The organism is Paenibacillus sp. FSL E2-8871, from assembly GCF_038000345.1.
Classification (GTDB): domain Bacteria; phylum Bacillota; class Bacilli; order Paenibacillales; family Paenibacillaceae; genus Paenibacillus_AQ.
This window is the reverse complement of the sequence record NZ_JBBOBV010000001.1, coordinates 3,632,880-3,690,550: the sequence shown is the minus strand read 5'-3', so window position 1 is coordinate 3,690,550 and position 57,671 is coordinate 3,632,880. Positions and strand designations below refer to the sequence as shown.

The window sequence follows — 57,671 nt, the reverse complement described above, 5'->3', positions numbered from 1 at the left end:
GGCTTCGCCTAATATATTAGATTATATCGAGCTGTCGCCTGATTATAGTATTTTGGACATGAAGGTATCCGGATCGATGCTCGGTAAAAATCTACAAGAGCTCGATATCCGTGCAAAATATGGCTGTAACGTAATGGCTATTCGCCAAGGTGAAGAGATGAACATCTCCCCTCGCGCAGAGGATCGCTTGATCGATGGGGATATCCTTGTAATCGTTGGGCATAAAGATAACCTGACGAAGCTGGAGATCGCGTATCAGTAGGTGGTAACGTAATCATCAGATTTATAGGGGAGTAGAAGAGCAAAAAGCAAAGATATAAGAGCAAGAATAACTGGCAAGGCATAAGAAAGGAAGACTTTATGGAAATCATGTCTCCGCAAAATACGCGGGTTAAAGAGTGGGCCGGGCTGCAGGAGAAAAAGCACCGTGACAAGGCTCGTAAATATATCGTAGAAGGCGTTCATCTGGTACAGGAAGCGCTGCTGGCTGAAGCAGATGTGGAATGCCTTGCTTATGACCTGGACAAGGGAATGCCCGCTGAACTCAAGGGGCTTCTTCAGTCCGTTCAGGGCATGGATGTGATCGGCGTAACAGCGGCGATCATCTCGAAATGCAGCAGCACTAATACACCGCAGCCGGTGTTCGCCATCGTGCGGAAGGAACAGCAGGCGGTAGAGGCTATCCTAGCGAAGAAGGATAGTCTGGTGGTTGTCCTGGACGGTGTCCAGGACCCCGGTAATGTCGGCACCATCATCCGCAGCGCGGATGCAGCGGGAGCAGACGGAGTGATCCTCGGCCAAGGCTGTGCCGACCTCTACAATCCGAAGACTATTCGTTCCACGATGGGCTCGATGTTTCATCTCCCGGTGGTGGAGGGAGATTTAAGTGAGATTTTGCCACAGGCCCGGGAACGCGGGGCATTGCTGGTAAGTACTTCGCTGCAGGGAGAAGAATCGTGCTATCAGCATGATTTTCACGGTAGCCAGTGGCTGTTGATTGGCAGTGAGGGCAAAGGCATTTCGCCAGAAACTGCGCGACTCGTGGACAAGAGTATCATCATCCCGATGGCAGGCCGCGCTGAATCACTAAATGCGGCGATGGCAGCGACGATTTTGCTGTTTGAGGGAATGAGACAGCGAGAGGCTTAAGCTGCTTCTAAAAAAGGAACGGACGATAAAAAAACTGCAAGCTCATGATTGAGTTGCAGTTTTTTTGTCGTTTTTAAGAAGCCTGCTCAAACTGGCTATTGTAGAGCTCTGCATAGAATCCGTTCTGAGCCAGTAATTCTGCGTGGCTGCCGCTTTCCAGGATATCGCCGTCCTTCAGGACCAGAATCACATCGGCATTCTTGATCGTTGAGAGTCGGTGTGCGATAACGAAAGAGGTTCTGCCTTCCATAAGCTTATCCATCGCCTGTTGAATCAGCAGCTCTGTACGGGTATCCACCGAGCTTGTAGCTTCATCAAGAATGAGCATCGGCGCATCTTTCAGCATCGCGCGAGCGATGGTGAGCTGCTGCTTTTGTCCGGCGGACAGATTAACTTTATCGTTCAGTACGGTGTTGTATCCGTCACTTAAGGATTTAATGAAGCGGTGCAGGCCAACGGACTTGCAAGCCTCTATAAGCTTCTCGTCTGTAATGTTCTGCTGATTGTAAATCAGGTTCTCTTTGATGGTACCCTCAAACAGCCAGGTATCCTGCAGGACCATACAGAACAGATCATGAATGTTCTCTCTCGTAAGGCTGCTGATCGGCGTATCATCGATGTAGATTTCTCCACCCGTTAATTCGTTGAATCGGATGAGCAGATTGACCAGCGTAGTTTTGCCTGCGCCGGTAGGACCAACGATCGCCACTTTTTGCCCAGGTTTTACATCTGTCGAGAAGTTATTGATAATCAGTTTTTCTGAAGTCTCATATGCAAATTGTACTTGGTCAAATTTTACTTTACCTTTAGCAGTTGGCAGTGTGTTCTCTTTGTGGCTCTCGTCTTCCATTTCCTCAGCCTCCAGAAATTCGAACACGCGTCCGCCGGCTGCAGATGCAGCTTGCAGGCTCTGCGCGGCCTGGGCAATCTGGGACAACGGCTGGGTAAAGTAACGTACATACATAATGAAGGCGACGATAACCCCAAATGAAATCGTACCGTTCATGGCGAGTACACCTCCAACGATACAAACGGCAACGAATCCTAGATTACCAATAAAGCCCATCAGGGGTGGCATCAGCCCAGAGAGGAATTGCGCTTTGAAGGCGCTGTTCTTCAGTCCCTGATTTAATTCGTGGAAGGTAGTGCGCATCTGCGCTTCGCCATTATACGCTTTAACTACATTATGTCCTGTGTACACTTCTTCGACATGACCGTTGATTTTACCTAAATACTCCTGCTGGCTAGCAAAATATTTCTGTGATTTCTTCATAATGACCACCATAAGGCCAAAGCCGATGATCGTTGCCACGATAGCGGTAAGGGTCATAATTACATTGGTCTTCAGCATCATGACGATCGAACCGACGAACATAGCTAAGGCGGTTACGACATTACCAATACTCTGATTCATCGATTGCCCGATGGTATCTACATCATTCGTTACCCGAGATAAAATATCACCTGTGGCCGATTTATTATAGTAGGAGATTGGAAGTTTGTTCATTTTATGAGCCAGATCAGTTCTTAATTTCTTCGAGACCTTCTGGGTAATAATCGACATGATCAAGCCTTGCGAGAGTGACAACAACGCACCGACGCCGTAAATTACGACGAGGGTAATGCCAATGGTAGTAATGCCGTCCATATCGATGCTGCCGGCAAGACCAGCTGTAATTTTGTCGGTGATCTCGGAGAGTTTGTCCGGACCGAATAACGTGAGCACCGTTCCAGCTGCCGCGCAGATTAGCGCAATCACAATAACCGGAACATATTTACGGCAGTAGCGGAGCAGCTTGCTCCATGTATTCTGGCCTTTATTTTTGGTTTTCATTATGCAAGCTCCTCCTTTGTAAGCTGAGAATAAGCAATTTCCTGATAGACGTCGCAGGACTGCATTAGTTCGTCATGCGTTCCCATGCCTGCGATTCGTCCGGCTTCCAGCACAATGATCTTGTCGGCATCTTTAATCGTACCAATGCGCTGTGCAACGATCAGCATCGTTGAATCATGCGCGTCTTTCTTAAGCTCACTGCGCAGTTTGCGGTCAGTCTTATAGTCAAGCGCGGAGAAAGAATCGTCAAAGATTAATATTTCTGGACGCCGGGCAATCGCTCTGGCAATCGACAGCCGCTGTTTTTGCCCGCCAGACAGATTCGTTCCGCCTTGGGCGATATGGGCATCATAGTTCCCCTCTAGCTTTTCTACAAATTCAGAGGATTGGGAAGTGTACACCGCATCTACAATATCTGAACTGAGGACCTGACCGGATCCGTTCTCACCAAATGCAATATTGGAGGACACTGTTCCACCAAATAGAACAGCCTTCTGAGAGACATAGCCCATTTTATTCCGCAGCGCTTGCTGGTCGTATTCTCTGACATTGATACCATTTACCAGCACTTCGCCTTCTGTAGCATCATAGAAACGGGGAATGAGGTTAACAAGTGTACTTTTCCCGCAGCCTGTAGATCCGATAAAAGCAACCGTCTCCCCCTGCTTCGCCGTGAAGCTGATGTTCTCCAACACATATTCCTCTGCATCTGGATATTTGAAGCTAACCCCCCTGAATTCAATTTCATCTTCTCGCTTCACAGGGAATTGAGTTACTGATCCATTCTTCAAGCTAGGTACTGTTTCTAGCACTTCATTGATACGCTTAGCCGATACTTGAGCACGGGGCAGTAGAATAAAGATCATAATCAGCATCATAAAGGCCATAACCACTTGCATGGCATAAGATGAGAATACGATCATATCTGAGAACAAGCCCATCTTGGCAGTACCCTCGGCTGCTTGAATGAGCACTGCACCCACCCAATAGATGGAGAGACTGAGTCCACTCATAATCAAAGTAATACTCGGCATCAATAGGGTCATTACATTGTTAGCAAATAGGTTGGTACTGGTAAGCTCGTTGTTAGCTACAGCGAACTTCTGTTCTTGATATTCCTCGGCATTATACGCCCGGATGACACGAAGACCGTTAAGATTCTCTCTGGATACACGATTCAGATTATCTGTAAGCAGCTGCAGCTTTTTAAATTTAGGCAGGACGAGCACGATACAGACTGCGACAATAACTACTAGCAATGCGACCGCGGCACCTGTCGTAAGAGTCCACTCCCAGCTTTTGCCTGAAATCTTGAGTATCGCCCACACAGCGAGGATGGGTGCTTTCACAAGTAGCTGTAAGCCGATCACAATCAGCATTTGTACTTGCGTGATGTCATTCGTGGAACGGGTAATTAGACTGGCCGTTGAGAAGTTGCTGATCTCCTCCATGGAGAAGGACTGCACCTTATCGAACAATTTGGAACGCAGTCTTGCAGACAAATCGGCCGCTACTCTTGCAGCAATGCCCGCTACAACAACCGAGGTCGCCAGACTGCCAAGAGCACAGAGCAGCATCCAACCGCCTGCGACAAGGATTTCATTCATTTCGCTTCCTGGTGTCTGGATCAGCCGGGTAATATCACTCATGTAGTCAGGCAGTTCTAAATCCAGCCAGACTTGAGCGATAATGAACATGAGACTGATACCGAATAAGAACCATTCTTTGGGTTCCAGATTCTTGAGTAATTTCAACATAAGAATGACTCCTTTGCATTATCGTTGCTATGATCTTAACGGAGAATGATAAACTGAAAGTTAACTTTTGCTATGAAAAGAAAGAAGAGACCGTCCCTTAAGCCATAGAATGACTGCTTGGGGTGGTCTCTTCTGTTTGAGCAGATATACGTGAACACATTAGCATTTTTTTATAAAAAATACACATAATCTATGAATTCTTCAATAAAGTCTGCGCCAGTTTCACTTTTCCTTTTTTGATACATTGTGAATCCAACACTTTCGTACATCCGTTGAGCAGGGTTTAAATCGTCATTCGTGGTTACAATAATTTTTGTTACATCATTCTGGGTGATTCTATTAACCGCCTCTTGAAGCTGGATTTTACCATAGCCATTGCCTTTATGTTTTGAAGCAATGCAATTATGCCCAATTTCTGCATACTCAGGCATGTTTCTCGGGTCCCACACCACAAATCCGATGGGTTCATCATTTACAGTTGTGATAAAAGCATATCTATCTGCAATTTGTAAATGGTCAAAGAAAAAGTTGTCAAAATCCTGCCAATCAGAAATAGAGCTTTGTTCATATCTGCGATCAAATGAATACGCATCTGTCAATAATTCAAGGAGAATTCCCCGGTTAAAGCCGCTCAGTTTTTTGAATTGTACACTCATTTACTGGTAACCCCCAATTCTTTAGTTACCTTTTTAAAATCGGGGAGCAGCACGGTGAAAGTGGTTCCTTGTATTGGAACACTGTCGCAGGTGACGGTTCCGCCGTGCAGCTCAATGATTTTTCGGACAATCGTAAGCCCCAGGCCATTACCGGCAGTAGAGTGAGAGGTATCTTGCTGATAGAACTTGTCGAAGACCTTGAGAAGTGCACTTGGACTGATGCCTACTCCATTATCACGGAACGTAATTTCAACCTGATCTTTCATCTGCCTCATAGTAACTTCGATTTCGCCGTGCTCGGGAGTGAATTTAATCGCATTGTCCAATAAATTCAGCCAGACCTGGTTCAGCATCTCTTTATTCCCAGGCACCATATAGTCCTGTACGTTGGCTTTGAAGGAAATATGCTTTTTCGTAAGTTTAGTATGCAGTAGTAGGACACATTGGCGAATTTGTTCTCCGACATTGAAGGGCTGTCGATCAGTTAATATTGCCTGTGCTTCCACTTTGGAGAGGTTCAATACATTGGAGGCCAGTGTAGCCAGACGGGTAGATTCCTCGATAACAATATCCAGATATTCATTCCGTTCATCCTTACTCAGCTCGTCATCCTTCAGGATTTCAGCGAACCCTTTAATCGACACAATCGGAGTACGGAATTCATGGGAGAAATTGTTTACAAAGTCTGTTCGCAGAATTTCAATGCCACCCAGTTCCTCGGCCATCCGGTTAATATTCTCGGAAAGAATCTTGAATTCCGGAGGGTGCTTGAGCTGCAGCCGCATGGAGAAATCGCCTCCGGCCAGTTGGTCAATAGCATCAATAAATGTGCGGATTGATTTCAGCATTCTGCGACTGGTAATTACTGATGTGACGGTGCCGATAATAATGCAGGAAATCAATATAATCAAGGTGAGAATTTTTTTGTCCTGAAGAATCCGCTCATCAAGTAGGCCGAAGGCCAAGGACAAGTAGGTCAGAATGCCGGTGATTAACACTGTAATGAGGAAAATAATGAATACAGCAAGCGAGAAGTAGATTGGCAGACTGATTTTGCTGCTTAGCTTTTTGATCATTTTCTCACCGCCTTGTATCCCAGACCGCGGACGGACACAAGTTCGAATTCCGGATAGTTTTCAAACCGTTTCCGCAAGCGGTTGATATGTACATTAACCGTAGTGTCCGTAGTCTCGCTGTCCATCCCCCAGATTTCGTCCATCAGCTGGATTCGAGTGAAAATGCGCTCCGGATAGGATAAAAGCTTATAAAGGAGAAGGAATTCCTTTTGGGGAAGCATCTGTTTTTCATTGTCTCGAATTACTGTTAACGCATCGAAATCAAGAATGACTTTACCAACAACAAGCTTACGGGCGCTTACAATTTGCGAGCGGCGCAGAAGGGCTTGTATTCTCAACAGCATTTCTTCTGTATCTACAGGTTTGGTCATATAATCGTCGGTTCCGAGGCGGAAGCCTTTTTTCTTATCTTCTGGAAGCTGTTTGGCCGTAGCCATGAGGATAGGGATCATGTTGTTCGCATTCCGTAGCTCCTCGGCAAATTCATAACCATCCATCCCCGGCATCATGATATCGAGAATAATTAGATCAATATGCTGGACTTCAAGAACATCCAGTGCCTGGATTCCATTCTCAGCGGTTAACACTTCATAACCTTCACGTTTCAGGACCGCGTTCATCAGCTTTCTGACATGCTTATCGTCTTCCACAACGAGGATCTTAATCATGGTTTCACTCCAATAGGTTCTGGTTTTGACCGCTTGTTCCCATAATTCTAATTGATAAAAGTGCTAAAGACAAAGTCTTTAGCGGTTGGGCAAACTAAGTAGTCTCCCGTTCCACCAATGTAAACGAAAGTGGCTGCAACTCCATATCCCGCTCAAGCAGCACTGGAGCTAGAAGAAGAAAAGCGTTCTCCGCTTGTCCCGCAATCGGATTCAGAATGGTCGTGATTCCAAGAGTTCGCGACAGCTCTGAATTATCAAAACCAACGATGGCGAGATCCCCGGGCACGTCCAATTTCTGCCTGCGTGCTTCGTTGAGAATACCCGCTGCCACCAAATCATTGGAGCATAGAATCGCATCTGGCTGGTCTTTTTCATCCATAAGGGAGCGCAGCAACTGCTCTCCGTCGCGGATACTGTAAATCGTAGAGTAATACCATTTCTCCATAACGGGAAGATTATATTTGGTCATGATTTGCTCATAGGCCAGGCATCTACTGTGGGTATTAATGCTGCTGGGACGGCCAAAAGCATTAGCGATGCGCTTATACCCCCGCTCTATCAAATGCTTCAAAGCGAGTGTGTATCCATCATATTGGTTCATGGCCACGGACGGTATTTCAGGATGGTCCATACGCTGCCAGGATACGATGGGTCCGTATTTGCAGTAGGAAGAGATAACATTCTGTTCGTTTACGGAGGTCAGGATGAGCAGGGCGTCGACCCGTTTCATTTTGAGATCTTCAAAAGCCTGAAGCTCCTTCTGCTTATCCCCGCCGGTAGTATAAATAATCGTCTGGTATCCGTAACGACCTGAAATTTCGACGAAGCTGTTCATAAAACTCAGAATAAGCTCGTTTAGGTCCATGGTGATCATGCCGATTTGTTGTGTTTGACCTTTGGATAAAGAAATGGCATTTCGGTTAGGAACATAGTCCGTTTCTTTCATGATGGCGAGAATTTTCTCACGAGTCTCCTTGCTAACATGAGGCGATTGGTTCAGGACGCGGGACACCGTGGCTTTGGAAAAGCCCGATAGCTTAGCAATTTCGTCAAGAGTGGACATCGGTTTGTTCTCCTTCGCATGAATAATACTTGACATGTAACGCGTTCCAAGGTTTAGGATTCGAATTAGAGCAGTAATCCTATACTATCACAATAGCAAAGGCGGGAAAAAATATGGAATTGCAATTTCCAAAAGGATTCTTATGGGGCGGTGCTGTAGCAGCCAATCAGCTTGAAGGGGCGTATCAGGAGGATGGTAAAGGATGGTCCACCCAAGATGTTATGCCGAAGGGGATTAAGTCTGCGCCTACAGAGGCTCCTACCGACGATAATATGAAGCTGGTGGGAATCGATTTCTATCACCGATATAAAGAAGATATTAAGCTGTTCGCGGAAATGGGCTTTAAAGTATTCCGGACGTCCATTGCCTGGTCCCGAATTTTTCCAAAAGGGGACGAGCTGGAGCCTAATGAAAAAGGTCTGCAGTTTTACGACGACCTATTCGATGAGTGTCATAAATACGGCATCGAGCCACTGGTGACTATCTCCCATTATGAAACTCCGCTACATCTGGCAAGAGAATATGATGGATGGGTTAACCGTAAGATGGTGGATTTTTACGAGCGCTATGTGAGAACGATATATAATCGTTACAAGAACAAGGTTAAATATTGGCTGACCTTTAACGAGATTAACTCCATTCTTGAGTTCCCATTTATGAGTGGCGGGATCAATACGCCGTTAGAGAAATTGAGTAAGCAGGATCTGTATCAAGCTATTCATCATGAGTTCGTAGCAAGTGCTCTGGCTGTGAAGATCGGACATGAGATTAATCCAGACTTCCAAATCGGGTGTATGGTGCTTAGCATGCCGATTTATCCGCTCACTCCGCATCCGGACGATTTGATCAAGGCAATGCAAAGTGATCACAAAAATATGTTCTTTGCGGATGTTCATGCTAGAGGGTATTACCCTGGCTATATGAAGCGGTTCTTCAAGGAAAATGGGATTCACATTCATTTTGAACCAGGGGACGAAGAGATTCTGAAGCACACTGTGGATTTCATATCGTTCAGTTACTATATGAGCACTTGTGAAACGGCTGATCCAGAGAAACAGATCAGAGGAGAAGGGAATCTGCTGGGTGGGGTGCCTAATCCGTATCTGGAAGCGAGCGAATGGGGCTGGCAGATCGATCCGCAGGGCTTGCGTTATGTTATGAATATGTTCTACGACCGATATCAGAAACCGCTGTTTATCGTGGAAAATGGTCTTGGCGCTGTCGATCAGCTGGTATTAGATGGGAACGGCGAAAAGGTAATAAACGACGACTATCGGATCAATTATTTACGAGATCATCTGGTTCAGGTCGCGGAGGCTATTGCCGACGGAGTGGAAGTCATGGGCTATACAAGCTGGGGCTGCATCGATTTGGTTAGCGCAACGAGCGCCGAACTAAAGAAACGTTATGGCTTCATTTATGTGGACCGTCATGATGATGGTTCAGGTACTCTTGAACGATACCGGAAGAAGTCCTTCCACTGGTACAAAGAAGTGATTGAATCAAATGGACAGAACCTGTTCTAGGATGTCGGTTGACATCATGAATTGAACATGTTAATTTGTAAATAACAATTAATCGGATATCAGGATTGCTACTGCATAGCAGGCAAAACCTAAGTTTCATTTATGTTTACGGGAGATTTCTCTCTCGTGCATGAATGTGATTTAGGTTTTTTTGCGTTCATTCCTTCTCGATTGATTAATATATCGGTTACCAAAGGGGTGTAGGATAATGAGTTATGAACAGCTAGGTAAAGACATCATTCAATCTGTCGGTGGAGAGAAAAATATTAACAACGTAATTCACTGTGCTACTCGACTAAGATTCACGCTTAATGATGAACAGAAAGTTGATAAAGAAAAGCTGGATAAAATGGAAGGGATTATTGGTGCGGTTAGCAAAGGGGGACAATTCCAAGTTATTGTGGGTACCCATGTTGCTGATGTCTATAAAGAGATAAGCAAATCCATATCCCCTAGTAATAATTCTGGCGATAATACGGTTAAGAAACCTATAGGAACCCTGATTTTTGATGTGATTTCTAGAAGCTTCTCGCCTTTAATTGGTGCCTTAGCGGGTGCGGGTATGTTGAAAGCGCTATTAACTGTACTGACTTCGTTACATGTTTTAGCGGCGGATGGAGAGACTTACAAAGTACTAGCCGGCGCTAGTAATGCTGTGTTTTACTTTCTGCCAATTTTCCTAGGGATTACGTTATCGATTAGACTTGGTGTAAATGCTTATGTAGGGGGCGCTATCGGTGCGGCCTTACTCGAACCTAATATTACGGGATTAGCCAGTGTTGAATCTCCACATTTTCTAGGTATTCCTTTAGTAATGTCGGATTATTCATCGAGCGTTTTTCCGATTTTCATCGCCATCTGTATATATGCTTTACTAGATAAGCAACTAAGAAAATTTATACACAAGGATTTACAATTGTTCTTGGTACCTATGTTATGTTTGATGTTAATTGTTCCTTTAACCATTTTGATTTTCGGACCGTTTGGAGTGAATGTAGGGAACTTAATCGGAGACGCTATTGTGTTCCTCAGCAGTAAGAGTGGTATTATTACGGGTGCAATTGTGGGGATTTCCTGGACGTACCTGACCGTGCTCGGTTTGCACTGGGGACTCGTTCCGATTATTCTTGAAAACATTGCTAAGGGTGGAGATCCGATCTATGCAATGGCAGGTATGGCTATTTTCGCCCAACTTGGTGTAGCCTTAGGGATTTTCTTGAAAACAAAAGACAAAAAGTTGAAAACATTGGCCGGAAGTACCTTTTTACCTGGCGCGCTCTCAGGCGTAACTGAACCTATTATTTACGGATTGCTGACACGTTACAAACGGACTTTTATTTATGTATCTATTGCCGGTGGTCTAGGTGGAGCGATGTCGGGTCTTGCTGGTGTAAAAATGGAAGTATTCGCATTTGTTAGCGTATTAAGTCTTCCTGCATTCTCACCTTTGGCTATTCAAGCGATCATAGCTCTTGGGACGATTATATTGGCTACGGTGATTACGATGTTCTTTGGTTTTGAAGACAAAAAGAAAGCGAATGCTGTAGAAGAAACATCAAATGGTGTAGAAGAAAAGACGAATACTGAAGAGAGCGAAGTTATTCTCCCACACGCTGTGAAAAGTACGACTGTTGTAAGCCCTCTAGCTGGTAAAGTAATCCCTTTATCCTCAGTAGATGATGCTGCATTTGCTTCTGAAGCAATGGGCAAGGGGATGGCAATCGAACCTTCAGAAGGTAAGCTGTACTCCCCGGTAAGTGGGGTTGTATCCACTATTTTCAGAACAGGTCATTGTATTGCAGTCGTATCGGATGATGGCGTTGAAGTCCTGATCCATATCGGTATAGAAACTGTGAAGTTAAAAGGGAAATACTTTGATGTGAAAGTGGAAGAAGGAGCAACGGTTAAACAGGGTGACCTACTGATTGAATTTGATCTCGAACAAATAAAAAATGAAGGCTATCAAAGCACAACGCCAATCATTATTACCAATACAGCTAACTATAGTGATGTCATTGGCACCAAGAAAGCGGCCATCAAACCGGGCGAAGATCTGATGACGGTTGTAGTTTGATTTAGTGGCTGGCCATAAGAATTAAAATGAAATCGATCTCTTAGTATGGATGCTGAGAGGTCGATTTTTTATGAAAAACATAATAAAAATATAGCTATTTGCGCATAATGGATAGGATTGCTAGATGCTTGTCGATTAAATAAGTCCATGGTATGATTTTTATAAATTAATAATTGTGGATTGTTACTGGTCGTGCAGGCAAAACCCGAAGTTAAGCCATTTGTTTAATGGTTACTTTTGGTTTTGCCTTTTTTAATTTTTGGTACAAGGGGTTGCCGTATGCGGATCGAAAAAGTGTTAAACAACAATGTTGTTACTGTCATAGATGATCAAAATTTTGAACTGGTAGTCATGGGAAGAGGACTTGCCTTTAAGAAAAAACAAGGGGACTATTTAGAAGAAGACAAAATTGAAAAGATCTTCACTTTAAGCAATCAAAAGCTTTCTGATAAGCTAAAAACACTGCTTTCTGAGATTCCAATAGAGCATATGGAGCTTTCAGAAGAGATCATCAATTTCGCCAAGCTGCAACTAGGTAAAATGCTGGATGATAGTATCTACATCAGTCTGACCGATCATATCAGCTTTGCGTTAGAGCGATTCTCAAAAGGGATGAAGATTAAAAACGCCATGCTTTGGGAGATCAAAAAGTTCTATAAGGAAGAATATGAGGTTGGGAAAGCTACACTTCAAATTATTCATTCAAAGTTTGGCATTATGCTTCCCGAGGATGAGGCTGGACATATTGCTCTCCATCTGGTGAATGCTGAACTGAATGAAGAGATGCCGAATATGGTCAATATTACGAAGATTATGAATGACATCTTAAATATAGTGAAGCATCATTTTAGACTAGAGTATGATGAGGAGTCCCTCGCTTATTATCGGTTTATCACTCACTTGAAATTTTTTGCCCAACGTCTCATCAACGGCACTCCACCGCCGGATAATGAGAATGGCCTATTTAATTTAGTGAAGGAGCAATACAAAGAAGCTTTCGCCAGCGTTGAGAAAATAAAAATCTATATTGATAAAACATACAATCGTGAATTAACAAATGATGAAATGCTGTATCTCACCATACACATTGAAAGAATTACAAACCAAAAAATAGAGTAGCAAACATCCTAATGATCAAGGAAGCCCTTGATTTATTAGGATTTTTTTTTGAGAAAAGTCCTTCTATATTAAATTTTAACTTTGACTTTCGGTGGAATCACGTATAAGATAACTATTATGTTATCTATGATAATCATTATCAATAGAATGATAACAATTATCATAGAATATAACTTCGAGCGTTATATACAGGGGGATAAAGAGAATGCACAAAAGGTTAATTAGTTTATTTATGGTTATTGCTATCATATTGGTAGTATCGGGCTGTGGTACTGACCAAAAGAATAATTCAACATCAAACGCGGGAGCAAATGACAAACCAGCTTCTGAAAACGCAAGTAGTGAATCTACAAGCGGTCCGATCGTATTAAAAGATTCTAAAGGCGAGGTTAAGCTGGATAAGCCTGCGCAAAAGGTTGTAGTTCTGGAGTGGACATTTACGGAAGATATTATTGCGCTCGGAATGCAGCCGGTGGGGAACGCCGATAATGAAAACTACAAGCTATATGTAACTTCTGAAGTACCACTCGATGCAAGCGTAACGGATGTTGGTTCACGTGACGAGCCGGATCTAGAGACCATTGCTTCATTAAAGCCAGATTTGATTATTGCGAATACGGGTGGACACGAAGGAATTTATGATCAATTAAAAGGCATCGCTCCAACACTGATTTTCGGTCTGTATCCGGAAGAAGGACAAGGCAATCAGTATACGTTGATGGAAGATACTTTCAAAACGATTGCAGCGGCTGTAGGTAAAACTGCGGAAGGCGACAAGGTTCTTGCTGACCTGGATGCACATTATACGGAAGCGAAGGCAAAGCTGGATGAAGCAGGTAAAGAAGGCTTGAATTACGTGCTGACGCAAGCATACAGCTATCAGAATGCAGCAACATTGCGTCTCTTTACAGACAACTCACTAGCTGTTCAAACGTTAGATCGAATTGGTCTAAAGAACGACTGGAAACCCGAAAAATTCGAAGTTTACGGCTTCACTACATCAACAGTTGAAGCATTGCCGGCTGTTCAGGATACTAACCTGATGTATATCGTTCAGAAGGATGATAATATTTTCACGAAAGAACTGAAGGATAACTCCGTGTGGAACGGCCTTAACTTTGTGAAAGAAAATCGTACCTTCGGATTGAGCAGTACTACTTGGGTGTTTGGCGGTCCGATTTCCTCCAAAGTTATCGTGGATGAAGTAGTAAATACATTAACGAAATGAGTGCTTTTATGAACGGGAAGAGCAGCAAAGAAGCCTCAAGTGGAATGACTTGGCGAATCATTGGAATATTTGGGGGCGGCCTTGCCGTCCTCTTTGTTCTGTCCATTCTAAGCCTAGGTTTCGGCGAAGCCAAAATTCCTGCAGCTACGGTATTGGAGGGATTGCTAAATCGCCAGGATGTGATGGAACATAATCTGCTCTGGGATATCCGGATGCCGCGTACGGTAATTGGCCTGCTGGCTGGGGCCGCTCTAGCTGCGGCTGGAGCATTATTGCAAACGATAACGAAGAATCCGCTTGCTTCCTCAGATACATTGGGGATTAATGCTGGAGCTTATTTTATGGTTGTCCTAGGTATGGTTACTTTTCCAGCTTTGCAGCATGAGTTCCCATTTTTGCTTGCAGTAGCAGGGGGGCTGCTTGCTGCACTGGCTGCCTATTTGTTGAGTGGTGGTAAGGGGGCCACGCCTGTCCGATTAGCTTTATCAGGTATGATCGTGTCTATGGTTCTCGGCGCGTTTACATCGGCCCTACATATTTTTAACAAGAACGAAACGCAAAACCTATTTTTATGGGGCTCAGGCTCACTGATTCAGCTAGATTGGGACGGTGTTAAGTATGCCTGGCCTTTTGTTATTCCATTGCTAATAGCAGCTATGCTCGCAGGTAGGCAGTTTGATGCGTTGGAGCTTGATGAGTCCACTGCTCGTTCACTCGGGCAACGTGTTGGATTGGCACGGGGGTTAGGTCTAGGTTTATCTGTATTGTTGGCTGCAGTCGTGGTCAGCGTGGTCGGTCCGATTGGATTTGTTGGTCTGGTGGCTCCTCATCTGGTTCGGCTTAGCGGTATTCGAAAGCATCACCTGCTCATTCCTGCAAGTGCGCTGTGGGGAGCACTGCTCATTACGGCAGCGGATACGCTTGCGCGTATGGTTCGTAGCAGTGTAGGTGAGATGCCAGTTGGGGCGGTTATGGCGATTATTGGAGCACCTTGGCTCATATGGCTGGTGCTAACCAAGATGAAAAATATATCGGGTTCAGGCTCAGGTCAGTCATCTATGAATATAGGTGGAACAGCGCTTCGGATGCGCTTTGTTCCGGCGGTGATAACCATGACCTTACTGCTCGTTGCGGTTATCCTTGTGAGTTTGTCACTTGGGGGAACGAGAATACCGATTAGTGAGCTACTGAGCAGTCTTATCCACAGCGGAGCTGGATCTTATTCCGTCCTGCTGAATTTACGGCTTCCGCGTACACTCGTTGCGGCTGGAGGCGGTATCGCGCTTGCCATTAGCGGTGTCTTGATTCAAAGCGCTGTCCGAAATCCGCTGGCTGACGCCTCCATTATTGGTGTGACCTCGGGTGCTGGATTGGGGGCGTTAACCGTAATGGTCGCTTTTCCGGCATTGACGGTATTAGCAGTCCCTATTGCAGCAATTGCGGGTGGTGCTTTGGCTGCAGCTTTTGTGTTTGTTATGGCATGGCGTAGAGCCTTGAATCCATCTGTCCTTATCCTGCTTGGAATTGCAGTATCAGCAATTGCTTCTGCGGGAATACAGGTCATGATCGTCAAGGGCAGTTTATGGAGCAGCAGCTCCTTAATTTGGTTAACGGGTTCGACTTACGGACGAAGCTGGAATCAATTTAATAGCTTGTTTATCTTCCTGATTGTACTCGTTCCTTTTGCTTATTATTTAGGACGTAGATTCGATTTACTAGCATTTGGCGATGAGAGTTCAACAGGTCTGGGCTTACCCGTTCGCGGAACTCGGCTTTGGGCGATGATTATCGGTGTGATGCTTGCAGCGGGAGCCGTTGCAAGTGTAGGAACCATTGGGTTTCTCGGACTTATGGCGCCGCATGCTGTACGGATGATGATTGGGCATCACACGAGACGATCCATTGTTCTGTCAGGATTACTTGGTGGATTAATGCTTGTGATTGCGGATACGCTGGGAAGAACCATTATGGCGCCGAAAGAAATTCCATCGGGTCTTATAATAATGCTAATTGGAGCACCGTATTTCTTGTTCTTGATGTACCGATCTCAGGCTAGAAAAGTGTAATACCTTTGGGACGCTACAGAATATGATGATTCGATAAACGTAAGGAGAGAGAGTGGAGTGGTAATACCACTCTCTCTCCTTTTTTTTCTCCGGGTGCTTAGCTCTTCTTTTATCAAGGTTTGATTGAAGTCTAGATTATTTTTTTGTAACCTATAAACCATGAAACTTTTATATACTTAGAAGCGTCAGATGAGTAGGTAAAAAATGTATTCGTCATTCCAGGAGGGTGGATCTGTGAAGAAGTTATGGATTTCAATTTTAGTAGTTTTAGTAGTCTTTCCGATGATGTTTCAATCCTCTGTAAAGGCTGCAACTCCGATCAGTATTATTATTGACGGGGTTCGATTGTCTACAGATCAAGCACCGGTGATGGTGAATGGGCGGACGATGGTGCCGCTGCGGGCTATTTTTGAAGCCTTTAATGCCACCATTAAGTGGAATCAAAAAGCACAAACTGTAACTGCAACTAAAGATGATACAACGATTATGTTAAAGATTGGCTCAAAGACCGCCACCATTAACAATAAGGCTGTAACGCTAGACGTACCTGGTTTGAATCTGAAGGGGAGAACGATGGTCCCAACAAGGTTCGTCAGTGAAGCACTGGGCCATGAAGTGGGATGGAACCCCAAGACGCAAGTTGTAACTATAACGACTTCAGCCTCTAACGTTGGAAATGCAGGCCCAGTATCCAACGTAGTAGCGCAGGATGTGAGTGATTTCGGTGATGGTCGTGATCTTCAGGTTAGTTTCACTCGAGTGGCAAATGAGTCACTAGTGGATCATTACCGTGTTTTGATTGTGAAATCAGGGAATATTCTTAACTTGTCGTCCGCACAAACGATAGCCTCTTACAATTATTCTACTGTATTACCAACAGGTACTAATCCTTCGATTAAATTGACTTCTGCTTCGAGGACTGTTGATGGTGATTCAATTAAGAGTAATCAAGCGTATGTGGCTTATGTCTTGACGGTTGGCAAAGGAAGTAACGCCAGTGCACTTTCTAGTGGATCCTCCACTATGACACTAGTGAATAAGACTGTAGCGGCAATAAATAATGTACAAGTAAATGATATAAGCGATTATGGAGATGGAAGAGATTTATCGGTCAGCTTCAATAAGCTGTCAGATGAGTCGAAGGTAAGTTCTTATCGGATATTTGTTGTCAAAGCTACTAATTATTCGAATTTTAATTTAGCTACAGCAAATAATGTGACCAGTGCTAATTACACGTTAGTCAGCAAGACGGGTAATAATATCACGCAAACTTTATCTTCAGGAGCCAGAGATGTGGACGGAGCTCTTGTTAAAACTGGCGTGAGCTACAGAGTGTTTGTCATGGCAATTGATAGCAGTAATGCAGCAAATAATGTGTTGTCTTCTGTTTCATCAGCAATTACGCTGTCCAACATAGGGGTTTCTAACTTAAGTGTTAGCGACGTTAACAACTATAATGATGGCCGAGATTTGAGAGTATCATTTACTCATGCGACGGACGAAACCTATATTAGCCAGTATCGTATCCTGGTAGTTCCGACGTCATATTACAGTAGCTTTAGTTTAGCTGAAGCCAATAATATATCCAGTGCCTACTATACAGCAGTGAGTACAACAGGTACTACAACCAATCAAGTATTGACTTCATCAACCAGAGATGTACGTGGAGCTTTGATAAAGAATGGAGTCAACTATAAAGTATATATTTTATCTATTGGAAGCAGTAATACTGGCAATGTGCTTTCGTCACCTTCATCGGTCATTACGTTGTTGAATGATTCTAGTGTGAGTATCGTCTCAAACTTGAGTGTCAGTGACGTTAACGACTATGGTGATGGCCGAGATTTGAGAGTGTCCTTCACTCATCCGACGGACGAAACCTATATTAGCCAGTATCGGATTATGGTAGTACCCACATCCTATTATAGTAGCTTTAGTTTAGCTGAAGCGAATAATGTATCAAGTAGCAACTATACATCGGTGAGTACATCTGGGTCTTCTACCAGTCAGGTATTGAATTCGTCAACTAGAGACGTTCTCGGAGCTTCGATAAAGAATGGAACTAGCTATAGAGTATATGTGTTAACCATCGGAAGCGGGATTTATTGGGATTCGAATGTGCTCTCTTCCGCTTCATCGGTCATTACTTTGTTGAATGATTCTAGCGTAAAAGCCGTTACAAACTTGAGTGTCAGCGATGTAAATGACTATGGCGATGGCCGGGATCTAAAGGTATCGTTTAGCCATGCCACAGATGAAACTTACATCAACCAATACCGGATTATGGTGGTACCTACGTCAGATTACAGTAGCTTTAGCCTGTCTGATGCTAATAATGTATCGAGTGCTAATTACACCTCGGTAAGTACATCAGGCAACAGTACCAGTCAAGTGTTAGATTCTTCCGCCAGAGACGTACGTGGTAATTTGATTAAAGCTGGAACCAGCTATAAAGTATATGTGCTCTCTATTGGTAGTGGGAATTATGCCGGTCCAAATGCTTTGTCCTGGGAGTCATCGGTCATTACGTTGTCTACGACTAAGAGCCCATTGATCTCTGTAACCGATGTAACGTATAAAGAGGACAAGGGCAGAATCCTGATTAGTTTCGTTAAATCAGCCAATGAATCCAACATTTCAGAATATCGAGTCTTGGTGGTTCCGTCTAAACAAGGGTTTGGATCAGCCGATGCTATTGAGGTAAGATCTTCATATTATACGTCGGTAACCCCTAACGGGACGAATCCTTCAATATTCACTGCGACAAGGGATGTAAACGGAGATTCAATTGTTAAAGCTGTCAAATATAAGGTGTATGTTCTTGCTGTAGCGAATAATAGTGGTGTACAGAATGGTGGTCTTTCAAATTCAACAGAAGAATTTGAAATATAACCGAAATATAGTTATTGTAAACATTTCAAGTTGACACCCTGTGTGATTTATCATATTATAATTCGTATTGTTATAAGTAAATAAACCAAACTCTATCCAGTGGATGGAGTGGCGGAATTTTGTCAAAGATGTATTCTTTGGTTTCAGTCGCCCCTTGTCATTTCGATGACAAGGGGCTTTATTATGTGATTTGGACGGTTCAATAGGACGGTTCAACAGAAAGGAAAGAAGATTACGATGAATATGAAGTTACTCAAATATGCTTTACTAGTATTTATAGGAGCATGTAGTTATGGATCGCTGTCTACGATCGTCAAGCTTGGAATGAACGATGGATTTAGAATGCAGCAACTGGTCGGGTCGCAATACTTTTTTGGATGGTGCATGCTGCTCTTGTTAGTTGTATTATTTTCCCGGAAAAAACTCGGATTAAAGGTAGGTGCTTCGTTATTAGGCGCGGGGATTACCATTAGTATGACGGGTATTTTCTATGGGTTTGCCGTTGAACAATTACCTGCTTCGATTGCGATCGTTCTCTTATTCCAATTTACTTGGATTGGTGTGATTCTGGAGGCTGTTGTAGATAGAAAATGGCCTAGTCGAGAGAAAATAATTTCAATGATTATCCTTCTGATAGGAACCATATTAGCTGGGGGGATTCTAGAACCTAGTGTAGGCGAAATGACTACGAGTGGTATTGTTTTCGGTTTGATGTCTGCGGTGTCGTTTGCCTTTTATATTTTTGTCAGTGGGAGAGTGGCTACGCAGGTACCTGCTGTGAATAAAAGCTTGTATATGACTACAAGTGCAATGATTATTATTATGGTTGTTTTTTCCCCTTCCTTTATTTATGACGGAGCACTTACAGATGGACTTTGGAAGTATGGTCTTCCTTTAGGGTTGCTTGGTATAGTTATTCCTGTGCTTTTCTTTTCTATTGGTGTTCCGAAACTGGGATCAGGTCTGGGAACGATTCTTGGTGCGGCGGAGTTGCCGGCAGCTGTTGTAGCCTCCGTGTTAGTCCTGCAAGAAGAAGTATCCCTACTTCGCTGGGTTGGAATTTTCGTTGTTCTGATCGGAATTGCTGCACCACAAATCATACCGATGCGAACAGGGAAAAAGTCACCTAAACCATCTTCCAAACCATCACTCCGTAAGGTAGAACTTTAAACTGTATACTTACATCGATGGTATGATCAGGTCCTTATAGGATGAGATCATCAATCGGTGTTTTTTTTTGCGAAAAAGATTGGTGTTAATTTTTCTGGTATGGCGAATCATTGTCTATTATATAGTGGTGCTATTCTATTTAATGGAGATGACCACTGATGAACAGAAATGACTATGACTATTTTAAGTCTTTGCACGATCAAGAAAATCCGCTAATGCTATATAACTGCTGGGATGTAGCTTCGGCTAAAGCGATAGAAAAAGCCGGTTTAAAGGCTATAGCCACAAGCAGCTTCGCTATGGCAGATGCATGGGGGTATTCGGATGGTGAACAACTCTCATTTGAGCAGCTACTGTGGGCTGTTACGAGAATAGCAGAACATGTATCTGTGCCATTGACGGTAGATATTGAGGGTGGGTATGCTGTAGATGTAGAGTCCTTAGCCAATAACATAGAACAATTATTCCAATTAGATATATGTGGGATCAATTTCGAGGATCAAAAGGTGAATCATCCGAATGATGAATTATGGGCAATCGAGGAACAAAGTCATCGTATTCGAACTATACAGCAAGTGGCAGCCAAACTTCAAAAGAATGTGTTTATTAACACCAGAACCGATCTCTTTTTCAAAAATGGGAAGCATTCTTTGGATTTAGTGAATGAAGCAATAGAGCGTACCTGTGCTTACGCTGCTGCTGGAGCGGATGGGATTTTTATACCGGGACTCACCGATCGAAACTTGATTGAATATTTTGTGCAGCAGTCACCACTGCCTGTAAATGTTATGGTAATGGATGGTATGATTTCAAATGTTGAATTGCAAGAGCTTGGCGTAAAAAGAATTAGCTTTGGACCGTATAGTTACTTTCAAGCACAGCATAATCTTCAAGAAGATGCTCGAGCTATTCTGCAGCTACCTGCACATTATTCAGAAATGAGCTAACAACACTATGATCACTAATAAACAGCAAATCGATAAATATTATGAGATGTTAGTCGAAAAAAACTCCAATTATGAAGGTGTATTTTTTGTCGGCGTAAAAACAACAGGTATTATGTGCAGGCCAACTTGCCCCGCTAAAAAGCCTTATAAAGAAAATTGCGAGTTTTTCGCAACAGCCAAAGAAGCTTTGTTAGCGTCTTATAGACCTTGTAAAAGATGCCAGCCTTTGTCTAATCCCACGAAAATGTCCTTAGAAGTAAAGCTTCTTGTCGAAGCTATTGAGCGTAATCCGGAAAGAAAATGGACCGATAAAGATTTTGATGAGCTGTCGATAAGTGCAAATACAGCACGCCGGCAATTTAAGAAGCAATTTGGGATGACCTTTATTGAATATGCACGTTCCAGACGTTTAGGGCTGGCATTCAAACATATCAGGAATGGGGATTCTATCATAAACGTACAACTGGACAGCGGGTATGATTCGAGTAATGGGTTTAGGGATGCTTTTTCAAGAACGATGGGAACGGTCCCGAATCACTCTAAGCAGATTAAAGTGCTGTACTGTACCTGGATAGAAACGATATTAGGGTCTATGCTTGCGATCTCAGATGAAGAGTGCCTTTTACTGCTGGAATTTGTGGATCGAAAGGGACTTGAGAACGAAATTAAGAAATTACGTACTCGCTTGAATGCAACTATTTTGCCTGAAAAAGTACCGGTGCTAGAGCAAATTGAAGAGGAATTAACTCTTTATTTCGAAGGGGAACTTACGGTGTTTAAATCACCGATTCGTTATTTAGGTTCTGATTTTCAGCAAAAGGTATGGAATGAACTTCGAAGAATTCCTGTAGGCCAGACGGTCTCTTACAAGGAGCTTGCAGAGAATATAAACAACCCTTCGGGTTGTCGAGCTGTAGCCAGAGCTAATGGAGCGAATCAATTATCGATCTTGGTTCCGTGTCATCGCGTGATCAATAGTAATGGTGAATTAGGGGGCTACGGCGGCGGCATTGCAAGAAAAGAATGGTTAATCAATCACGAGAACAACGTTAGTTCGAAGGTAGCATATTAACTAAAAACATACTGAACTCGATGTGTCTGAAAGTCTGGATACGTCGTTTTTTTATGCTTTTACCAGATTTAAAAGTACTGTTTTAAGCAAAAGAAGGAAAAATTATGAATTCACAACAATATCCAATTGTGTTAGCATAATATATATTTTCATAAGAAAGCGAGCCTTATCTTAGGAGATTGGAGTGAACATCATGCTGAAGGTTCTGATCGTGGATGATGAGCCCTGGGTACTTGAAGGGCTGAGAACGATGATTGACTGGGAAAAATATGGCTTTGAAGTGTGCGCGGAAGCCCATAATGGCTCAGAAGCATTGAGACTTATACAAGAATATAAACCGGAACTGGTCCTAACGGACATTAATATGCCGGTTATTAACGGTCTCGAGCTTATCGCAAAATTGAATGAAGTGATGACAAAGCCTCCGAAGTTTGTGGTATTGACTGGGTATGATGACTTTAAATATGCACGTACGGCATTGCAGCAACGAGTGAATGACTATTTATTAAAACCTATTGATGATGAAGAAATAGAGTCCTTATTAAGCAGGATTACGCCTATGATTCAAAATGAAATCGCTTCCAATGAGGAGCTTGATAAGAAGCAATTCTTTGTCGTAAATAATATCGTCAACCGCCTAATACAAGGCGAGTATAACGAAAATTTAGAGCTTCTAACCCAGAGCACGTTGAAGCTTCAAGCGAATGCAGAATTAATGTGTATTCTTATCGAACCAGCCACATCTTTGAATCCATTTCTTCCACGAACCGTCGACTACTTTCCTCAGGAAAGTACCCATTTCTTTCAGGATCGATCGGGAAGAACAGGGATCATTCTTGAGTCTGCTTCTATTGGGAATGAGAGTCTGGACGCTATCGTCAACCAGATTCGTTCGGATATCGCTGAACATTTACATGAACCGGTACTCCTGGCGATTAGCAATAGAATGGTAGGCATATGTTCGATTCGAGAAATCTATATGCAAGCACTTGATGTATGGAAACGAAAGACACATCAGCAGAAGAGGGGGATCTTTTATTATAGCAACCTTAGAATTCTAAAGAAGAATGAACACCATGAGGATCACTTCAAACTGCTGCTGGATAAGGTCCTGGCAAACGATATAGAACAGATACAGCCATGTGTAAAAGAAACGTTTGCTTTTTTCGTAGAGAATCTATTGACGATTGAAATCGTGCAAGCCCAAGTGGCTCATTTAGAGCTTACAATTTGTACTCTTATAGCCCAAATGAATGGTACTCCAGATACGATGATGATAAAGATTCAGCAAGAATATGGAAATTTAGGGGGATTAAATGATTATTTTGCATTAAGCCGCTATGTTCAAAGTCTATCTATGCTGGCGACGGTCTATTTATCTGAATTAGAGCAGCAGAATGAACAAAATACGATTTACAAGGTGATTCAGTATGTGGATCGTGAATTTCGGAATAAATTGAAGCTTCAGGATTTAGCGCGGCAATTTCATATCAATTCTACCTATTTGGGACAGCTTTTCAGGAAACAAACGGGTCAGGGCTTTAGTGAATATTTAAATGCCAAAAGGATTGAGGAAGCCAAAAGTCTGCTTAAGCGAACGCAGCTGAAAATATCGGATATTGCGGTGCAGGTGGGATTTTCAAATACAGACTATTTTATAGACAAGTTCAAGCTGATTGTAGGGGTAGTCCCATCCGTCTATAAAAATGAAAATAAAAACCAATAGCTCTAGGGGAAGCAAGGTGTTTCGTATGGAGAGAAAAAAATTCAGATTTAGAAAAGTAGTCAATGACATTCCACTGAACTATAAATTTTCCCTCATTTATATTATAGGTGTGCTTCTCCCTATCATTATTATCAACCTTGTTTTTTTGGATCGGATTTCCGATTTGATCAAATCCAGAGAACAGCAAAACTTAGAAATCTCTTTAGAGAGGGCCAGAAAGGATATTCAAGATTTCATTGAGGGTGGAGTAGCAGTTAGTTATACGCTGTCCTCCGATAAGAATCTGTATGAATTGCTAGAGCGGAGGTATGGGAACATGATTGAATTTTATGACACCTTCGACGAACAGCTTCGAGATCGGATGAACAGTTATATGCCAGTTAACAATCAGCTTGAACGAATTACTGTATTTACGAATAATGACTCCATTGTTTCCGGTAGTAACTATCAGGTCATCACGGACAAGGTAAGGGAGAGTGAGTGGTATAAGCAGTTCAGTGCTGCGAATAAACATATGTTTCTTGCTGCTTATCAAATGAGCACAGCGCCTAATGTGGCTTCTAATGCCCCATATTTAAGTGTAATTGAGCGAATGGATGTATACAGCTCACTAAATACCTATGAGAAGCTGCTTAGAATTGACCTGGATCTCAGTAAAATATATGACATTATAATTAGAGAAAAGGATTATTTGAGTCTTTACTTGGTTAACGGGCAGGATGAAATCATTATGTCTGCTCAGAGCGGTTATCAGAGAGGTACGAAGGATCCTTATCCTGTATTCGAGCTTCAGGATGATGAGCGCAAGGAAGACATACATATTGTACCCGTTGGCGGGGCTAGTTATATAAAAAGCTGGCGAATTATAGGGGTTACGCAAGGGGAGCGTATTGCTCAGGCGATTCTGGAGATTCGGATTTATGCAGGTATTTTGGCGTCCATTGTCACCTTGCTCACAACCGCCTTTTTATATGTGATGTTAAGATCCTACAATTATCGGGTGAAACGGTTGTCTAGGCATATGCAGAAAGTAACGAATGAGAAATTCGATCTTATTCAAATCGATGAAGGACAAGATGAGATTGGTGACTTGATTCATAACTTTAATAGAATGACCACTAAAATTAATTCTCTAATTAACGATGTATACAAACTGGAGATTCAAAAGAATAACCTGGAGATGGAAAGAGTAAGGGCTGAACTGAATTTTTTGCAAAGTCAGATGAATCCCCATTTTCTCTTCAATACTTTAAATGCCATTTTAGTGGTCTGTACCAAAAATAATTATTCGGACGTTACAGACATCATTAAGAGTTTATCCAAGTTGCTCAGAAGACTACTTAGCTGGAAAGAAGATCTCGTTACATTGGAAGAAGAAATGACGTTCATTGAGATGTATCTGAAAATAGAAAAATTCCGGTTCAGAGATAAATTTGACTATCAATTTGAGATCGATGAGCAGTCGCTGCAATATAAAATTCCAAAGCTAAGCATGCAGCCGTTAGTAGAAAATTCCTGTAAGCATGGTCTGCAGGCCATAGAAGGACTCGGTATCATTAAAGTAAAGACGGAAATCGAGGATAGTCGTTTGCAAGTTACGATTTCAGATAACGGTAAAGGGATCGAACCAAGCCAGCTTAAAGAAATTTTATTTAATGTTCAAAATGAAGAAGCCTCCTCAGGAACGAATATCGGAATCCGCAACGTGTATCGCAGACTGGAGCTATATTATGAAGATCAGGTTCGCTTTGAAATCAGCAGTGTCCCAAATGAAGGGACCGTTGTCACGTTTGGCATTCCGCTAAAGCTCCTGGAACGAAAAAATAGCTAGAAGGTGAGGGAGCCTATGAAATACAAAGTATTGTTGATCGATGATGAGCCTAGTGCTCTTGAGGGGATGCAGCTATGGATAGACTGGCAGGCGCTTGGCTTTGAAGTATGTGGAACCTCCAGTAATGGCAAAGAGGGCTTACAGTTAATAAGGCAGCTACTGCCGGATCTTGTCATTACAGATGTAAATATGCCGCTAATGAATGGTCTGGAAATGGTTTCCGCCTGGCAGCAAGAGGAGACTAAACCGATTAAGTTTGCCATACTAAGCGGTTATAGTGAGTTTGAATATGCTAAGACAGCTATACGTTATGGCATTAACCATTATCTGATGAAGCCGCTATTCGAAGAAGAGGCGTCAGAAGAATTGAAGGAGATATATCGGGAATTAGAACAGGAAACTCAGAAGCGAAGCTTAAATCAAATGGCAAACTCAGAGGAAGTTGTCTCTCTTCTTAAGAGCATATTGAATGAGAAGGCAGAAGATAAGTCAGACTTTACAGTACTTACACGTCTATCGGAAGGCAAAAGCCTTTGGAATATTTGTTTACTACAGACAGACCCGACGATGTATACGGAAATCAGAGAGAAAGCAGTAGCTCTGCTAACGAATACGGAATCGATGTTTCTGATCGATCTGGAGGCTTATTGCTTTGGAATCGTATATGGCTATCCTTCGGAGTCAGATGAGGGTGCTGCAATATATCCTGCAGTAGCTCCCTTGCTGAAAGAACACCCCAAGCAAGCCATGTATATTGCAGTAGGGGATAGCGAGGGCTCTTTGCTTCAAATTGCGAATAGCTACCGAACAGCGAAAGAAGCACTAATGTATTATTTTTACAATTCGGATCATTCAGGATTCTTGACCTATCAGGGAACCAAAGATAGTCCCTTCAGCTATCACTATGATCAAATTCAACTGATGGATGACTTAATGAGACCCATTAACACACTGGACATAAAAGGCTTTAAACAAGCTGTGGGCTTGGCCTCTCGCAGTTTTCGTGAGATGCGCATTGCTCCAGAGGTTGTGAAGAAGATCGTTATTCATATTATGTATAAGATCGTTGAGTTTACTTCGAAAGCTAGTGAAGTTCAAGTATCCTCCCTGTTAACTCAAATAACAATCCCCGAAATGCGGGACTCGATGATGAAGTTGAACGATTTAATGCGTAATCTTTTATCATGTGGTGAGGCGAGTATTGATATTCTTATAAGAGAACAAAGCCAAAAATCACAAGGGATTGTACAGGAAATCAACAACTATATTGAAGCGCATTATCACGAAAATCTTACAATTAAAAAGCTGTCGGAGGTATTCTTCCTGCATCCAGTATATCTGGGACAATTATTGATCAAGAAGAATGGCATTCATTTTAATGAGCAGCTGCATGACCTCCGGATTAAGGAATCAGCACGTTTACTTCAACACAATAAGTTGAAAAACAGTGAGATCGCGGAGAAGGTAGGATATTCCAATTACAGTCAGTTTCTCAAACAATTTGAAAAAAAGATGCATATAAGCCCTAATGAATTTAAACATAAGAATACCTAAACTTTTTGGGGGTATACCTTTAGTTCTGGCGTATTAACAGTGGCATCATCACCTCTATAATTTAACTTGTAAGGGCTTACAATATGGTTTCACCAACAAAATATGGAGGTGCTTTATGGGGGGCAAGTCAATATCAAAGTTCAAACTTAGTCTGATTGCTGTGTTATCCCTAAGTTTTGCTCTAGCAGGGTGCGGTGGAAATAACAGCGGTAATACTGCTAAGGGGGAAAACAAACCGGCAGAAACAACAGCTGCAACTGCAGCTGGAACCGATGACAAGAAGGTAGAGCCTTTTGAAGTTAGTATCTTTCTTGGAGAAGCAGGTCAGCAACCCACACCAGATAACAAAATTTACAAAATGATCAAAGAAAAAACAGGTGCATCATTCAGTTTCGAATTCTTGGCAGGAGATCTTAAACAGAAGCTTGGTGTTATGATTGCCGGTTCGGATTATCCGGATCTGATGAGTTCTAATACCCAACTGACGGCAGCAGGCGCATTTATTCCTCTTGAGGACTTGATTGAAGAACACGCTCCGAATTTGAAAGCGCATTACGCAGCTTACTGGAACATGATGAAGGATCCAAATGATGGACATATTTATACCCTTCCAAACTATGGTGCGTATAACGGTGAAATGAATACAACCTACTATTCTGGCCCAGCTTTCTGGATTCAGAAGGCTGTACTAAAAGATGCTGGTTATCCAACAATTAAGACATTGGACGAGTATTTCGATCTTATCGTGAAATATAAAGAAAAGAATCCAACCATTGATGGACAACCAACAGTTGGGTTTGAGATTCATAACAAAGACTGGAGAAACTGGGGATTGTTCAACGCACCTCAGCATCTGATCGGGCATCCTAATGATGGCGGAGTAGTAGTTAAGGATAACGTAGCAGAAATCTTTGCGGATAAAGACTATGCTAAGCAGTACTATAAAAAGCTTAATGATATGAATGCGTTGGGTATTATTGATAAAGAAGCATTTGTAATGGATTATGACCAATATTTAGCTAAATTGTCTAGCGGAGCCGTACTGGGAATGTTTGATCAGCACTGGAACTTCCAGAAAGCAGAAGATTCACTCAAAACACAAGGGAAAGATATGAGCACTTATGTAGGTTTGCCTCTTGTATATGATACTAACACCAAAGATTATTATCTGGATCGCCCTGCTCTTAACTTGAATAATGGATTCGGGATCACCGTCAATGCTAAGGATCCAGTGAGAATCCTTAAACTTATGGACACATTAATTCAAGAAGATTGGCAAAAAACCCTCACTTGGGGTATTGAAGGCGAAGATTATCAAGTGGAAGCCGGTCGCTTTATAAGAACCCAAGAACAACGGGACAACGCAGTTGATGCAACATGGAAGCTAAGTAACAAAGCAGAAGCTTGGTATGCTACTGCTCCTAAAATGCAAGGGTACTTTGCAGACGGTAACTCAACGGATGCGGCAGCCCAACCAGAAGAATATAAAGCAGGGTTGGAAGCGTATGACAAGGAAGTCCTTGACGCATATGGATTCAACAGCTATGTAGATTTCTTCAGTAAGCCTGGACCGAACCCAGTGGCTTATCCAGCTTGGTCGATAGATCTTGTTGAAAATTCTCCAGCAAAAATTGCTGATACGAAGATGGGAGAAGTTAAAACCAAGTATCTGCCAAAAGCAATCTTGGCTAGCCCTACCGATTTTGATAAAGTTTGGACTGAATTTGTTGGAGAACTTCATAAAGCGGATATTAAAGCTTACGAAGATAGAATCAATGAACAGCTTAAATGGAGATTTGATACTTGGAGTGTTAAATAGTTAGAGCTTGCTTAAAAATCAGAAAGTGGTGGCTTATTAGCCAACCACTTTCTGAAATATATGGATGATGTGGGGAGAAAATATATGGATGAGATTTTAACGGGAAAAAAAGTTAACCGGCATCCTAAAAGAAAAAAGAAGCAACCGATTACTATGACCTTGATTAAGAATCAGAAACAGTTGATTTGGATGTCAGTTCCATTGCTGCTGTATATTGTACTATTTGCGTACGTACCTGTTTGGGGATGGACCATGGCTTTTCAGGATTATAAACCAGCTAAGGCATTTGGCGAACAAACGTGGGTTGGCTTGAAGCACTTCAAGGCAATATTTACGGACGATACCTTTCTAAGGGTATTTAGAAATACACTGGCAATGGGTTTAATTAATTTCATTCTAGGATTTATTACCGCGATAGGATTAGCCTTACTTCTTAATGAAATCAAAAATGTATTTTGGAAAAGAACCGTGCAGACCATATCCTACTTGCCGCACTTTCTCTCTTGGATCATTGTAACAGGGATTGTAGGTGTCTCCCTTTCGGTTGGTAACGACGGGATTATCAACATCTTACTCATGAAATTAAATCTTATTGACTCACCAATCCTTTGGCTCAGTGAAGGAAAATATTTCTGGGGTATTGTGGGTGCTTCAACCGTCTGGAAAGAGGTGGGATGGGGTACAATCATCTACTTGGCTGCTATTGCTTCTATAGATCCAGCTTTATATGAGGCTGCTGAGATCGATGGGGCAAACCGGTACAGAAAAATGTTCAATGTAACATTACCTGGAATTAAACCAACCATTGTAATCCTGATGATCATGTCCATAGGACATGTACTGGATGTCGGATTTGAGGTTCCGTTCTTGTTAGGGAACGGTCTTACTGCAGACTGGTCGGATACGATAGATATATTTGTATTGAAATACGGGATTGGGCAAGGGAATTATTCCTTAGCCACTGCGGGTGGTATATTTAAAACAGTCGTAAGTGTAACGTTGCTGCTATTAGCTAACTGGACCTCGAAGCGGCTAGGGGAAGAGAGGCTGTTATAATCATGGAGAAAACTCAATTATTACCTCATAAATCTCCAAAAAGTAATGGTGGAAGACGCATGAGAAATATAGGTCTTGAACCAGTATTGTTCGGTACCTTTAATGCTGTATTTATGGTATGTATAGTTATAGTTACCTTATATCCATTTCTAAATACTATAGCAGTTTCATTGAATGCGGGGAACGATACGATCCGTGGCGGCATTTATCTATTGCCTAGGGAGTGGACTATACAGAACTACAAAGCCGTTTTTGCCTCAGGTACCATTATTCCTGCTTTTTGGATTTCGGTTGCACGAACAGTGATATCTACGATCCTGAATCTATTTCTAACCACAATGCTTGCTTATACTTTAAGCCGGAAAGAATATGTTTTCCGCAAACCGATTACCATTATTTTCGTCCTTACCATGTATTTTAATGCGGGTCTGATACCAAACTATTTCCTTATTAAGGAGCTTCATCTGCTAAACTCGTTTTGGGTATATGTAATACCGACTATGATAAGTGCATTTAATATGATCGTTATTCGTACTTATATTGGTAGCATACATGAAAGTCTTATGGAATCCGCGAGAATCGACGGTGCCGGGGATTTCAAGATTTTCATGAAAGTAGTCTTCCCTTTATGTAAACCTGTTCTTGCTACCATTGCCCTTTTTGTCGCAGTAGGTGCATGGAACGCATGGTTTGATGCTTTTATCTACACCTCTTCCCGCCAGCACCTCAGCACATTGCAGTATGAATTAATGAAGCTAATACAATCTAGTATGAATGCGAACAGTAGCGCAAGTGTAGCTAACGGGGCAGGGGTAACTGCGGAGTCAGCGGGGTCATTGGTAACTCCAAAGTCCATTCGTGCAGCCGTTACTATCGTTGCTTCGGTTCCGATTCTGCTAGTCTATCCATTCATGCAAAAGTACTTTGTAGTTGGAATGAACGTAGGAAGCGTGAAGGAATAAGCAGCTTACAATCACTATTAAGGAATAGGAAGGTTGTTTGTTAAACTATGACCCAATCTCCAATCACATACACAAATCCAATACTTCCAGGCTTTTATCCAGATCCTAGTATTACACGGGCTGGAGACGACTTCTATTTGGTTTGCAGCTCCTTTGAATATTTCCCTGGGGTACCTATCTTTCACAGCCAGGACTTAATTCATTGGACACAAATTGGTCATGTGCTCAATCGTGAAAGTCAGCTAGATACACGTAAGAGCAAAAGCTCTGGAGGTATATTTGCACCAACTATCCGGTATCATGAAGGAACGTTTTACATGATAACGACCGAAATACACGGGAAGGGGAATTTCTATGTTACGGCTACGGACCCAGCGGGTCCGTGGTCAGATCCAATCATTATTCCTTACGGAGGCATTGACCCTTCTCTAATGTTTGATGAGGACGGAAAGGTATATGTAACTACCCAGCAGGGGGCAGAGTATGACTCCCACGCCATTCAATATGAGATTGATATTGCTACGGGCGCAGCTTTAACAGAACCAGTTGTCATCTGGACTGGTGATGGTGGACCTTGGACGGAAGGACCACATTTGTACAAAATTAACGGAATGTACTATATCATGTCTGCTTCAGGCGGTACGGCGAAGGAACATCGTGAGATCATTGGTCGAAGTTCCTCGCCGTATGGGCCATTTGAGCGATTGCCTCATCCGATATTAACGCACAGAGGTACCGACAGTCCTATTCAGTATTTAGGACATGCCGATTTGATTGAAGATCGAAACGGTGATTGGTGGGCCGTATTCCTTGGAGTACGACTAGTAGGTTCTAAATATACAGTGCTAGGAAGAGAGACCTTCCTTGCCCCTGTAACGTGGAATGAAGACGGATGGCCGATGATTGATAATAACGAAGATATCGTAGGACTGGATATGAAGGTTCCGCGTGTACCGGGTCAATCACCAAAGCCTGCGCTAAGCGGAAGGTATGACTTTGAAGACGATGTATTACCATTCGCAATGACCTTTCTTCGTAATCCCGCTGAGGCAAGCTGGTCTCTAAATGAACGCCCGGGATGGTTATCTCTTCGGGGTCAATCTAAGGGTCTCAGTGATATAGGACAGGTGTCATTTATAGGAAGAAGACAACAGTATACTTCAGCAGAATGGAGTACATTACTGGATTTTAACCCTACCGTGGACGGTGAAGAGGCAGGGCTTTGTGCCAGATTGGACGAGGATGCACATTATGAGATTGGCTTGGTGCAAAAAGATGGCCACAGAGTCATTGCAGCACAATTAACTATTGATGGAATAACCCGTGTAGAAGCAGAAGTACCAACTACAGCTGAGCGAATTTATCTGAAAATACAGGCGGAGCTTACCGAATACACCTTATTGTTCTCCTTGGAAGGGCAGGAATGGAATAAGCTATCTACAGCGGCAGCATACCCAATATCCCCACAGGCCGTAAAAGGAAATGGATTTACAGGTGTTCTTATCGGTTTATACGCGACAGGTCATGGTAAAGTAGCTGAGGTACCTGCCCACTTTGATTGGTTCGATTATCGGTCATAATGAATAGCGTTTGTTAGGAGGGAAATTGTTGAGACAAGCTAGTGATTTTACAGAGCCTGCACTAAAGACAGTATTCGCAGAGGATTTCAAGATTGGCGCAGCCGTCAACCCATTAACTATCCAATCACAGAAGCATTTGCTTGCTTATCATTTCAACAGTATTACCGCTGAGAACGAGATGAAATTTGAAAGTCTGCATCCACTTGAGGACACTTATAACTTTAGGGCAGCAGACCAGCTGGTTGCCTTCGCCAGGGAACATCATATGGCGATGCGCGGACATACCTTGATTTGGCACAACCAGACAACGGACTGGCTGTTTGAGGATAAGGGCGGAGGACCTGTAAGCAAAGAGATTCTGCTTGCACGAGTTAAATCACATATTCAGACCGTTGTAGGACGTTATAAGGAAGAAATTTATGCTTGGGATGTTGTAAACGAGGTAATCGCTGATGAGGGAGAAGAACTTCTTCGCCAGTCGAAGTGGCTCGACATTGTGGGCCCAGACTTTATCGCCAAAGCGTTTGAATTCGCGCATGAAGCCGATCCAAAGGCTTTGTTGTTCTACAATGACTATAATGAATCCCATCCATTAAAGCGTGACAAAATCTATAAACTGGTGAAGTCGCTATTGGAACAAGGCGTGCCGATCCATGGCGTCGGATTGCAGGCACACTGGAATTTATACGATCCTAGTCTAGATGATATTCGTACAGCGATCGAAAAATATGCATCCTTAGGACTTCAGCTCCAACTGACAGAGCTGGATGTATCCATGTTCCGTTTCGATGATAGACGAATGGACTTAAAGGCAGTACCTGCTGATCTGCTCGAGCTTCAAGCAGATCGATATGAAGCGATGTTCGCACTACTGAGAGAATACCGGGACGTGATTAGTTCGGTCACGTTCTGGGGAGCAGCGGATGACTATACCTGGCTGGATGATTTCCCTGTTCGTGGGCGGAAGAACTGGCCGTTCCTATTCGATGAAGGGCATAAGCCTAAGCCAGCTTTCCATCGAATTATCACCTCTGCCACGAAATTATAGAGTGGACAAGCTGCTCAAATAATGAACTGTGAACCCGTCCTTATATCGATTAAGGGCGGGTTATTTATACGTTGATAGATTAGTAGAGTAGATCTCAAAGGGCGGATTAAAGTGAGCGTGACAATTAGAACGATTCTGGAAGATTTAATAGGAGCTATGGAACAGATAGATAGGACTGTGGATACTCTTAAGCCGGGGAATCCAGAAATGGTGATTACAGGGATGGTTACGGCATTTTGCGCTACGCAATATGTTGTGGAACGAACGATTGCTATGAACGCCAATTTGTTGATCACACATGAAGGTGTGTTTTACAGTCATCATGAGACGAGCAAGTGGTTAAAGGATGACCCTGTGTCTCGCGCGAAACGGAGTTTGATTGAGCGTTCTGAACTGGCTATTTTTCGTTATCATGATTATTGGCATCGGCATCAACCGGATGGGATCATGGTGGGCTTGCTACGAGAGCTTGAATGGTCAGCCTATGTGGTTGAGCAGCAATCCACTGCTACAATCCTATCGATTCCAGCTATGACGGTAAGTGAAGCGGCTCTGTATATAAAAAGAAAGCTAGGCATCTCCTATGTACGTGCTGCCGGAGACCTATCCCAGATATGCAGACATGTGGGGATATTAGTAGGTTACAGAGGAGGTGGGACGATGGCTATTCCTCTTTTTAATCAGCACAATCTTGATTTAATTATTGCTGGCGAGGGCCCCGAATGGGAAACTCCAGAATATGTGAGGGATGCTGTCCACCAAGGCAGATTAAAAGCGCTGATTATGTTAGGTCATGCGGAAAGTGAAGCTCCAGGAATGAAATATTTAGCTGAAGTTCTGGCACAGAAATACCCAATGATTCCTACTTATTTTATTGCTGAACAACCGGTCTATCAGCTGGTTTAATTTCGTATAAACCGAAATGAAGAATAAATTTGCATATTATGGAGAAAATGATTGGAAACCAGGTCACTGAGAAAGGAGTGTTTCAATGGAAATTCCTTTGGAGGCTGATGAAGTGTTAAGTCGTATCAAAAAGCTTCAAACCGATGGAAGCTCGATCAGCAAAAAACAAGTGAAGCAAAGCGATCCTGATCTTATGAGAAGTGCGCTGTTCTTTTTTCCGAGCTGGGAGCATGCATTGAAAAACGCCGATCTGTTGTAGCCATATGATTGTATAACGAAGCCGAGTGGTTCAGGGATTGATCTCTGATGGCCGCTCGGCTTTTTTTAGATATATTGAGTAAACAAGAGCAAAAGAAAGAGAAAACGAAGTGTATGCTTAATATGAAATGAAAAGCATGGCTTTCAACATTATTTTGCCCACGGCTCAACTTTACAAGAAACCTTACACGGAGTATGATTCATCACATAACTGACAATTACATAAGAAGTCCGCTTAATTTCCGTTAAGGAAAGCGGGGGAACCAACAACTGGGAACCAGTGTAACAATCGGTACTAGTTATGGGGTGAATCCTGTTCCAGGTGCATAAATGCATCCATGCAGGTAGGGCAACTCTCACTGCCCGAATCCGACAGCTAACCTCGTAAGCGTATGGAGAGAGGATGAATGGCGTATTTGATGATGAATAGCCACAGAGAATCCCTCTGTGGTTTTTTGCTGCGTTAAAAAGCAGATATAGTTGTAGAACCTATCTATGAAAGAGGTGTTAACTTTGCCTATTGCTAAACTGAATGGAACTTCGCTCTATTACGAAATCAATGGAACAGGGACTCCGGTTGTGTTTATCCATGGACATGGATTAACACATAGTATGTTCAAGCCACAATTGGAGTATTTTTCTGATAAATATAAAGTGATTCTGTGTGATTTACGGGGGAATGGCAAATCAGGTGAACTACTGCAGGCCCCAAATGAGATTATTGAAACCCAATGTCTAGATATAATTATGCTATTGAATGATTTGGGTATTCGTGAGGCTGTTTTTGTTGGGAGTGCCTATGGGGGGCTCGTCGTTCAACATATTGCGAAACAATATCCAGAGCGAGTAAAAGCGATTGTTGTCGCGGATAGCTTTTGTAGAAGTCAGGCGTCAACGATAATCGGTAAAATCCAGCTTATGGCTGCTTATTGTAGTTGGTTAATGTATTACGCTCCAAGTGAGCTTGTACTGCCTTCGATTCGTATGATGTACCGGGAACGCTGGAATCTGGCTTATAACGAGATTAGAAGAGGACTTCTCGATAAACGTCCACGGGAATTGTATCGGCAAAGGCTGGCTACGAGCCATGTGGATTACACTAGATGCTTAAAGTCTTTTAAGCGTCCCGCCTTATGTATTGTAGGTGACTTTAGTGAATTTGGAGTTAATTGTATGAAGGATATGGTGTCTCAGCTGCCACATGCTCAGTTAGTGATCATCCCTAACGCATTAGATCCTAGTAATCTGTGTCAGCCGGAGAAATTTAATGCTATACTTCAGCGGTTTTTGGAGAAACAGCAGGAAACTCAGCAGATTAGTTGATCTTAGTGGTAAGTGAGAAATGAGGGGCGTCCCATAGCCGGGGAGTATGTACTGGCTACGGGGCGTTCTTCTGTATGTCTGTATTTTGTACAATGCTGTCTACTGATGTAAGATTAAAGATATTCGAGATTAACTATCTAAAGGAGCTGAGTCATGATGTCTCAAGCCGAAACCATAAAATTGACCTCATTATCTTCAAAAGGGGGCTGCGGCTGCAAAATCGGTCCCGCCGATCTCATGCAGGTTATTCGCAGTCTACCACCAACCGTTCCTAATCCGGATCTACTTGTAGGTCTGGATACCAGTGATGACGCTGGGGTATATCGATTAAGTGATGATCTTGCGTTAGTGCAAACTGTTGATTTTTTCACGCCGATCGTGGATGACCCTTATTCCTTTGGGCAAATTGCAGCAGCTAATGCGTTAAGTGATATTTATGCTATGGGCGGCAAGCCGCTTACAGTGCTTAATATTGTGGCCTTCCCTATTTCTGTTTTGGACAAAAGCATTCTCGGTGACATTTTGCGCGGTGCAGCAGATAAAGTGCAGGAAGCAGGAGCAACGCTTGTGGGCGGACATTCCATCGACGATAAAGAGCCTAAATTTGGATTGGCCGTTACGGGCCTTGTGCATCCGGACAAAGTAAGAACGAATGCAGGTGCGCAGGTAGGAGACAAGCTGATTTTGACTAAACCTATCGGTGTGGGCATCTTAACGACTTCTATTAAAAAGGATCAGCTATCCCCAGAAGAAACTACACGCCTTACGACAGTCATGTCTACACTGAATAAAAAAGCGGCAGAAATCATGGAGCCCTATGATGTACATGCTTGTACAGATGTTACCGGATTCGGGTTGCTTGGACATGCCTCGGAAATGGCAAAAGGGAGCAATCACGGACTGATTATTCGTCAAGGCGATGTACCGATGCTGCCAAGAGTAAGAGAGCTCGCGGAGCAGGGCTTTGTTCCAGGCGGCACTAAAAATAACTTTGCCCATTTGGAGGGCAGTATTCTTTATCCGGAAGAGATGGACCAATTAAGCCGTTATATTCTGTGTGATGCTGTGACTTCCGGTGGACTGCTGATTTCTGTTGCTCCTGAACAAAGTGAGGATTTGCTAAAAGAGTTAGTAGATGCAGGTGTGGAAGCGGCATTGATCGGAGAGGTAACGGAAGAACATCCGGGTCAGATTGTAGTTATAGCTGCGCAATAACGCTGTAGTTCAGCTTAGAGGCGACCTAAGAAGTTAGCCACCAGAGGAGAGAGCGCATTGTTTCAGGATATTACACTGGAAGAACTAAGAGTGTTAAAGAATAAGAAGCAGATCACCGTTATCGACGTTCGATCTCCTTCTGAATATAAAGATTCGACATTGCCAGAGAGCTTGAATATTCCTTTTTTTGACGATGAGGAACGAGCTGAAGTAGGTACATTGTATAAACAGACAAGTGTGCAGGCTGCGAAAGAACGCGGTTTGGAGATTGCTGCCGCGAAGCTACCTTCCTTTGTCAAAGAATTTGTTGCGATTCAAGGGGACAAGGCTGTATTCTGCTGGAGGGGAGGTATGCGCAGCCGTACAACTGCGACCGTACTTTCTTTAATGGATATTCACGCTTACCGATTGATTGGCGGCTATAAAGCTTACCGTAAATGGATACTCGATGAACTGGAGTCCTATGAATTCAAGGCGAAGCCTTATGTCATTCATGGAAATACGGGTACAGGTAAAACAAATCTGCTGCACCGCCTGAAGGCACAGAGCTATCCTGTTTTGGATTTGGAAGGAATGGCAGGTCACCGCGGTTCTATCTTTGGCGAGATCGGACTTCATGCAAACAATCAAAAAACGTTCGATAGTCTCCTTATGGAGGAATTAATTAAGCTTGGGGATGCTCCTTATGTACTGTTTGAAGCGGAGAGCAAAAAGATTGGGAAGGTCGTAATGCCCCCATTCATGGCCGAGCAGAAAGAGATTGGAACACAGATTTGGATTGAGATGCCACTACAAGCCAGAGTGCAGCAAATCCTTGAGGATTATCGACCAGAAGAATATAAAGAACAGTGCATTTCAGCATTTCGAAGTATCAAATCGCGAATTCATATCCCCATTGCGGCGGAAATCGAGCGTTGCTTGCAAGCTGATATGTTCGGAGAGGCTGTTGCGCTGCTGTTAGAATACTACTATGATCCTAAATACGATTATACGTCTACTCAGTATGAAGGCATTGAGAGAGTTACCTTTAAGGTGAACAATTTGGATGAAGCTGAGGCTGCGGTGATCTCTTTTTTAAGTAATCAGAAGGTATAAGCTTTATGTATCGTAAAGTATGAGGGGTTTAGAGGAGGCTCGGATTAACAAATGATCTATTTAGACTATAACGCTACAACACCTGTAGATAAGGAAGTAGCAGAGGTTATGATTCCTTATCTTTATGGTCATTTTGGCAATCCTTCAAGCAGTCATTCTTTGGGACAAGAAGCTAAAGTCGGAATCGAGCGAGCAAGAACACAGGTGGCTAATTTCCTGAATTGTACACCGGGTGAGGTGCTTTTTACAGGCGGGGGCAGCGAGTCGAATAATACCGTCATCAAGGGCGTCGCCCAAACGTATCGACATAAAGGCAATCACATTATTGTGTCTGCTGTGGAGCATCCTGCGGTAATTAAACCGTGTCAGTATCTGGAGCAGTTGGGCTACACGATTACTTATGTACCTGTTGACACGTATGGAATGGTGCAGGTAGATGATGTGAAAAATCACCTTACAGACCAAACTATACTAGTTTCCATTATGCACTCTAACAACGAAACGGGCACGATTCAGCCGATCAAAGAAATAGCCGAGGTCTGCCATGAACGGGGTGTCCTTGTACATACCGATGCTTCGCAGTCCGCTGGAAAAGTAGAGCTTGATGTGGCTGAGTTAGGGGTGGATTTTCTAACGCTGGCAGGCCATAAATTATATGCGCCAAAAGGGATTGGAGCATTGTACATCCGAGAGGGCATTCACATCGAGCCATTAATTCACGGAGCGGGTCATGAGCAGGGGAGACGTGCCGGAACGGAAAACACCCCTTATATTATAGGATTAGGAAAAGCCTGTGAGCTTGCTTCGGACTCTGCTTCCAGAGAGCGTGTGAAAGAAGTAGCGGATTATTTCTACGATAGATTGCAGGAGGCATTTGGCGACAGAATTCACCTGAATGGTCATAGACATAAGCGATTGCCAAACACGCTTAACGTTAGTTTTCTTGGAGCGGTGGGTCACGAAGTGATTGCTTCGCTGGAAGATGTGGCTGCCTCAACAGGTTCAGCTTGTCATTCTGGAGAAACATTGATTTCACCTGTTCTAAAGGCAATGAATGTCTCAGCATGTATTGGGCAGGGAGCGGTTCGTTTTAGTGTGGGACGATATACGACTAAAGCGGAGATCGATGAGGTTATCGGTAAGCTGAAAGAGTATTTGTTGTGAGTGGATTGCCAGGGATAGCTAAGTTTGCTCAATAGCGTCTCTCCGGATCGAAAGATCAAGAAATTTTAATCGAATATTATAACAAAAGCATCTGTTACTCCTTTAGTGGGGAGGGCAGATGCTTTTGTTTGTGTTAGTGATTATACGATAGTAAAGCCAGCACTTGCATAACCAGTGACTGTATTTACAAGGGTAAGACCTGTAGCAGTGGCTGAGAATACCATAAGAAGGCGTGTCTGAGGTGTTACAGTGAAATTGATACCATTCGTAATTCCGCTGACAAAAGTTCCTAGATTAATAGTACCAGTGATAGATGGAAGTGGTACTATTGCGCCTGGAATAGGAGTAAATGTGTTATTTGGTGTGGCCGATTGGTACAATTGCGCTGTTACATTTATCGTAGTACCAAGAAGCGATAAAGCAATGGTATTACTGAAGTAAGCAGCAATAGATGTAATCACTCCTGAACGAGGAACCGACATGGCAAAGTTGATAAGAGGTCCAAGAACAGTACCTGTCAAATCAATATTTCCACCAACAAGAGAAATGCCAGTAGCTGAATTTCCGAAGCCTATGAGGCTTGTTGTTCCAACCAAACCACCTAAAACCGTGGTCATAATAATAGGTCCTCCAGATGCTAGCGGAATGATTGCGCCATCACCGGTTGCCCCAGTAACTCCTGTAACTCCGGTAACCCCCGTAGCTCCAGTAAGCCCGGCAGTACCCGTAGCCCCCGTCGGGCCAACAAGCCCGGCAGTACCCGTAGCCCCTGTCGGACCAGCAAGCCCGGCAGTACCCGTAGCCCCCGTCGGGCCAAGAAGCCCTGCAGTACCCGTAGCCCCTGTCGGACCAGCAAGCCCGGCAGTACCCGTAGCCCCCGTCGGTCCAACAAGCCCGGCAGTACCCGTAGCCCCTGTCGGACCAGCAAGCCCGGCAGTACCCGTAGCCCCTGTCGGACCAGCAAGCCCGGCAGTACCCGTAGCCCCTGTCGGTCCAGCAAGTCCGGCAGTTCCTGTAGCGCCCGTCGGTCCAGCAAGTCCGGCAGTTCCTGTAGCGCCCGTCGGTCCAGCAAGTCCGGCAGTTCCTGTAGCGCCCGTCGGTCCAGCAAGTCCGGCAGTACCTGTCGCACCCGTCGCGCCAGCAATTCCAGCAGTACCTGTCGCGCCCGTTGCGCCAGCCAGCCCCGCAGTACCTGTCGCGCCTGTCGCTCCAGTTGCCCCTGCTCCAGGACCTGGAGGCCCCTGTATACCTTGCGCCCCAGTCGCACCCGTCGCGCCTGTCCCGCCAACACCATATTCTCCTTGAGGACCTTGAGGACCTTGAGGACCTTGAAGACCTTGAAGACCTTGAGGACCCTGAGGACCCTGCGCCCCTTGAGGTCCTTGCGGACCAGTCGCACCTGTTGCTCCACCAGCAATTAGTAAATAATCTGATGAACTACCTGGGATTCCTATGGGGCTAGCAACAGTAGCTATATAGGTACTGCCATTAAAGGTTACTACTTGACCCGCTGGATAAAAAGGGCTTTGTGCTGGATTAAAGATTACAATACCTTGCAGCCCTGCACCAGTGGCTCCTTGAGGACCCTGAGGACCTTGTGGCCCCGTCGCACCCTTAATAGGTAAGCCGAGCGCTTGTGAAATAGAAGCTTGAATATGTCTGATTTGAATTACCAACTGATCTTTGCAATGAGAGTCTATTTTCGTGGCGAGGATAAAAGATAATAACTCGGCTAACAGCTGTTGAAGATTAGTACCCACGCTCACGACGGAGAAGGGACTGACCTCAGTAGATACAATGGTTATTTCTACTACAGAAAGAAGCTCCGTTCTAAAAGGGCTGCATATCCTAGCCTCATGCAAGAATTCCATGAGCTCTCTTAACACTCTTTGAAGATTGGAAATATGAAGTGTAGTGGGATTCGTAAGTGCGGGAGGTACCACTGTAGCAAGCTCTGTGACTATTTTTAATAGTGCAGCACACTCTCTTTTTCTAACAGGACTGCTTATTCTTCCTTGTTTGTTTAGGATAGCGTCACCTTTAAATGGTCTATGATAATGATCTGACATGCTTCTGTATCTCCTCCTTGAGCTTCTCCTTTTCATACCTTTAAAAATTGGGAACCTGCCCAATCAGCATATTCAGAGAAGCTGAAGTTGTTACAATAATCGTTCTGAAACTCGCTTTAGATGAATCTCTATCAAAAAAAGCAGGCCACCGCAAATTACCGGTAGCTTGCCTTATTGATAGAGTAGTTAAGTAGTATCGTTATTAATAATTGCTAACCCTTTTTACATTCAAGGGAGACTACGAGAAGCGCTGGCGGAATTCCCGCGGAGTGGTTCCCTCAATGCGGACGAAGCTGGAGCTGAAGTAAGGCGCTTGATTGAAGCCGACCTCCTCGGCGATCCGGGCAATCGTGTAACTGGTCTGCATCAGCAATAGTTTACTCTGCTGAATTCGGTAGTACAGCAGGTAATCCATAGGTGCACAGCCGTATTCCTTTTTCATGCAACGAGCGATATATACAGGATGAAAGTTCAGGTTCTCCCCTAGCTGCTGTGCTGTGATGCGCTCACGGAAATGACTGCGCAAATAGGAGGCAGCTTGCTCTGCACATATTTTGGAGGGAGAGGGACGCTCATGGCGCAGAGAGGCAGATAATTGCTGGAGAACCTCTTGGAATAGCAGCTGCTGCTGAAATGGAGTATCGCTCAAATGGGAATTAGGCGCTAGTTGATTCAGCTGCGAGAGCAGTTCTTCCATCTTGGACGGTTGTAGCAGAGAGGTATATTGGGGCAGCTGTAAGGTAAAAGTGCGTATATTAAATTCGTCTGAATGAAGAGGATGCTCCACTCTGGTGTGTTCTGTCTCTGGTGCTGTAGCCGTAGCCTCGGAGATATTCCAATCGCCCACTGTCTGAAAATGCAGCCAATAATAAGAGGTGTGTTCCTTGCAGCTGTCCGTACTGAAATGATGGCTATCTGGACGAAGAAGCAGTGCCTGACCTGCACGTACCTGAAAGGTGAGACCTCCTTCATTCATATATAGGCAGCCCTGCTTGACTACAAGTAAGTCAAAAACCTTGATATTGTGGCGGCTCATGTGGTAATGCCCTGGTGAGAAGGTGTGCAATCCACTTACGATATAATAGGGCATTGGCGGGACGGTAAAATTAATAATGTTCATGGAGAGATCTCCTTTTATGAGGTTGAAATAATGAAATTATTGGTTTGAAATCTGTACCATCACCAAAAGTATATCATCTATAATTTAGTCTGACCTAAAGAAAAAATATGCAGTTTCTTAGGTCCAGTATGCATGTTTGGTTTAAGGGGAGGTTTATTTAGTGAAAAAAGAAAGACAGGGCTTTGGACTATGGGTATTGGCTTGGCCTATATTTATAGAGGTGTTTCTTCAGACCCTGCTAGGTACGGTAGATACACTCATGGTCAGCCGTATTTCAGACGATGCAGTCGCCGTAGTCGGCATTTCCAATCAATTGTTCGGTGCGTTGACCACACTTTTTACCACCTTTGCGGGCGGGGCGGGGATCCTGATCGCGCAAAGAATGGGTTCAAAACGTTTCAGCGAAGCGCGTACGATTGCAATTATGGGCGTATCGGTTAGTCTCATTCTTGGTATTGTCGTGAGTATCATCCTGTTCTTCTATGCGGGTCCAATAGCGGGGATTCTAAATATATCGCCTGAGCTATTATCACTGTCCAATATCTATATCTCGTATGTCGGTGGAGGTCTGTTTTTGGTGGGGATGATTGCTTCCCTTGGAACAGCAATTCGTAATACAGGGAACACCAGAGGACCAATGTACACAGGGGTCATCATAAATGTCATTCACATTATTCTGAACTATACTTTTATATTCGGGATGTTCGGTCTGCCACAGCTAGGGCTTGCGGGAATCGCAATCTCAAGTATTATCAGTAGACTGGTCGGTGTGATCATGCTGTATACCATGTTTAGAGGTTCCTTCGAGATTAAGATTAGACTTAGGGACTTCCGTATATTCAACGGTAAGCTATTCAAGGAAATTATAAGGATTGCTTGGCCTCTAGGGATTAATTCTTCCTGCTGGGTGTTCTCTCAGTTGATTGTCTATTCCTTTCTAGCCGCACTGGGGGCTGAAGCGTTAGCCGCACGGACATATCTCAACACCTTAGAGTCCTTTTGCTTCACGTTAGGGTATGCAATCGCGCTGGCTGGACAGATACAGATCGCGCATTTGTTCGGGGCAGGGAAGCTGAAAGAGGCTTATCGTAGTGCATATCGCACGCTGTATATCGGCTTGGCTATTGTATCAGCGAACATGTTACTGCTATTTCTTTTCGGCAGGAATCTACTAGGTTATTTTACTTCCGACTCGCGGATTATTGCGATTGGGATTTCCCTACTGGCCCTAAATCTCCTACTGCAACCTTGCAAAATGCTGAATATGGGCATGGGTAATGCGCTGAACGCCATCGGCGATACCCGTTATACGATGTATACTTCCATCGTGTCTATGTCCATTATTGGAGTGGGATGTTCTTACTGGTTTGGAATCAGCTTAGGCTGGGGGCTCACAGGGATCTACTGCTGTATGATTGCTGATGAATTTGTGCGGGGGATGCTTGTTCTAATGCGCTGGAGAGGGAGGAAAGTTATCCGTCAGGCGGATATCGGTTTGAGTGAAGGGAATGCCTCACTACATGGAGCCGGGAAAAGGAGTACTTCGTTAACTATATGAGCGGGACTCTATAAGCCGACCATGGTGGGCAATGGAGTGTAATGATGTCTTTTTGCACCAATAGTGTCTCTGGGGTCCGATAGTTGCCCAAAAGAGCCGTTTTTTCGAAAATAGCGACTCTGGAGTCCAATAGAAAGTTTGAGAACTGCTTGTAACATCGAGCGACAACAAGCATCAAGCATTCCAAGCACCACTGAGCACCCTAAGTGCGCCAAGCACCAATCCCCATCTGCTGCGCAATCGCTCACCGAGCTGTGGATGTTGGGTGATGTTTTTGGAGAGAGGCTACCCATGAGTAAATAATTACTTAAGGGTTAGCCTCTTTTTTGTGCGAGTATAAAATTTAAGTTTGATGGTTCTGAAATTTGATTATTCATTCATATAGAATTTGATTCTATGATATAAATGAGTTAGCCTTTAGAGCATGGGTACCTGTTTTATGAATACATACTACTGAAGGGTTTGAGGAAAATGCCGTTAAAATGGAGAGGCTTGACGATCCTAACACTGCTCTTAATGATGATACTAATATCGGGATGTTCTAATGGTACCGTTCACGTCACGGTGAATAAGAATCAAAGCGTAGATTTAGCAATGAATGTGAAATTGGATTCCCGAACAGAAGCATTGATCAACGATAAAATGGAGAAGAGTCTGACAGACAAATTGAAGGAGGAAGGGATTCAGCTAGAAAAACGACAAGAAGGTAAGTCTACAGTCTATGAAATTCAGAAAAATTATGCTTCATTTGAGGATATAGGATCAACCTCTATGGGGCTGGATATTGTGGATCTACAGCTCGTTACTAAAAAGAATTTGTTATATACCACGTATGATGTTGAGGCACAGCCTCAATTTAATAGTTATATGGATACCATTATGGATAACATGGGGACATTGAGTTTATCAAAGCCGATTATTCGGGCGGTGCTGAAAAACTTGGCATTTGATTTTAAACTAACGTTGCCAATAGATCTAATTGGTGATAATAATGCAGTTGTTGATGAAGGCAGAACACTTACCTGGAATGTTACTCTGGGGGATACGGAGCCGATCAAAATGCAGCTTTATGTGCCAAATGTATGGAATATAGTGATTGTGTTAATCATCCTAGTGGTGGTGATCATTGCTGCGATTCTATTTTTCGTTAGAAAAAGAAAATACCGTAAAGTAAATCGTGCTTAAGTGGTTCGAGATATGTATTGATAGTGAGTGCCGGGAAGCCATGCTGCTTTACCGGCTTTCTTTACTTTATAGCAGGTGTAGAGTTATAATTAGTACCAAGTACTAATATCAGATACTAAATGAAGAGGTGATTGGAATGACAGGTGCAAAAATTACAGCTATCGGAACTTATGTCCCGGAAAAAAGACTGACGAATGCCGATCTTGAGCAGATGGTGGATACTGATAATGAGTGGATTGTGGGGCGGACTGGAATTCGTGAACGCAGAATTAGTCGGCAGGATGAATACACAAGTGATTTATGTGTATCGGCAGTACAGGATCTAATGAAACGTTATGGAAAAAACGTTGAGGATGTGGATATGGTCCTTGTAGCTACTAGTACACCTGATTTTTCCTTTCCCTCAGTAGCTTCTTTGATTCAAGACCGCTTAAATATTCCGCAGACTGCAGGAGCTATAGATTTGAGCGCAGCCTGTGCGGGTTTTGTATATGCACTTCATACAGCTCATAGCTATGTTGCTTCAGGGATGCACCGTAAGGTTCTAGTGATTGGTGCGGATACGATCTCCAAGATTACAGATTATACTGATCGCAGTACATGTATCCTTTTTGGTGATGGGGCCGGTGCAGTGCTTGTGGAGAGTGATAAGCAATCGACGGGATTTTTAGGCTTTCAGCTAGCTAGTGATGGCAGCGGCGCGCATCATGTGTATCGCACGGGTCTAGCCCATACGGTGAATAATATTGAACTGGTAGATACACAGATGCTCGTACAGAACGGACGCGAGGTATTTCGTTGGGCGGTCAGAACCGTTCCTCTCGGTGTACAGCAGCTGCTTGAAAAAGCAGAAGTGGGTCTGGAGCAAGTCGATTGGTTTATTCCACACAGCGCAAATATGAGAATGATTGAGCCGATTTGCGAGCGTATGAACTATCCGATGGAGCAAGTGCTGCATAGTCTTGTGAATTTTGGCAATACTTCTGCCGCAACAATTCCCTTAGCTCTTGATTTGGGCATTCGTGAAGGCAAAGTAAAGAACGGGCACAAGATTCTGATGTATGGCTTTGGTGCGGGGCTGACGCAGGCCGGTCAACTGGTAGAGCTGAACTTGGATGAGCAAGCAGGGGAGCCGACTTTATTGTGAGTTCAGGTAAACATAAATAATAAAACATTGTTAAAGCAACGACCATTTCTCGGTATTTTTCCGAGGGATGGTCGTTTTTGTTTCATTACTAAAAGTATTTTTTTGGCATATATTATGCATGTATTAGGCTACTGTTGTGATCATATTCGGCTAATGATGTGCAGATGTTATTCATTTATTAGGCATCTTTTGGGATTGAGTTAGGCGTTTTGACCCATATCACAGTCTTAGGATGCATCTTTTGAATTTTACAGATATTTAATGCTAGGCAAATAAACCATACCTACAATATACACAGCAGACTCCAGTCTACCCAAAAAAAGTATGGGTTGAATGGGATGAAGAAAGGAGGAGTTATCGAATATATCCGAGATAAGGGTAGCTAGCTCATCTGTTGATGGAGAGTTTTCATGGGATTCAAAACTATAAAATAATGCTTGGGAGAGATGATTTTGTTCAGAAAAGGTAGGAAATTTGTTGCATTATTACTGGCACTCACAGTGATTTGTTCTACGATGCCGAATATCACCCCTGTGTTTGCAGCTGAAGAATCTGAGATTCTATCTGTAGATCGACCAACGACTTCTGTACCCACCGGCCGATATGAAGAAGCACAGACGATCCACCTCACAACTGCAACGCAGAATGCTGACATTTACTATACACTCGACGGCACGCTTCCGGATGTTCATAGTTTGAAATATAACGGGCCGATCTCGATCTCCAAAACAACGAATTTGTCAGCCATTGCGATCAAAAATGGTGTGGCAAGTAAAGGAGTAACCTTCTCTTATATCATCAAGACCAAAGAAAAGCCATTGCTCCAGTTTGTAGCGATGTCAGACGTACATGTGGGCTCACATGCTTCAGCAGATGCACGTTATACCCAATTCTTTGATACGATAGGGTCGATTTTCCCGAACCCGGATGCGATACTCGTCGTTGGCGATATGATTAATGATAATGGGAACGACAAGCCTAATGACCATGTGATGGTTCGCGAAATTTTTGAACAAAATTTAGCTAGAAAGCAGTGGAATAACACCCAGATCCGAATGGCTATAGGTAACCACGATTCCACCGTTGCTAAAGTCAACGAACATTATCCCACGGACTGGTTCACAAGCCAGCCGAATGGCTATTATGAATCTGAAATCGGTGGCTATCATTTCTTATTTTTAAACGGGAACAACTACAACTCAGATACAGGTCAGCGTAATTGGCTAAAGGGTAGACTTGCAGAACTTACAGCTGATCCGAAGAATCAGAATACCCCCATCTTCGTGAATGTGCACCAACCTATATCGAATACGGTAATGGATGGGCAACAGGCATCGAATCCTAATCTTTATACGGATCTCAAAGACTATCCTCAAGTGATTACCTTCTCCGGACATTCCCATCTGAATATTAGTGATGATCGCTCCATTTACCAGAAGGATTTCACTTCAGTTAACCTTGGCTCCATGTCTTACATTGAATCCGATCGCGGTTACTCCCAAGTGACTAAGAAGGGACTTGAAGGACGTTTTGAATTTCCTGTCAGTCAGGCCGACTTCGTTGAGGTATATGCGGATCGGGTTGAGGTGGATCGGATTGCGTTTAACGCAGATCCTGGAGATATCTACACAGACGGTAAATGGACGGCTGAGCCGCAGCCTCCATTCAACAGTGCGGGTACAGTTGCTGGAGACAAGTGGGTCATTCAGCTAAAAGGCTCGACGAATGAAGCAATTAAGAGCAATTTCAAGTACACTACAGCTAACCGTAATAAGGTTGCTCCTGTATTCAATAGTGAACTCGACATAACGAATCAGGATACGGTACCTTTACTTTCCTTTAAGCAAGCGAAAGATGATCAATCTATGCATCATTATGAAATCAATGTTATCGATAAAAGGTCTGGAGTTAGCAGCAAATCTGTGAATGTATTCTCTGACTATTACTTTTCCCCGGTTCCGAATGCAATGAATATTCCACTCGAAGGACTTGCACCTCAAACTTCATACATTGTTCAAGTGACAGCTGTTGATGCCTACGGGAATCGCTCTGCAACGCTAGAGCAATCGTTCACAGCCGGCAATGAAGCACCTGAACTGACGCCAATTGATCCATCGACCATGTGGAAGGATCTAGTGGTCGATATGAGATTGGATGGTAACCTATCCGATGAAGCTAAAGACGTGACAGGGCTTGCAAGTCTAGCAGGCAATGTAACGTATGTCGATGGTAAATCCAATAAAGCTGCGCTCATTGCAGCGGGTAATAGTAATTATATTGATTTGGGCAAACGTGATGATTTGAAATTCGGAGCAGGAAGCTTCACCGTGTCTTTCTGGCACAAAGGCAATCTTTCCGGGGATCAGACTATCCTTTCCAATAAAAACTGGAATAGTGGCGGTAATCTAGGTTGGTATATTGGACCTGCCTCCACCAATGGTATGACCTTAAATATTAGTGATGGAACGAAAAGAGCGGATATTACAGCATCAAGTGTAGGAACGGAGTGGCATCTCTTTACCATTACAGCGGACAGAACAAGCAACTTAGCAAAAGTTTATGTAGATGGGACGGAGAAGGCATCGGGGAGTATTGCCTCGCTTGGTAATCAAAGTGTAGATACAACCTTTAACACGCTGATTGGTGTGGATGGAAACAAAGGAAATGGTGGAGCAACGATTACCATAGATGATCTGAGAATCTGGAAGAGATCGCTCACAGCCACGGAAAACAAAGTATTGTCGGATTCCTATAAGGGTGTTCAGCTCTTTACCTTTGAACAGCTCACCACATTAATTCATGACGCTGCATTCTTCCAAAAGAACAGCGATAAAGTCAGTGGTGTATCTTACCCGAAAGACCAGCTGGACGAGCTTGCGAACCAACTTCAGAAAGCCAGACAACTGACGGCAAGAAATAGCCCAACCGAAATTGACCTTGCTTATGTCGAGCTTCAGTGGGTCTATAAAAAAATACAACAGGCAGCAATATATTCCTTTATTCCTAAGAACGCATTCACTATCAACTCCTTTAGTTCTTATGCGGACAATGAAAATGCCAATGCTGCGAACATCCTAGATAACGATACGGCTACGATTTGGCATTCAAAATGGCAGGAGCCTGTCGCTTCATTTCCACATTGGGTGATAATCGACATGAAGGGCAGTAAGAACTTAACTGGTATTGGGCGCACTAGCCGCTTAAGTCAGACGGCTCTGGAATTTCCAAAGGATTTTGAACTCTACGCCTCGGATCAATTATCGGATTTGACCGATCCGGCGTACCTGAGCAATCCGGCGAATAAAGCGATCGGCATATTCCAGAAAACCTGGAAAGGCACGAGCTATCAAGACTTCAATATTCTGGATAAAGCGATACAAGGTAGATATGTGAAATTTGTTGTCACGAGCACCTATAACCCAACCGCTTTATTCACCAGTATGAGTGAAATCGATTTTACTGGTAGCTCAGTGCTCTCTGCGGATACACTTCTACAGATGTCCTTCGAGAATACTTTGGAGGATCAATCTGTAAATGCTATACCGGCAACACCGGTTAAAGATCCACAGTTCGTGAAAGGTCGCGTCGGACAAGCCTTGAGTATCGATTCCAAGAGCTCAGCGCTGCAATATGTTGATCTTGGCAAGTCAACAAGTCTGCAATTCGGCAAGGACAAGAACTTCTCGTTCGCATTTTGGGTTAAATCGCCTTCTGTCTCAGGAGACCCTGCGATTCTATCCAACAAAAATTGGGATTCCGGTGCAAATGTAGGTTATGCCTTAGCGCTGAAGGGAAGTGCACTCCAATGGAACTTTAATACATCCGGCGAATCGCGTGCAGATGCCCAAATTCCAAATGTTGTAGACGGCACCTGGCATCATATCGCCATATCGCATGATCGTGCTTCAGGGCGAGTTGATTTTTATAAAGATGGTGTTCCTGTAAATGTGACCAAAGTTAATGGCACGAACTATCAGGGTATAGCAAGTACCATGACCATTGCAGGTCGAACGGGTACGCTGGATACAGGATTGTCAACCATTATCGGAAATGATGGTACAGGCAATTACAGCAATGCGCTGCAAGTACAGCTTGATGAGCTTCATATGTATGGAAGAACATTAACCGCGCAGGAAGTTTCTAATATGTATAACAGTGCTCCACCGCTTGCTTCCATTGAGGATTTTTCAGGTTCATTAAATCTGATTGGAGCTAAGCACACGGTTCAAGGTACGCAATTCCGATATAATCTAGATTTGCGTACACCTGATATGACGACTAAAGTGGACAAAGCTGTCGTTGAGATAGCCTATGATCCAGAACAGTTCGAATTTGTCAGCGCATCTCGCGCAACGAAGACAGACGCTTCGACCCCTGGTATCGTTAGACTAGAACTGCCAGGAGGTAATGTCTATAACATCGAGAATCCGCTGGAGTATGCAAAGTCCAGAATCTCGGAGCTCAAATTCAATACGCTTGGTGCTTCCGGCCAAGGCATCATTGAAGTTAAGCATGCGGATTTCTATACTGGATCAACAAAACTAACGATTAAGGCATTTGAATCGGCGCCTGCCGTTATTCAGATCCATTCTAAAGCTTCCGAAGATCTTAATGCAGATGGTTATGTTACGATAGGTGACCTTGCACTTGCGAAAGGCATTTCGGATGAAGAGCTGGCAGATATGGCAGCCCAAGCCCAATACCAGCCCTATAAACGTGTAGTTGTCATCGGGATTGATGGTGGGGGTGTAGCGGTCTCCAAGGATGCTCCTTATTGGGAGACGCCTAGCTCCAAGAAAGAAAAGGTAGGCGATCGCCTGCAAATTCCAGCCATTCGGAACATTATCGAGCATGGAGCTATTAGCTATACGGCTAAAACTACTTTACCTTCCAGCTCATCCCCAAACTGGGGTTCGATGATTAATGGTGTTGGTTATGAAAAGCATGGTCTATATAATGACGATACCGCAGCCTACACATACAGTGAATCATGGGACTACCCAACGGTATTCAAAAAAATTAGGGAGGCATTGCCTGCTACTAAACAAACGGTATTCTCCACCTGGAGCAACATTGTTCAGGGGCATATTGAACCTTCTGTTGGTGTCGAAGGTTATTCCCTAGGAGATGAAGCTGATGTAGCGGCGTTCACGCAATACGCAGCTAGCGGCAAAGCGAAAGATACCTCGTTAATTTTCTTCCAATTGGATGATATGGATGGGGCGGGCCATGGTGATGGATTCTATACGAAGTCGTATTATGAGCAAATAAAGAAGACGGATAAGAACATCCAGACCATCTATGATGCTTTAAAGAACAATCATTTGTTGGAAGACACGCTCATCCTCATGCTGCCTGACCATGGTGGGGGTAAAGAGAATGCAGACGGAACTTTGGGCATGGCAACAAGTCATGGGCAAGATGAGCCCCTTGCCACCACAATCTTCTTCGCGGCGAATGGTAGAACAGTAGCCACCGAAGACGGGAAGGAAAAATTATTGCAAGGTGGGAATACAAGAGACTTGGCTGCAACAGTTCTAACTGCACTTGGCCTGAACCCATCCATTGGAGATTCTCATGTCATTGACGGTATGTTCATACCTCAAACCGAACAGAAACAATCGGGTGCTGCGGACTTGCGATTCACAAAATTAGTTGATGCTGCTACACAAAAGGTTAACGGTTATGAAGTATCAATCAACAATGCGACTTCAGATGTGACAGCCATCGATATGAATGTAGACTCCAGCAGTCTCATCTTCTCATCGATTGAACCGGCTCAACCTGGCGTTAAGATTGTGCGCAAAGAGACGGTTAATGGAATGACAAGAATCATTCTAACCTCAACGAATGGCATTCAAGCAGATGCTCCGATTCTTAAGCTACGAGTATCACCACAAGAAAAGGCTACTGCTGTACAAATTACGCAAGCGATGATTGCAGATGCGAAAGGGCATGAAACGATGCCGAATTTGACCACTGCAACTAAAGAAGTACAGATCTCTCAGGCAACACTAGTAGATCTTCAGGTAAACGGTCAATCGTTGATCGGCTTCACACCGGATCAAATGAACTATGCGATTCGTGTACCGAATAATGTTTCGGTCGCAGAGGTCACTTATAAGGTAGCAGATCCTTTACTAAGCGTTCATGTCATAGGTGGTAAATCTCTGCAAGTAGGCGAGAATCTGGTGGAAGCGCATGTCCAAGTTCCAGACGGCAGCTCGAATGTGTATACCATTATCGTCATCCGTGAGTCAGAATCCTTACCTAACCAAATTCTGCTGTCCGATCTACGAATGAATGGGGAAACTCTACCAGCTTTTGCACCTAGTACGTTGAACTATAACGTAACGGTTCCCTATAGTACGTCGGTAACGGATATTACCTATACGGCATACGATCCGACTAGCGTAGTTAAGATTACGAGTAGTGGAGCCCTTGAGGTTGGTAGGAACGTCGTGAAGGTTACCGTGACAGCTCAAGACGGATTACAAAATATTTATACGATTATCATTACGCGTCAGCCTGAAGCGGAGTCTTCAAGCAATGCAGATCTGGTAGATCTTCGCGTTAATGGAACTACGATTCGTGAATTTGCCTCTGGGCAATACAACTACGAACTGACTGTACCTTACTCGACAACCGTTACGCAAGTAACCTATACAGCAGCGGATCCTATGGCTAGTGTATCGATAACAGGCAGTGGAGATTTACAAGTCGGCACTAATATGATCACCGTAACTGTGACAGCTCAAGATGGAACCAAACAGATTTACACTATTGCTGTTATGCGCGAAAATGATACCTCGACAACACCATCAACGGGTGGGGGGAACCCAGGATCAAGCGTTACGCCGCCAGTGGTGGTGAAGCCGGAGCTGCCTGCAGGGGCGGTTGTTATCCCAGATGAACTCTTAACGAAGAGTGCTGAAGGAAACATCATCTTGCAGCTTCAAGCGGATAAGAATCAAGTTATGATTCCGATCGATCAACTCGATCAGATCGGCAATAGGGATCTAGAGATTCAAGTGAATGGGGTTCGTGCCATTATGTCCTCCAAAGTATTGAACGAGCTTCGTAAGCTTCTGCCATCAACTGCGAAGACAGCAACAATACTTTTGAAGATGGAAGCCATTCAATCGAATCAACTTACAATAACTACACCGTATTCACGGGTTAGTGACATCATGGACTTCTCATTAATCATGTCAGATGAGTCTGGTAATAAATATTCACTGAAGCAATTCCCAGTACCCGTGAAGATAACACTACCGATTCTAAATGGAACCAATCCAGCTCTAGCGGGTATTTATCGTATTGAGGAAAATGGCAGCTTTACCTATCTAGGGGGGACGATGAATCCGTCCAAAACCAGTCTTACCGTAGATTTGAATCATTTTAGCCAATACGTTGTTCTTTCGTTCCAAAACAGCTATCGAGATGTACCTGAAAGTCACTGGGCATACAAGACTATTCAGGAACTATCTGCTAAACAAATTGTGAAGGGACAATCTGACTCTATGTTTAACCCATCGGGTTCCATCACAAGAGCAGAATATGCAGCTCTCCTCAGCAGAGCGCTTTCCTTAACTGCGAGTCGTCCGACTTCATTCCAAGATGTAGTTGCTGGATCGTGGTACGAAGAGGCGGTCAATGCAACCTTTGAAGCAGGTATTATTCAAGGCGTATCCGAGGATCGTTTTAACCCGAATCAACAGATTACCCGCGAGGAAATGGCAGCTATGCTGGTAAGAGCCTATGCATATCGTACGGGCGTTAAGCCGGAAGCAAGCTCATTCCATGCGACTAATGACAGCTCTAAAGTTAGTCCTTGGGCAGTAACCTATGTACAAGGTGCGCTAGAAGCTAAGCTTCTGACGGGTCATCAGGATGGTAACTTCCTTCCGCAATCGATGACAACCCGTGCCGAGGCAGCTCAGAGTATTTCAAATCTACTTGCGAAATTCTAAAATGAAATTGTAAGTTCCCTACATGAAAAATCCCCTCAAGTTAGACAATGCCTTAGACATCTTATCGAGGTCTGAGACGTTGTAAACTTTGAGGGGATTTATTTATGTTATACCTTAAGATTTCAATTGGCTTCCGCAGGACTCGCGCACAATAAGTACAGGCTCCACAACAAATGAACCGCCACCTGACTGATTGTTAATCAAGTCATAGAGCATATGGGCAGCGAGGATACCAAGTCGTTGTTTGTTCTGACGGATGGTAGACAGTCTTGGTGTAGTATATTTGCAGGCTTCGATGTCATCACAGCCGATGATGGCGATATCCTCAGGGACCCGGAGGTCATGTTCTTTTAATGCACGGATGGCTCCTAAAGCCAATAAATCAGAGGCAGCAAAAATGGCCTTTGGTAAACTGCCGCTTTGAATTAATTGTTGCATAGCCGTATACCCGCTAGTCTCAAAGAAATCGTCGCCATGTACAAACCAAAGCCGGTTCAAAGGGAGACCGAAACTTTCGATAGCTTTGGTATATCCTGCTTCCCGTAGATTGGATATTTCTGAATCCGCGGCACTTCCTATAAAACCAAGCTCCCTATAACCAAGAAGGTAAAAATGCTCTACGACCTTAGAGGATATTTGGAAGTTATCTGACATAACAAAGCCTGACTTCTTCCCTTTTAGTTCGAGATCTACCCCGATACAAGGGATACTGCTCATGTCCAGATCGTGGATCGTTGGCTCCATCTTCTGTCCAGATATAATGACACAGCCATCCACATTAAAATGAACAGCGCGCGCGAAGTAATCTCCGCTGCTAATAAATTTTTCGTTTGAAAAGAAGATGAGATCGTATCCCAGAACACCCATCTGTTTCTTGAAGGAGTTTAATACCTCAACGAAAAAAGGGTGCGTAAATTCTACATTAAGCTCACCCGCAAAAATCACACCGATCAGATTCGATTTTTTGGTTGCAAGTGTCTTGGCGGAGTTGGATGGTGAATATCCAGTTTGCTCGATGATCTCCAGGACTCTTTTCTTGGTCTTTTCCGAAACATCGCTGTAATTATTCATAATTTTCGAAACGGTCGAGACAGAAACGCCTGCCATTTCGGCAATCATTTTGATATTCATATGTAGTATAAGCCACCCTCCGCTTAATAGTTGGAATATGGGGGAAAGACTGTAGTAGAGCGGTTATTTATGAGTTTTTTTGAATGGAGTGAAGAGTAAAACAGTTATTTTAAGTCTATTCTTATTGCCGAAACAAGTCAAACGGATATTTTAATACTGAGATATATTCCGAAAAAAATTTATGTAAAAAAATTCAAAATTGCATCTTTACAAATATGGAAATCTAAGTAACAATAACATTGTCGAAACCGATTTCGATTCTTCGCTTGAATTACGAATATTACGAAATTCGAGGAGTGATGTTTAGGATGAAGAGGAATTTCACGGCAGCAATAGCTGCTATGCTCCTTGTCACCGGGCTGCTATCACCGGTTGGGAGCATGAATGCTTCAGCGGCAGAGCCATTAAAGGGAAACTCACCTGATTCAGCGGCAACGAAAGTGGAAAATGAAACAATCGATGTATTGAAAGCGTTTACGGATGTATCTCCAAGCCATTGGGCTGCAGGTCCATTACAGCGTTGGAGCGCAAATGGGATTATAAGTGGATATGACGATGGGTCGTTTCGACCGGGTAAGGAAGTCACAAAGGCAGAGTTCGCGGCTATTATGAATCGTATATTTAATTATCAGGAGCAATCGGATAAGCTTCCAGCGGATGTGCTGGCTACAGACTGGTATAAGAGTGATATTGCCAAAGGGATTACAGCTGGATATTTAAGCAGTGATAAGAATAACAATATTTATCCTTCACATGCGCTTTCGCGTGCTGAGGCGGCACTATCCTTGGAGAAAGTGTTTCGTTTCAATACGGACAAAAGTAGCACAGCAGCATTCACTGATTTGAACGGAGTCAGTGATGAAACTGCGAAAGCGATAGCAGCCCTATCGAGTGCTGGCTTTATTAAAGGTTATCCTGGAGGTTTGTTTAAGCCTGAGGGCGGAATTACACGTGCAGAGCTTGCTCAGCTTGCTGATCGAATGGTTTCGGGACTCATCTTAAAATCTGGAGAGACTTCGCTTGGAACAGTAAGGGGCAATGTAATCATTAATCATGCCGATGTGGTTCTTGAAGATACTGTCATCCAAGGTAATCTTTATTTAACGGAGGGGATTGCCGAAGGGAATGCGAAGCTTGAAGGTGTAAAGGTAACAGGGACTACGTTTGTACGAGGTGGTGGTGAGCAGAGTATTGGCTTACACAATACTTCACTTGGGCCGCTTCAAGTAGCCAAACCTAACGGTAAGGTTAGAATTTATACCAACGGGTCAACAGCTGTGGGTACTGTGCAGCTGCAATCCGGGGCTATCTTGGAAGAGAGTAGCGATCTTACGGGAGCGGGCTTTGGGGATGTTGAGATGAACGTCGTTCCTCATATTATCTCACTTCGAGGGATATTTGCAGCGGTTCGCTCGGCAGACTCAGCAGTCAGCGGTTCTTTGCTAAGAATCTCAGGAACTGTTGCCAGTCTTACGGTGGGCAGCTCAACGCAATTGACTCTGGAGAACAATGCACAGGTGGCCGCGTTAATCCTGACTGCGAGCGCTGGAGGCACAGCGATTCAAGGCAGCGGAAGCGTAACCTCAATAGATAACAAAGCCGATGGAGTAACGATTGGCGGCTCGCCATTAAAGAAAGGAAACACTAGTAAAAC

39 protein-coding genes and 1 riboswitch (2 of these 40 cut by a window edge) are annotated in these 57,671 nt (G+C 43.6%); of the genes, 30 read left to right on the top strand and 9 right to left on the bottom strand.

The features are described from left to right. Both NYE25_RS16700 and NYE25_RS16695 read left to right on the top strand, forming a co-directional pair. On the top strand, positions 1–262 hold the final stretch of the coding sequence (locus NYE25_RS16700; RefSeq protein ID WP_076285312.1) for a potassium channel family protein. The gene continues 398 nt to the left of window position 1, outside the view; the window shows 262 of its 660 coding nt (coding positions 399–660); its start codon lies beyond the left edge, outside the window; its stop codon occupies positions 260–262. 98 nt (positions 263–360) lie between these two features. After that, on the top strand, positions 361–1,149 hold the full coding sequence (locus NYE25_RS16695) for a TrmH family RNA methyltransferase (RefSeq protein ID WP_042194519.1): 789 nt from the start codon (positions 361–363) through the stop codon (positions 1,147–1,149). Positions 1,150–1,222: 73 nt separating this feature from the next. Here NYE25_RS16695 and NYE25_RS16690 read toward each other — a convergent pair whose 3' ends face one another. The 6 genes from NYE25_RS16690 to NYE25_RS16665 form a co-directional block, all read right to left on the bottom strand. Then, positions 1,223–2,983 carry an ABC transporter ATP-binding protein gene (locus tag NYE25_RS16690; protein WP_341146429.1) on the bottom strand — a complete coding sequence of 587 codons (1,761 nt, stop codon included), beginning with the start codon at positions 2,981–2,983 and terminating at the stop codon, positions 1,223–1,225. Next, positions 2,983–4,740 carry an ABC transporter ATP-binding protein gene (locus NYE25_RS16685; protein WP_341146428.1) on the bottom strand — a complete coding sequence of 586 codons (1,758 nt, stop codon included), beginning with the start codon at positions 4,738–4,740 and terminating at the stop codon, positions 2,983–2,985. The genes NYE25_RS16690 and NYE25_RS16685 overlap by 1 nt, the downstream gene beginning before the upstream one ends. A 170-nt stretch (positions 4,741–4,910) precedes the next feature. Further along, positions 4,911–5,396, bottom strand: a complete 486-nt coding sequence (locus tag NYE25_RS16680) for a GNAT family N-acetyltransferase (RefSeq protein ID WP_341146427.1) — start codon at positions 5,394–5,396, stop codon at positions 4,911–4,913. Beyond that, a complete protein-coding gene (locus tag NYE25_RS16675) occupies positions 5,393–6,472 on the bottom strand; it encodes a HAMP domain-containing sensor histidine kinase (RefSeq protein WP_341146426.1) in 1,080 nt (359 codons plus the stop codon). The genes NYE25_RS16680 and NYE25_RS16675 overlap by 4 nt, the downstream gene beginning before the upstream one ends. Continuing rightward, the gene (locus NYE25_RS16670) at positions 6,469–7,140 is read right to left on the bottom strand and encodes a response regulator transcription factor (RefSeq protein WP_341051709.1); all 672 of its coding nucleotides are present in this window, start codon (positions 7,138–7,140) and stop codon (positions 6,469–6,471) included. The genes NYE25_RS16675 and NYE25_RS16670 overlap by 4 nt, the downstream gene beginning before the upstream one ends. 94 nt (positions 7,141–7,234) lie before the next feature. After that, positions 7,235–8,203, bottom strand: a complete 969-nt coding sequence (locus NYE25_RS16665) for a LacI family DNA-binding transcriptional regulator (RefSeq protein ID WP_341146425.1) — start codon at positions 8,201–8,203, stop codon at positions 7,235–7,237. Positions 8,204–8,316: 113 nt separating this feature from the next. Here NYE25_RS16665 and NYE25_RS16660 point away from each other — a divergent pair, with 113 nt between their 5' ends. The 23 genes from NYE25_RS16660 (at position 8,317) to NYE25_RS16550 (ending at position 39,834) form a co-directional block, all read left to right on the top strand. Then, positions 8,317–9,729: a glycoside hydrolase family 1 protein gene (locus NYE25_RS16660; protein ID WP_341146424.1), complete on the top strand. Its 1,413-nt coding sequence runs from the start codon at positions 8,317–8,319 to the stop codon at positions 9,727–9,729. Positions 9,730–9,937: 208 nt separating this feature from the next. After that, on the top strand, positions 9,938–11,803 hold the full coding sequence (locus NYE25_RS16655; RefSeq protein ID WP_341146423.1) for a beta-glucoside-specific PTS transporter subunit IIABC: 1,866 nt from the start codon (positions 9,938–9,940) through the stop codon (positions 11,801–11,803). A gap of 279 nt (positions 11,804–12,082) precedes the next feature. Further along, a complete protein-coding gene (licT, locus tag NYE25_RS16650) occupies positions 12,083–12,922 on the top strand; it encodes a BglG family transcription antiterminator LicT (protein WP_341146422.1) in 840 nt (279 codons plus the stop codon). A 205-nt stretch (positions 12,923–13,127) separates the two neighbouring features. Next, positions 13,128–14,150 carry an ABC transporter substrate-binding protein gene (locus NYE25_RS16645; RefSeq protein WP_341146421.1) on the top strand — a complete coding sequence of 341 codons (1,023 nt, stop codon included), beginning with the start codon at positions 13,128–13,130 and terminating at the stop codon, positions 14,148–14,150. Positions 14,151–14,158: 8 nt separating this feature from the next. After that, on the top strand, positions 14,159–16,216 hold the full coding sequence (locus NYE25_RS16640) for an iron ABC transporter permease (protein WP_341146420.1): 2,058 nt from the start codon (positions 14,159–14,161) through the stop codon (positions 16,214–16,216). Positions 16,217–16,450: 234 nt separating this feature from the next. Further along, complete coding sequence (locus NYE25_RS16635; RefSeq protein ID WP_341146419.1) at positions 16,451–19,108, top strand: copper amine oxidase N-terminal domain-containing protein; 2,658 nt, start codon at positions 16,451–16,453, stop codon at positions 19,106–19,108. Positions 19,109–19,351: 243 nt separating this feature from the next. Next, the gene (locus NYE25_RS16630; protein ID WP_341147738.1) at positions 19,352–20,278 is read left to right on the top strand and encodes an EamA family transporter; all 927 of its coding nucleotides are present in this window, start codon (positions 19,352–19,354) and stop codon (positions 20,276–20,278) included. 158 nt (positions 20,279–20,436) lie between these two features. Then, positions 20,437–21,225 carry an isocitrate lyase/PEP mutase family protein gene (locus NYE25_RS16625; protein ID WP_341146418.1) on the top strand — a complete coding sequence of 263 codons (789 nt, stop codon included), beginning with the start codon at positions 20,437–20,439 and terminating at the stop codon, positions 21,223–21,225. A gap of 7 nt (positions 21,226–21,232) precedes the next feature. Then, positions 21,233–22,297, top strand: a complete 1,065-nt coding sequence (locus tag NYE25_RS16620; protein WP_341146417.1) for a bifunctional transcriptional activator/DNA repair enzyme AdaA — start codon at positions 21,233–21,235, stop codon at positions 22,295–22,297. A 193-nt stretch (positions 22,298–22,490) separates the two neighbouring features. Further along, on the top strand, positions 22,491–24,023 hold the full coding sequence (locus tag NYE25_RS16615) for a response regulator (protein ID WP_341147737.1): 1,533 nt from the start codon (positions 22,491–22,493) through the stop codon (positions 24,021–24,023). A 25-nt stretch (positions 24,024–24,048) separates the two neighbouring features. Further along, a complete protein-coding gene (locus tag NYE25_RS16610; protein ID WP_341146416.1) occupies positions 24,049–25,854 on the top strand; it encodes a sensor histidine kinase in 1,806 nt (601 codons plus the stop codon). 15 nt (positions 25,855–25,869) lie between these two features. Then, positions 25,870–27,408: a response regulator transcription factor gene (locus NYE25_RS16605; protein ID WP_341146415.1), complete on the top strand. Its 1,539-nt coding sequence runs from the start codon at positions 25,870–25,872 to the stop codon at positions 27,406–27,408. 115 nt (positions 27,409–27,523) lie between these two features. Next, entirely contained in the window at positions 27,524–29,227 is a 1,704-nt protein-coding gene (locus tag NYE25_RS16600; protein WP_341146414.1) for a sugar ABC transporter substrate-binding protein, read from the top strand. A gap of 84 nt (positions 29,228–29,311) precedes the next feature. Beyond that, positions 29,312–30,283 carry an ABC transporter permease gene (locus NYE25_RS16595; protein WP_076120957.1) on the top strand — a complete coding sequence of 324 codons (972 nt, stop codon included), beginning with the start codon at positions 29,312–29,314 and terminating at the stop codon, positions 30,281–30,283. Between the two features lie 59 nt (positions 30,284–30,342). After that, complete coding sequence (locus tag NYE25_RS16590; protein ID WP_076120963.1) at positions 30,343–31,245, top strand: carbohydrate ABC transporter permease; 903 nt, start codon at positions 30,343–30,345, stop codon at positions 31,243–31,245. 47 nt (positions 31,246–31,292) lie between these two features. Beyond that, positions 31,293–32,825: a glycoside hydrolase family 43 protein gene (locus tag NYE25_RS16585; RefSeq protein ID WP_341146413.1), complete on the top strand. Its 1,533-nt coding sequence runs from the start codon at positions 31,293–31,295 to the stop codon at positions 32,823–32,825. A gap of 28 nt (positions 32,826–32,853) precedes the next feature. After that, on the top strand, positions 32,854–33,873 hold the full coding sequence (locus NYE25_RS16580; protein ID WP_341146412.1) for an endo-1,4-beta-xylanase: 1,020 nt from the start codon (positions 32,854–32,856) through the stop codon (positions 33,871–33,873). Between the two features lie 111 nt (positions 33,874–33,984). After that, positions 33,985–34,779, top strand: coding sequence for a Nif3-like dinuclear metal center hexameric protein (locus NYE25_RS16575; RefSeq protein ID WP_341146411.1), 795 nt, complete (start codon positions 33,985–33,987; stop codon positions 34,777–34,779). Between the two features lie 85 nt (positions 34,780–34,864). Beyond that, positions 34,865–35,038, top strand: a complete 174-nt coding sequence (locus NYE25_RS16570; RefSeq protein WP_170880375.1) for a hypothetical protein — start codon at positions 34,865–34,867, stop codon at positions 35,036–35,038. Positions 35,039–35,259: 221 nt separating this feature from the next. Beyond that, positions 35,260–35,444: riboswitch (cyclic di-AMP (ydaO/yuaA leader) on the top strand. 106 nt (positions 35,445–35,550) lie between these two features. Then, positions 35,551–36,360, top strand: coding sequence for an alpha/beta fold hydrolase (locus tag NYE25_RS16565; RefSeq protein ID WP_076300380.1), 810 nt, complete (start codon positions 35,551–35,553; stop codon positions 36,358–36,360). A 156-nt stretch (positions 36,361–36,516) separates the two neighbouring features. Next, the gene (gene selD / locus NYE25_RS16560) at positions 36,517–37,575 is read left to right on the top strand and encodes a selenide, water dikinase SelD (RefSeq protein ID WP_341053418.1); all 1,059 of its coding nucleotides are present in this window, start codon (positions 36,517–36,519) and stop codon (positions 37,573–37,575) included. A gap of 57 nt (positions 37,576–37,632) precedes the next feature. After that, the gene (mnmH, locus tag NYE25_RS16555) at positions 37,633–38,670 is read left to right on the top strand and encodes a tRNA 2-selenouridine(34) synthase MnmH (protein ID WP_341146410.1); all 1,038 of its coding nucleotides are present in this window, start codon (positions 37,633–37,635) and stop codon (positions 38,668–38,670) included. A gap of 51 nt (positions 38,671–38,721) precedes the next feature. Beyond that, a complete protein-coding gene (locus NYE25_RS16550; protein ID WP_341146409.1) occupies positions 38,722–39,834 on the top strand; it encodes a cysteine desulfurase family protein in 1,113 nt (370 codons plus the stop codon). 140 nt (positions 39,835–39,974) lie between these two features. On the opposite strand, the gene NYE25_RS16545 is transcribed toward NYE25_RS16550, so the two are convergent. After that, complete coding sequence (locus NYE25_RS16545) at positions 39,975–41,903, bottom strand: exosporium glycoprotein BclB-related protein (protein WP_341146408.1); 1,929 nt, start codon at positions 41,901–41,903, stop codon at positions 39,975–39,977. A gap of 238 nt (positions 41,904–42,141) precedes the next feature. Then, a complete protein-coding gene (locus tag NYE25_RS16540; protein WP_341146407.1) occupies positions 42,142–43,023 on the bottom strand; it encodes a helix-turn-helix transcriptional regulator in 882 nt (293 codons plus the stop codon). A 160-nt stretch (positions 43,024–43,183) separates the two neighbouring features. Between NYE25_RS16540 and NYE25_RS16535 the strand changes: the two genes are divergently transcribed. From NYE25_RS16535 to NYE25_RS16520, 4 genes are all read left to right on the top strand, one after another. Further along, positions 43,184–44,581 carry an MATE family efflux transporter gene (locus tag NYE25_RS16535; RefSeq protein ID WP_341051746.1) on the top strand — a complete coding sequence of 466 codons (1,398 nt, stop codon included), beginning with the start codon at positions 43,184–43,186 and terminating at the stop codon, positions 44,579–44,581. 471 nt (positions 44,582–45,052) lie between these two features. Further along, a complete protein-coding gene (locus NYE25_RS16530) occupies positions 45,053–45,766 on the top strand; it encodes a hypothetical protein (RefSeq protein ID WP_341146406.1) in 714 nt (237 codons plus the stop codon). 136 nt (positions 45,767–45,902) lie between these two features. Next, the gene (locus NYE25_RS16525) at positions 45,903–46,913 is read left to right on the top strand and encodes a ketoacyl-ACP synthase III (RefSeq protein ID WP_341146405.1); all 1,011 of its coding nucleotides are present in this window, start codon (positions 45,903–45,905) and stop codon (positions 46,911–46,913) included. A 452-nt stretch (positions 46,914–47,365) separates the two neighbouring features. Further along, positions 47,366–54,886, top strand: coding sequence for an S-layer homology domain-containing protein (locus NYE25_RS16520; RefSeq protein WP_341146404.1), 7,521 nt, complete (start codon positions 47,366–47,368; stop codon positions 54,884–54,886). A 114-nt stretch (positions 54,887–55,000) separates the two neighbouring features. On the opposite strand, the gene NYE25_RS16515 is transcribed toward NYE25_RS16520, so the two are convergent. Then, complete coding sequence (locus NYE25_RS16515) at positions 55,001–56,017, bottom strand: LacI family DNA-binding transcriptional regulator (RefSeq protein ID WP_341146403.1); 1,017 nt, start codon at positions 56,015–56,017, stop codon at positions 55,001–55,003. 308 nt (positions 56,018–56,325) lie between these two features. Here NYE25_RS16515 and NYE25_RS16510 point away from each other — a divergent pair, with 308 nt between their 5' ends. Continuing rightward, positions 56,326–57,671, top strand: the 5' end (the start) of a protein-coding gene (locus NYE25_RS16510; protein ID WP_341146402.1) for a carbohydrate binding domain-containing protein. The gene runs 4,054 nt beyond the window's last position; only the first 1,346 of its 5,400 coding nucleotides appear in the window; the start codon lies at positions 56,326–56,328; the stop codon falls past the right edge of the window.

Bases quoted from the DNA above. Each gene is read 5' to 3' on its own strand.
- NYE25_RS16695 (WP_042194519.1), top strand. From the start codon at position 361: ATGGAAATCATGTCTCCGCAAAATACGCGGGTTAAAGAGTGGGCCGGG.
- NYE25_RS16690 (WP_341146429.1), bottom strand. From the start codon at position 2,983: ATGAAAACCAAAAATAAAGGCCAGAATACATGGAGCAAGCTGCTCCGC.
- NYE25_RS16685 (WP_341146428.1), bottom strand. From the start codon at position 4,740: ATGTTGAAATTACTCAAGAATCTGGAACCCAAAGAATGGTTCTTATTC.
- NYE25_RS16680 (WP_341146427.1), bottom strand. From the start codon at position 5,396: ATGAGTGTACAATTCAAAAAACTGAGCGGCTTTAACCGGGGAATTCTC.
- NYE25_RS16675 (WP_341146426.1), bottom strand. From the start codon at position 6,472: ATGATCAAAAAGCTAAGCAGCAAAATCAGTCTGCCAATCTACTTCTCG.
- NYE25_RS16670 (WP_341051709.1), bottom strand. From the start codon at position 7,140: ATGATTAAGATCCTCGTTGTGGAAGACGATAAGCATGTCAGAAAGCTG.
- NYE25_RS16665 (WP_341146425.1), bottom strand. From the start codon at position 8,203: ATGTCCACTCTTGACGAAATTGCTAAGCTATCGGGCTTTTCCAAAGCC.
- NYE25_RS16660 (WP_341146424.1), top strand. From the start codon at position 8,317: ATGGAATTGCAATTTCCAAAAGGATTCTTATGGGGCGGTGCTGTAGCA.
- NYE25_RS16655 (WP_341146423.1), top strand. From the start codon at position 9,938: ATGAGTTATGAACAGCTAGGTAAAGACATCATTCAATCTGTCGGTGGA.
- licT (WP_341146422.1), top strand. From the start codon at position 12,083: ATGCGGATCGAAAAAGTGTTAAACAACAATGTTGTTACTGTCATAGAT.
- NYE25_RS16645 (WP_341146421.1), top strand. From the start codon at position 13,128: ATGCACAAAAGGTTAATTAGTTTATTTATGGTTATTGCTATCATATTG.
- NYE25_RS16640 (WP_341146420.1), top strand. From the start codon at position 14,159: ATGAACGGGAAGAGCAGCAAAGAAGCCTCAAGTGGAATGACTTGGCGA.
- NYE25_RS16630 (WP_341147738.1), top strand. From the start codon at position 19,352: ATGAAGTTACTCAAATATGCTTTACTAGTATTTATAGGAGCATGTAGT.
- NYE25_RS16625 (WP_341146418.1), top strand. From the start codon at position 20,437: ATGAACAGAAATGACTATGACTATTTTAAGTCTTTGCACGATCAAGAA.
- NYE25_RS16620 (WP_341146417.1), top strand. From the start codon at position 21,233: ATGATCACTAATAAACAGCAAATCGATAAATATTATGAGATGTTAGTC.
- NYE25_RS16615 (WP_341147737.1), top strand. From the start codon at position 22,491: ATGCTGAAGGTTCTGATCGTGGATGATGAGCCCTGGGTACTTGAAGGG.
- NYE25_RS16610 (WP_341146416.1), top strand. From the start codon at position 24,049: ATGGAGAGAAAAAAATTCAGATTTAGAAAAGTAGTCAATGACATTCCA.
- NYE25_RS16605 (WP_341146415.1), top strand. From the start codon at position 25,870: ATGAAATACAAAGTATTGTTGATCGATGATGAGCCTAGTGCTCTTGAG.
- NYE25_RS16600 (WP_341146414.1), top strand. From the start codon at position 27,524: ATGGGGGGCAAGTCAATATCAAAGTTCAAACTTAGTCTGATTGCTGTG.
- NYE25_RS16595 (WP_076120957.1), top strand. From the start codon at position 29,312: ATGGATGAGATTTTAACGGGAAAAAAAGTTAACCGGCATCCTAAAAGA.
- NYE25_RS16590 (WP_076120963.1), top strand. From the start codon at position 30,343: ATGAGAAATATAGGTCTTGAACCAGTATTGTTCGGTACCTTTAATGCT.
- NYE25_RS16585 (WP_341146413.1), top strand. From the start codon at position 31,293: ATGACCCAATCTCCAATCACATACACAAATCCAATACTTCCAGGCTTT.
- NYE25_RS16570 (WP_170880375.1), top strand. From the start codon at position 34,865: ATGGAAATTCCTTTGGAGGCTGATGAAGTGTTAAGTCGTATCAAAAAG.
- selD (WP_341053418.1), top strand. From the start codon at position 36,517: ATGTCTCAAGCCGAAACCATAAAATTGACCTCATTATCTTCAAAAGGG.
- NYE25_RS16550 (WP_341146409.1), top strand. From the start codon at position 38,722: ATGATCTATTTAGACTATAACGCTACAACACCTGTAGATAAGGAAGTA.
- NYE25_RS16545 (WP_341146408.1), bottom strand. From the start codon at position 41,903: ATGTCAGATCATTATCATAGACCATTTAAAGGTGACGCTATCCTAAAC.
- NYE25_RS16540 (WP_341146407.1), bottom strand. From the start codon at position 43,023: ATGAACATTATTAATTTTACCGTCCCGCCAATGCCCTATTATATCGTA.
- NYE25_RS16530 (WP_341146406.1), top strand. From the start codon at position 45,053: ATGCCGTTAAAATGGAGAGGCTTGACGATCCTAACACTGCTCTTAATG.
- NYE25_RS16525 (WP_341146405.1), top strand. From the start codon at position 45,903: ATGACAGGTGCAAAAATTACAGCTATCGGAACTTATGTCCCGGAAAAA.
- NYE25_RS16515 (WP_341146403.1), bottom strand. From the start codon at position 56,017: ATGAATATCAAAATGATTGCCGAAATGGCAGGCGTTTCTGTCTCGACC.